55 protein-coding genes and 1 tRNA gene (1 of these 56 cut by a window edge) are annotated in these 56,267 nt (G+C 69.0%); 28 read left to right on the plus strand and 28 right to left on the minus strand.

What is annotated here, in order from left to right; genetic code table 11:
* Together R4I43_RS27420 and R4I43_RS27425 are read right to left on the minus strand one after the other, a co-directional pair.
* A partial coding sequence (locus R4I43_RS27420; RefSeq protein ID WP_324268633.1) for a DUF397 domain-containing protein occupies positions 1-270 on the minus strand: 270 nt, incomplete at its 3' end.
* Complete coding sequence (locus tag R4I43_RS27425; RefSeq protein WP_324268578.1) at positions 230-1,054, minus strand: helix-turn-helix domain-containing protein; 825 nt, start codon at positions 1,052-1,054, stop codon at positions 230-232. The genes R4I43_RS27425 and R4I43_RS27420, both read right to left, overlap by 41 nt.
* A gap of 87 nt (positions 1,055-1,141) precedes the next feature.
* Here R4I43_RS27425 and R4I43_RS27430 point away from each other — a divergent pair, with 87 nt between their 5' ends.
* A complete protein-coding gene (locus R4I43_RS27430; RefSeq protein ID WP_324268579.1) occupies positions 1,142-1,357 on the plus strand; it encodes a hypothetical protein in 216 nt (71 codons plus the stop codon).
* Between the two features lie 58 nt (positions 1,358-1,415).
* Here the strand turns inward: R4I43_RS27430 and R4I43_RS27435 are convergent, their stop codons facing one another.
* Together R4I43_RS27435 and dcd are read right to left on the minus strand one after the other, a co-directional pair.
* Positions 1,416-2,822, minus strand: coding sequence for a sugar porter family MFS transporter (locus R4I43_RS27435; RefSeq protein ID WP_324268580.1), 1,407 nt, complete (start codon positions 2,820-2,822; stop codon positions 1,416-1,418).
* Positions 2,823-3,096: 274 nt separating this feature from the next.
* A complete protein-coding gene (gene dcd, locus R4I43_RS27440) occupies positions 3,097-3,678 on the minus strand; it encodes a dCTP deaminase (RefSeq protein ID WP_324268581.1) in 582 nt (193 codons plus the stop codon).
* Positions 3,679-3,768: 90 nt separating this feature from the next.
* Between dcd and R4I43_RS27445 the strand changes: the two genes are divergently transcribed.
* A tRNA-Gly gene (locus tag R4I43_RS27445) sits at positions 3,769-3,839 on the plus strand.
* 80 nt (positions 3,840-3,919) lie between these two features.
* Here the strand turns inward: R4I43_RS27445 and R4I43_RS27450 are convergent.
* Positions 3,920-4,492 (minus strand): GNAT family N-acetyltransferase, encoded by a 573-nt coding sequence (locus tag R4I43_RS27450; RefSeq protein WP_324268582.1) that lies wholly within the window; start codon positions 4,490-4,492, stop codon positions 3,920-3,922.
* A gap of 191 nt (positions 4,493-4,683) precedes the next feature.
* On the opposite strand from R4I43_RS27450, the gene R4I43_RS27455 reads away from it, so the two are divergent.
* Positions 4,684-5,157: an OsmC family protein gene (locus R4I43_RS27455; protein ID WP_324268583.1), complete on the plus strand. Its 474-nt coding sequence runs from the start codon at positions 4,684-4,686 to the stop codon at positions 5,155-5,157.
* Positions 5,158-5,178: 21 nt separating this feature from the next.
* On the opposite strand, the gene R4I43_RS27460 is transcribed toward R4I43_RS27455, so the two are convergent.
* Positions 5,179-5,655 (minus strand): nitroreductase family deazaflavin-dependent oxidoreductase, encoded by a 477-nt coding sequence (locus tag R4I43_RS27460; RefSeq protein ID WP_324268584.1) that lies wholly within the window; start codon positions 5,653-5,655, stop codon positions 5,179-5,181.
* A gap of 132 nt (positions 5,656-5,787) precedes the next feature.
* Here R4I43_RS27460 and R4I43_RS27465 point away from each other — a divergent pair, with 132 nt between their 5' ends.
* Positions 5,788-6,444, plus strand: coding sequence for a class I SAM-dependent methyltransferase (locus R4I43_RS27465; RefSeq protein ID WP_324268585.1), 657 nt, complete (start codon positions 5,788-5,790; stop codon positions 6,442-6,444).
* 229 nt (positions 6,445-6,673) lie between these two features.
* On the opposite strand, the gene R4I43_RS27470 is transcribed toward R4I43_RS27465, so the two are convergent.
* The gene (locus R4I43_RS27470) at positions 6,674-7,045 is read right to left on the minus strand and encodes an SSI family serine proteinase inhibitor (RefSeq protein ID WP_324268586.1); all 372 of its coding nucleotides are present in this window, start codon (positions 7,043-7,045) and stop codon (positions 6,674-6,676) included.
* 400 nt (positions 7,046-7,445) lie between these two features.
* Between R4I43_RS27470 and R4I43_RS27475 the strand changes: the two genes are divergently transcribed.
* The 4 genes from R4I43_RS27475 to R4I43_RS27490 all read left to right on the plus strand — a co-directional run bounded on the left by R4I43_RS27475 (position 7,446) and on the right by R4I43_RS27490 (position 9,920).
* On the plus strand, positions 7,446-8,069 hold the full coding sequence (locus tag R4I43_RS27475) for a class I SAM-dependent methyltransferase (protein ID WP_324268587.1): 624 nt from the start codon (positions 7,446-7,448) through the stop codon (positions 8,067-8,069).
* Between the two features lie 54 nt (positions 8,070-8,123).
* Positions 8,124-8,690 (plus strand): DinB family protein, encoded by a 567-nt coding sequence (locus R4I43_RS27480; protein WP_324268588.1) that lies wholly within the window; start codon positions 8,124-8,126, stop codon positions 8,688-8,690.
* 39 nt (positions 8,691-8,729) lie between these two features.
* Entirely contained in the window at positions 8,730-9,182 is a 453-nt protein-coding gene (locus R4I43_RS27485; RefSeq protein WP_324268589.1) for an SRPBCC family protein, read from the plus strand.
* Positions 9,183-9,386: 204 nt separating this feature from the next.
* Positions 9,387-9,920: an AAA family ATPase gene (locus tag R4I43_RS27490; protein ID WP_324268590.1), complete on the plus strand. Its 534-nt coding sequence runs from the start codon at positions 9,387-9,389 to the stop codon at positions 9,918-9,920.
* Between the two features lies 1 nt (position 9,921).
* Here the strand turns inward: R4I43_RS27490 and R4I43_RS27495 are convergent, their stop codons facing one another.
* From R4I43_RS27495 to R4I43_RS27520, 6 genes are all read right to left on the minus strand, one after another.
* Positions 9,922-12,987: a replicative DNA helicase gene (locus R4I43_RS27495; RefSeq protein ID WP_456115136.1), complete on the minus strand. Its 3,066-nt coding sequence runs from the start codon at positions 12,985-12,987 to the stop codon at positions 9,922-9,924.
* 485 nt (positions 12,988-13,472) lie between these two features.
* A complete protein-coding gene (gene rplI, locus R4I43_RS27500; protein ID WP_132672016.1) occupies positions 13,473-13,925 on the minus strand; it encodes a 50S ribosomal protein L9 in 453 nt (150 codons plus the stop codon).
* A gap of 20 nt (positions 13,926-13,945) precedes the next feature.
* Positions 13,946-14,182, minus strand: a complete 237-nt coding sequence (rpsR, locus tag R4I43_RS27505; RefSeq protein WP_093419808.1) for a 30S ribosomal protein S18 — start codon at positions 14,180-14,182, stop codon at positions 13,946-13,948.
* A 50-nt stretch (positions 14,183-14,232) separates the two neighbouring features.
* Complete coding sequence (locus R4I43_RS27510) at positions 14,233-14,718, minus strand: single-stranded DNA-binding protein (RefSeq protein WP_281457526.1); 486 nt, start codon at positions 14,716-14,718, stop codon at positions 14,233-14,235.
* Positions 14,719-14,761: 43 nt separating this feature from the next.
* Positions 14,762-15,112, minus strand: coding sequence for a 30S ribosomal protein S6 (gene rpsF, locus R4I43_RS27515; RefSeq protein ID WP_456115137.1), 351 nt, complete (start codon positions 15,110-15,112; stop codon positions 14,762-14,764).
* 334 nt (positions 15,113-15,446) lie between these two features.
* On the minus strand, positions 15,447-16,391 hold the full coding sequence (locus tag R4I43_RS27520) for a hypothetical protein (RefSeq protein ID WP_324268592.1): 945 nt from the start codon (positions 16,389-16,391) through the stop codon (positions 15,447-15,449).
* Between the two features lie 170 nt (positions 16,392-16,561).
* Here R4I43_RS27520 and R4I43_RS27525 point away from each other — a divergent pair, with 170 nt between their 5' ends.
* Positions 16,562-17,329, plus strand: a complete 768-nt coding sequence (locus tag R4I43_RS27525) for a deoxyribonuclease IV (protein ID WP_324268635.1) — start codon at positions 16,562-16,564, stop codon at positions 17,327-17,329.
* A gap of 100 nt (positions 17,330-17,429) precedes the next feature.
* Positions 17,430-18,719, plus strand: coding sequence for a glycosyltransferase family 87 protein (locus R4I43_RS27530; RefSeq protein ID WP_324268593.1), 1,290 nt, complete (start codon positions 17,430-17,432; stop codon positions 18,717-18,719).
* A 74-nt stretch (positions 18,720-18,793) separates the two neighbouring features.
* Here R4I43_RS27530 and R4I43_RS27535 read toward each other — a convergent pair whose 3' ends face one another.
* A complete protein-coding gene (locus R4I43_RS27535; protein WP_324268594.1) occupies positions 18,794-20,635 on the minus strand; it encodes an acyl-CoA dehydrogenase in 1,842 nt (613 codons plus the stop codon).
* A gap of 238 nt (positions 20,636-20,873) precedes the next feature.
* On the opposite strand from R4I43_RS27535, the gene R4I43_RS27540 reads away from it, so the two are divergent.
* The 8 genes from R4I43_RS27540 (at position 20,874) to R4I43_RS27575 (ending at position 29,658) form a co-directional block, all read left to right on the plus strand.
* The gene (locus R4I43_RS27540; protein WP_324268595.1) at positions 20,874-21,824 is read left to right on the plus strand and encodes an ATP-binding cassette domain-containing protein; all 951 of its coding nucleotides are present in this window, start codon (positions 20,874-20,876) and stop codon (positions 21,822-21,824) included.
* Entirely contained in the window at positions 21,821-22,621 is an 801-nt protein-coding gene (locus tag R4I43_RS27545; RefSeq protein ID WP_324268596.1) for an ABC transporter permease, read from the plus strand. Before R4I43_RS27540 ends, R4I43_RS27545 begins: the two co-directional genes overlap by 4 nt.
* Positions 22,622-23,015: 394 nt before the next feature.
* Positions 23,016-23,402 (plus strand): OmpA family protein, encoded by a 387-nt coding sequence (locus tag R4I43_RS27550; RefSeq protein ID WP_324268597.1) that lies wholly within the window; start codon positions 23,016-23,018, stop codon positions 23,400-23,402.
* 127 nt (positions 23,403-23,529) lie between these two features.
* Positions 23,530-23,973 (plus strand): fluoride efflux transporter FluC, encoded by a 444-nt coding sequence (locus tag R4I43_RS27555; RefSeq protein WP_324268598.1) that lies wholly within the window; start codon positions 23,530-23,532, stop codon positions 23,971-23,973.
* On the plus strand, positions 23,970-24,344 hold the full coding sequence (crcB, locus tag R4I43_RS27560; RefSeq protein ID WP_324268599.1) for a fluoride efflux transporter CrcB: 375 nt from the start codon (positions 23,970-23,972) through the stop codon (positions 24,342-24,344). Before R4I43_RS27555 ends, crcB begins: the two co-directional genes overlap by 4 nt.
* 121 nt (positions 24,345-24,465) lie before the next feature.
* The gene (locus R4I43_RS27565) at positions 24,466-26,214 is read left to right on the plus strand and encodes a hypothetical protein (RefSeq protein ID WP_324268600.1); all 1,749 of its coding nucleotides are present in this window, start codon (positions 24,466-24,468) and stop codon (positions 26,212-26,214) included.
* A 127-nt stretch (positions 26,215-26,341) separates the two neighbouring features.
* A complete protein-coding gene (locus R4I43_RS27570) occupies positions 26,342-27,565 on the plus strand; it encodes an MFS transporter (protein WP_324268601.1) in 1,224 nt (407 codons plus the stop codon).
* Positions 27,566-27,699: 134 nt separating this feature from the next.
* A complete protein-coding gene (locus R4I43_RS27575) occupies positions 27,700-29,658 on the plus strand; it encodes a PhoX family protein (RefSeq protein ID WP_407691323.1) in 1,959 nt (652 codons plus the stop codon).
* Here R4I43_RS27575 and R4I43_RS27580 read toward each other — a convergent pair whose 3' ends face one another.
* Positions 29,659-29,853, minus strand: coding sequence for a DUF397 domain-containing protein (locus R4I43_RS27580; RefSeq protein ID WP_324268603.1), 195 nt, complete (start codon positions 29,851-29,853; stop codon positions 29,659-29,661). It lies immediately after the preceding gene.
* Entirely contained in the window at positions 29,853-30,689 is an 837-nt protein-coding gene (locus R4I43_RS27585) for a helix-turn-helix domain-containing protein (protein WP_324268604.1), read from the minus strand. Before R4I43_RS27585 ends, R4I43_RS27580 begins: the two co-directional genes overlap by 1 nt.
* Before the next feature lie 121 nt (positions 30,690-30,810).
* On the opposite strand from R4I43_RS27585, the gene R4I43_RS27590 reads away from it, so the two are divergent.
* A complete protein-coding gene (locus R4I43_RS27590; RefSeq protein WP_324268605.1) occupies positions 30,811-31,035 on the plus strand; it encodes a zinc finger protein in 225 nt (74 codons plus the stop codon).
* 8 nt (positions 31,036-31,043) lie between these two features.
* Here R4I43_RS27590 and R4I43_RS27595 read toward each other — a convergent pair whose 3' ends face one another.
* Entirely contained in the window at positions 31,044-31,778 is a 735-nt protein-coding gene (locus R4I43_RS27595) for a ribosomal RNA small subunit methyltransferase A (protein ID WP_324268606.1), read from the minus strand.
* A gap of 525 nt (positions 31,779-32,303) precedes the next feature.
* On the opposite strand from R4I43_RS27595, the gene R4I43_RS27600 reads away from it, so the two are divergent.
* On the plus strand, positions 32,304-34,364 hold the full coding sequence (locus R4I43_RS27600) for a PhoX family protein (RefSeq protein WP_324268607.1): 2,061 nt from the start codon (positions 32,304-32,306) through the stop codon (positions 34,362-34,364).
* A 305-nt stretch (positions 34,365-34,669) separates the two neighbouring features.
* On the opposite strand, the gene R4I43_RS27605 is transcribed toward R4I43_RS27600, so the two are convergent.
* Positions 34,670-35,965, minus strand: a complete 1,296-nt coding sequence (locus R4I43_RS27605) for an MFS transporter (protein ID WP_324268636.1) — start codon at positions 35,963-35,965, stop codon at positions 34,670-34,672.
* A gap of 131 nt (positions 35,966-36,096) precedes the next feature.
* Here R4I43_RS27605 and R4I43_RS27610 point away from each other — a divergent pair, with 131 nt between their 5' ends.
* The gene (locus tag R4I43_RS27610; RefSeq protein ID WP_324268608.1) at positions 36,097-36,789 is read left to right on the plus strand and encodes an SDR family oxidoreductase; all 693 of its coding nucleotides are present in this window, start codon (positions 36,097-36,099) and stop codon (positions 36,787-36,789) included.
* Positions 36,790-36,838: 49 nt separating this feature from the next.
* On the opposite strand, the gene R4I43_RS27615 is transcribed toward R4I43_RS27610, so the two are convergent.
* From R4I43_RS27615 to R4I43_RS27630, 4 genes are all read right to left on the minus strand, one after another.
* Positions 36,839-38,170, minus strand: coding sequence for an amidohydrolase family protein (locus R4I43_RS27615; RefSeq protein ID WP_324268609.1), 1,332 nt, complete (start codon positions 38,168-38,170; stop codon positions 36,839-36,841).
* Positions 38,171-38,602: 432 nt separating this feature from the next.
* Complete coding sequence (locus R4I43_RS27620; RefSeq protein ID WP_324268610.1) at positions 38,603-39,808, minus strand: nitric oxide synthase oxygenase; 1,206 nt, start codon at positions 39,806-39,808, stop codon at positions 38,603-38,605.
* Between the two features lie 239 nt (positions 39,809-40,047).
* On the minus strand, positions 40,048-40,692 hold the full coding sequence (gene trmB / locus R4I43_RS27625; protein WP_324268637.1) for a tRNA (guanosine(46)-N7)-methyltransferase TrmB: 645 nt from the start codon (positions 40,690-40,692) through the stop codon (positions 40,048-40,050).
* A gap of 253 nt (positions 40,693-40,945) precedes the next feature.
* A complete protein-coding gene (locus tag R4I43_RS27630) occupies positions 40,946-41,521 on the minus strand; it encodes a hypothetical protein (RefSeq protein WP_324268611.1) in 576 nt (191 codons plus the stop codon).
* A 231-nt stretch (positions 41,522-41,752) separates the two neighbouring features.
* On the opposite strand from R4I43_RS27630, the gene R4I43_RS27635 reads away from it, so the two are divergent.
* Entirely contained in the window at positions 41,753-42,220 is a 468-nt protein-coding gene (locus R4I43_RS27635; RefSeq protein ID WP_324268612.1) for a universal stress protein, read from the plus strand.
* 612 nt (positions 42,221-42,832) lie between these two features.
* Here R4I43_RS27635 and R4I43_RS27640 read toward each other — a convergent pair.
* The 3 genes from R4I43_RS27640 to R4I43_RS27650 form a co-directional block, all read right to left on the minus strand.
* Positions 42,833-43,558, minus strand: coding sequence for a hypothetical protein (locus R4I43_RS27640; protein ID WP_324268613.1), 726 nt, complete (start codon positions 43,556-43,558; stop codon positions 42,833-42,835).
* Entirely contained in the window at positions 43,555-44,499 is a 945-nt protein-coding gene (locus R4I43_RS27645; RefSeq protein ID WP_324268614.1) for an ABC transporter ATP-binding protein, read from the minus strand. Before R4I43_RS27645 ends, R4I43_RS27640 begins: the two co-directional genes overlap by 4 nt.
* Before the next feature lie 127 nt (positions 44,500-44,626).
* The gene (locus tag R4I43_RS27650) at positions 44,627-45,424 is read right to left on the minus strand and encodes an HAD family hydrolase (RefSeq protein ID WP_324268615.1); all 798 of its coding nucleotides are present in this window, start codon (positions 45,422-45,424) and stop codon (positions 44,627-44,629) included.
* A gap of 141 nt (positions 45,425-45,565) precedes the next feature.
* Here R4I43_RS27650 and R4I43_RS27655 point away from each other — a divergent pair, with 141 nt between their 5' ends.
* The 6 genes from R4I43_RS27655 to R4I43_RS27680 all read left to right on the plus strand — a co-directional run bounded on the left by R4I43_RS27655 (position 45,566) and on the right by R4I43_RS27680 (position 53,245).
* Positions 45,566-47,086, plus strand: a complete 1,521-nt coding sequence (locus R4I43_RS27655; protein ID WP_324268616.1) for a dynamin family protein — start codon at positions 45,566-45,568, stop codon at positions 47,084-47,086.
* Positions 47,086-47,550 (plus strand): nucleotide exchange factor GrpE, encoded by a 465-nt coding sequence (gene grpE / locus R4I43_RS27660; protein ID WP_324268638.1) that lies wholly within the window; start codon positions 47,086-47,088, stop codon positions 47,548-47,550. Before R4I43_RS27655 ends, grpE begins: the two co-directional genes overlap by 1 nt.
* Before the next feature lie 251 nt (positions 47,551-47,801).
* Complete coding sequence (locus tag R4I43_RS27665; protein ID WP_324268617.1) at positions 47,802-49,658, plus strand: dynamin family protein; 1,857 nt, start codon at positions 47,802-47,804, stop codon at positions 49,656-49,658.
* Between the two features lie 219 nt (positions 49,659-49,877).
* A complete protein-coding gene (locus R4I43_RS27670) occupies positions 49,878-50,630 on the plus strand; it encodes a DUF6802 family protein (RefSeq protein ID WP_324268618.1) in 753 nt (250 codons plus the stop codon).
* A gap of 434 nt (positions 50,631-51,064) precedes the next feature.
* The gene (locus R4I43_RS27675) at positions 51,065-52,879 is read left to right on the plus strand and encodes a phosphoenolpyruvate carboxykinase (GTP) (protein ID WP_324268619.1); all 1,815 of its coding nucleotides are present in this window, start codon (positions 51,065-51,067) and stop codon (positions 52,877-52,879) included.
* Between the two features lie 231 nt (positions 52,880-53,110).
* A complete protein-coding gene (locus tag R4I43_RS27680) occupies positions 53,111-53,245 on the plus strand; it encodes a hypothetical protein (protein WP_324268620.1) in 135 nt (44 codons plus the stop codon).
* A gap of 41 nt (positions 53,246-53,286) precedes the next feature.
* Here R4I43_RS27680 and R4I43_RS27685 read toward each other — a convergent pair whose 3' ends face one another.
* The 3 genes in view from R4I43_RS27685 to R4I43_RS27695 are tightly spaced (each overlapping or abutting the next) and all read right to left on the minus strand, a layout consistent with a single transcriptional unit that may run on beyond the window.
* Positions 53,287-54,126: a carbohydrate ABC transporter permease gene (locus tag R4I43_RS27685; RefSeq protein ID WP_324268621.1), complete on the minus strand. Its 840-nt coding sequence runs from the start codon at positions 54,124-54,126 to the stop codon at positions 53,287-53,289.
* A complete protein-coding gene (locus tag R4I43_RS27690; RefSeq protein WP_324268622.1) occupies positions 54,126-55,058 on the minus strand; it encodes a carbohydrate ABC transporter permease in 933 nt (310 codons plus the stop codon). The genes R4I43_RS27685 and R4I43_RS27690 overlap by 1 nt, the downstream gene beginning before the upstream one ends.
* On the minus strand, positions 55,004-56,267 hold the 3' portion of the coding sequence (locus R4I43_RS27695; RefSeq protein WP_324268623.1) for an extracellular solute-binding protein. It continues 71 nt past the right edge of the window; the window shows 1,264 of its 1,335 coding nt (coding positions 72-1,335); the start codon falls outside the window, past its right edge; it ends in the stop codon at positions 55,004-55,006. The genes R4I43_RS27690 and R4I43_RS27695 overlap by 55 nt, the downstream gene beginning before the upstream one ends.

Here is a 56,267-nt window from a genome sequence, read left to right on the forward strand (position 1 = left end):
CCGCCGGCGGCCCGCCCCCCCCGTGCCGGGCGCTTGCCCCCGCGGCGCCCGCCCCCCCCCCCGCCCCCCCCCCCCTTCTCGCTTTCGGCGGTCTTCGAGGGAAGTTAAGAACCGCCGCCAGGACTCGGCGGGGAAGGCGAGGACGCCGGTGTCCGGGCTCTTGGAGTCCCTGACAGCGATGTCCTCGTCGAGGAACGCGACCTCGACGCAGGCCGAACCTTCGCCGACGCTATGACTGCTCTTGCGCCACTGGGCATTCGTGAGATCCATGCTCGGCCTCCGCTAGCTCTCGGATCTGCGCGAGCGAGTCCGCGCAACTCAACGCCGTAGCCCGCAAGCGATCAAAGGTCAGCGTAGCCCGCTGGACGCTCACGGGATTTTCGATGTGCGTCGAGCCAGCAGCATGCTCGAGGTAGAGCACGTCGGGGTCTTCCGGGTCCGGATAGCTGAGCAGCACGAAGGAACCCTCCAGGCCGAGGGGCGCGCCGGAAGCGGTCGGCAGCACCCGGATCGTGACGGTGTCCAGCGCGGCGAGTTCGACCAGGTGCCGAAGCTGGCGTCGCACGACATCGACTCCGCCGAATGGCCTCCGCAGCACGGATTCCTCGATGATCGCCTCGTACGTCATGTCGCCGAGGCGTTCCTTTCTCCGCATCCGCGCCTCCGTGACCGCCGAAACCCGGTCAGGTGCCACCGAGCGGACGAACAGCGCTCTCGCGTATTCGGAGGTCTGGCACATGCCCGGGATCACCCCGAGTTGCCACTCGCGGACGTAATAGCCACGATTACCAATGCCGTACGCGTGCCACCAGGGCTTGGCCTTCGCCGACCTGGCCAGGTCGACCAGCCCCGGGTCGTAGGCGTCGTAGAGGTCCATCATCGAGCGCACCTCATGCACGGAGGTGGCGACCTCGCCGGTCTCCTTGCGGCTGAGGGCACTCGTCGACATGTCCAGCGAAGCGGCGGCCTGCTCCTGGTTGAGCCCGGCGTCCTCCCGCAACCGCCGTATCCGCCGCGCGAGACGGCGCCGCCGGAACGTGGGGCTGCTGCGCACGAATTCCGTGATCGCAGCGGGAACCCAGGACCGGGATTCCCGATTGCGGTGATCCCAACGGGGAATCCCGCCCGGACCATCAACGCGATGACACCGAGGATCTTCGGCTTGGCCGAGAAGAACGTCGACGGAACGCCGGACCCCGACCACGTGCGGCTGTGGGGGATGGAGCTGGCGAGCAGGGCGGTCCTGTACTGGCGGGAGGGCGGAAGGAACCAGCTCGCGGTCTGCGCCAGCGCGGAGCAGGCCGACGAGAGCTTCGGCCGGATCTTCGACCTGGCGCTCTACTTCCCCGAGCCCTGAAAAGCGATCGAGGGCGTTCCCCACCTGCGGGAACGCCCTCGATCGATCGCTGAGGAGGTCAGCTGCCCATCTCCTCCAGGGAGCGGCCGTTGGTCTCCTTCAGGTACTTGACCACGAACACCACCGACAGCGCCGCGAACGCCGCGTAGATGAAGTACGTGACCGGCAGGTTCCAGTCCCGCATGCTCGGGAAGCTCACCGTCACCAGCCAGTTCGCGATCCAGTTGGTCGCGGTGCCCAGCGCCAGCGCGGCCGCGCGGATGCGAGCTGGGAACATCTCGCCCAGCAGCACCCACATCACCACGCCCCACGAGGCGGCGAAGAACAGCACGAACGCGCTCGCCGAGATCAGCGCGACGACGCCCCACTGCGCCGGCAGGATGGCGTCCTCGCCGACGACCTGCGCGAAGCTGAACGCCCAGCCGGTCACGGCCAGCGACACCGTCATGCCCACCGAACCGATCACCAGCAGCGGCTTGCGGCCGATCTTGTCGACCAGCGCGATCGCCACGAACGTGCCGATGATGTTCACGATCGAGGTGAACAGGCTCAGCAGCAGCGAGCTCTCCTCGTTGATGCCGACCGAGTGCCACAGCGACGACGAGTAGTAGAAGATCACGTTGATGCCGACGAACTGCTGCAACGCGGCGATGGCCATGCCGACCCACACGATCGGCAGCACGCCGAACTTGCCGCGCAGGTCGCTCAGCTTCGGCTTCTGCTCGCCGCCCAGCGCGTCCTTGATCTCGGTGATCTTGGCGTCCACGTCACCGGGCTCGATCTTGTTCAGCACGTCCCGCGCCCGGTCGACCTTGCCCGCGGCCACCAGGTAGCGCGGCGACTCCGGGATCGCCGAGGCGACCACGAGGTAGACCACGGCCGGGATCGCGGCGACGCCCAGCATCCACTGCCAGGCCTGGATCGGCCCCAGCATCCCGGACGCGCTGCCGCCCGCGAACGCCGCCAGGGCGTAGTTGACCAGCTGCGACACGGCGATGCCGAGCACGATCGCCAGCTGCTGCAACGAGGCGAGCCTGCCCCGGTACTCAGCGGGTGCCACCTCGGCGATGTAGGCCGGGGCGATCACCGAGGCGATGCCGATGGCGACACCGCCGACCACGCGCCAGATCGCCAGGTCCCAGATCGCGAAGGGAACGGCCGAGCCGATGGCGCTGATGATGAACAGCACGGCGGCCAGCTGCATGACCCGGATCCGGCCGATCCGGTCGGCCAGGCCACCAGCGATGCCGGCGCCGACCGCCGAACCCAGCAGCGCCGACGAGACGGTCAGGCCCGTCATGGCCGAGCCGACGCCGAAGTGCTCCTGGATCGCGTCCACACCGCCGTTGATGACGGAGGTGTCGTAGCCGAACAAGAAGCCGCCGAGAGCCGCAGCCCCGGCGATCATCACCACGTGCCCGAGCTTGGCGGTTCCGCCCGGGGCACGCGACTGCAATGCGGACATCGAATCTCCCGCTTGCCCACACGCCGATCCGCCCCGTTGCGGGATCGTTCCAGAGCGCCGGGCGGAGGGGATCCTAAGTTCTGAACCCCGCACTTGCCTTGCTCGATTCAGGGTGATTTGTTTCACGCGGAACGAAACCCGCAGGCAACGGCGTTTACCTGGCAAAACGTCACATTCACTGGGAATGCGAAGGGTCATCGACCGCTTCCGCACGGCATCCGGCGCGACCCGGAGCGCACGAAGGCGCACGACTACCCGCAGTGCGCGCGGGGGCTCAGCGGCGGGTGTCGGTGACCTTGAAGTTGAGGTAGGCGCGGGAGGGCGTCGGACCGCGCTGCCCCTGGTAGCGAGAACCGGCTTCCTTCGACCCGTACGGGAAGTCCGCCGGGCTGGTCAGGCGCAGCAGGCAGAGCTGCCCGATCTTCATCCCGGGCCACAGGGTGATCGGCAGGTTCGCCACGTTCGACAGCTCCAGCGTGATGTGCCCGCTGAAACCGGGGTCGATGAAACCGGCCGTGGAGTGCGTCAGCAGACCCAGCCGGCCCAGCGAGGACTTGCCCTCCAGCCGGCTGGCGAGATCATCGGGGAGCTTCACGGACTCGAAGGTCGACCCCAGCACGAACTCGCCCGGGTGCAGCACGAACGGCTCGTCCTCCTGGTTCTCCACCAGGGAAGTCAGCTCGTCCTGCTGCTTCGACGGATCGATGTGGGTGTACCGGGTGTTGTCGAAGACCCGGAAGTAGCGGTCCAGCCGCACGTCGATGCTCGACGGCTGGATCATCGACGGGTCGAACGGATCCAGTTCGAGACGTCCCTCGTCCAGCTCTTTACGCAGGTCCCGATCACTCAGCAGCACGCCACAAGGGTATCGGGAGCCAATGTCGATCTTGCTCGCCCACCGTGCTAATCTACGCACCGTCGAACGGCGACGACCGTTGCGACGAATGCGGATGTAGTTCAATGGTAGAACATCAGCTTCCCAAGCTGAGAACGCGGGTTCGATTCCCGTCATCCGCTCTCAGCGCAAAGGCCCAGGTCAGGAGCACGATCCGCTCCGCCTGGGCCTTCGTCGTGTCCGAGGTCTTCAGCGCCAACGCTCAGCGCAGTGCCAGCCGCATGACGACCCGGGGATGACCGGCCAGCACCGAGGTGGTGTCAGCCGCGTGCGTGAACCCAGCGCGCTCGAAGTTCTTCCGAAGCCCGGCGTAGGCCATCGTCGTGTCCACCCGAGCCTCCCCGCTGTCCAGGGGGTACGCCTCGATCGCCGGCGCATCGTGGGAACGGGCGAACTCGACGGCCCCGGCGATCAGGGCGTGCGAGATCCCCCGCTTCCGATGACCGGGGCGGACCCGGACGCACCACAGCGACCAGACCGGCAGGTCGTCGACGTGCGGGATCTTCCGGTTGCGGGCGAAGGAGGTCTCCGAGCGCGGTGCTACCGCGGCCCAGCCCACCGGCTCGTCGCCGTCGTAGGCGATGACCCCCGGCGGGGGTTTGCGGTGGCACAGCTCGCGGACGTACTCACCACGTGCGGGTCCGCGAAGTTCGTTGTTGAGCTTGGACGGGACCCGGTAGCTCAGGCACCAGCAGACGTTGGCGGTGGGAGACTTCGGGCCGACCAGAGCCCGCACGTCGTCGAAAGACGATGCCGGGAGAACCTCGAAGGCCATGCCACCAGAATGTCATGCGTCCACAGCAGCATGTCCAAGCTGAAGAAGCCGCCACCGCCGCGACACCGGCCCGCGATCCGGATGCCGAACCCGAACGGTAGAACCGCCCGTGCAGCAGGGCCAACGAATTTCGGTCCAGCCCGCTCGGGTTTTCCCACCTCCCGACGACACCGGCTGCCTAGACTCGCCGCATGGCGGAGACGCACGACTACAGCGTTGCGATCGAGTGGACCGGCAACCTCGGCACGGGCACAGACAGCTACCGCACGTTCAGCCGCGCGCACGAGATCCTCGCGCAGGGCAAGGACCCGATCGCGGCTTCCGCGGACCCGGCCTTCCGGGGCGATCCGTCTCGGTGGAACCCGGAAGAACTGCTGGTCGCCACGGTCGCCCAGTGCCACATGCTCTGGTTCCTCCACCTGTGCGCGAACGCCGGCGTGACCGTCATCGACTACGAGGACGACGCCCGCGGCGTCATGACGATGGACGAGCGCGGCGGAGGCGGCCAGCTGACCGAGGTGACGCTCCGCCCGCGCGTGACCGTCACCGAGCAGTCGATGATCGACCAGGCCAACGCCCTGCACGCCAAGATCCACGAGGTCTGCTTCATCGCCCGCTCGGTGAACTTCCCGATCCGCCACGAACCCGAGGCCCGCACCCTCTGAGCAACCCCTGCGGATGCGGCCCTACGGAGACGACGGGGCCTTCTCGGTCAGGGCGATCATGGGCAGTGCTGTGCCGGTGTCGGTGATGGGAGTGCCGAGGGTGCGTTCGAAGACCGGGCGCAGCTTGGCCCACGCGCGCGGGTTCCTGGCGGCGTAGCGCTGGAGGGTCTCTGCCGCTTCGGCGGGCGCGAGCCTCCTGGCCGTCACCGGGATCCGCATCCGCGCGCCGATGGAGACGTGCGCGTCCGGGTGGGCGTCGAGGTTGCGCAGCCACTGGGTCCGCTCGCCGAAGCCGGCGGCCACGACGTAGCCGGAGGCCGTGCGGTCCACGAGTTCCAGCACCACGTACCTGGGCTGTCGAGACTTGCGGCCTAGGTGTTCCAGCATGAGCAGGCGTTTCCCGAACACCCACCCCAGGCGCGCGCGGAACAGCCAGATGGGCGCGCGAACGAGCCACCGGGTGCGGAGCAGCCGCTCGGCCAGGCGGGCGTCCGTCATCGAGGACCTCCTGCGGTCTGCGATCACCACCAGCACAGCACACTTCCGGCCCGGGCGTTTCGAAGGCGCGGAAATCCGGTGGACGCGGCTGAGAAGATGTCCGGGTTCTGACACTTCCAGGTGCTTGGGGGAATGGTGGATCCGCGGGACGTCGACGCGAGCCGGTTCGCCGGGGAGGCCTTGGCCAAGGGCGAGCCGACCGGGTGGTTCGAGCCGCTCTACGCCGCTGCTTCGGGTGGTGCGGCCGTGGTGCCGTGGGATTTGGAGGCGCCGCACGGCTTGCTGCCCGAGTGGGGTCGCGGCGTCGACGGCTCCGGTCGGTCTGCGCTGGTGGTCGGCTGCGGGTACGGGCGGGACGCCGAGTTCACCGCCTCGCTGGGATTCCGGACCACGGCGTTCGACATCTCCGAGACCGCGATCCGCGACGCCCGGCAGCGCCACGCCGGTTCCGACGTCGAGTACGTGACCGCCGACCTGCTCGATCCGCCCACCGAGTGGGTCGGCGGGTTCGACCTCGTGCTGGAGTCGATCACCGTGCAGTCGATGCCGCTGTCGCTGCGCGCCGAAGCGACCGAGCGGGTCGCGGGCCTGGTCGCACCGGGCGGGCAATTGCTGGTGATCTCCGGGATCCGGCCCGAGGGCGCCGAGGTGGACGGGCCGCCGTGGCCGCTGACCCGCGGCGAGATCGACGCCTTCGCCACCGGCGGCCTGCGGCCGGTGCGGATCGAGTCGTTGCCACTCCCGGCGAACCCGGAGATGCACTCCTGGCGGGCAACCTTCACTCGATAGTGGACAGCTGGGCGGATCGCCGCGCGCCGTCCCGCTTTCGGCCACTTCGTCGGGGCTAACTTGCCCGAGTACTCGACATGAGGAGTGATCGCATGGCGTGGGCACAACTGGTCGCCATCTGCGGGGCCGGCTTCATCATCCTCGGCAGCGGCCTGGCGGTCTGGACACGGCGCCACCACAGCTGACCGCTGCTCGGCGGACTCCCACGCGAGCCCGCCGAGCAGGGTTCTCAGAGGTCGAAGACGACCCCGGTCTTGACCTGCATCGTGCAGCTGTTGGAGAAGGTCTGGGTGTAGCTGACGTCCTTGCCGCGCCACTTGCCCTCGATCTTGGCCGTGACCGGCTGGTACTCCATCGTGCAGGCCTTCGACAGGTTCGCCTGCATCGCGGTGAAGTCGCCGTTGACCTTCTCCAGCTCCTCGCACGCCTTCGCGGCGTGCTGGTGCGTGCCACCGGCCGGGTGGCACTTGAGCTCACCGAACTTGTTCGCGGTGAGGACCTTGCTCTCGACCGTCAGGCGCATCGCGCTGTCGGGGGGCGCTGCGGTGGCAACGCCCGGGACGACGGCAGTTCCGGCGATGAGCGCCGACGCCAGGAGCACTCGGCGAGTCAGTTTCGCAAACACCGTTCCTCAACTCTCCTGTTGCAGGATGTCGGTACAGCTGGGGACTGAGCACGAGAGAACCGCTGCGCGACAACGGTTCCTCGCGAGCGTTCGGTCCGGTGGACGGATCATCCACACTGGATGCGCTTCACGCTACTGCACTACCCGACGTAGCCTCGTTTCACCCAAGCAAGCGACGTCGCAGGGAACTTGACGCACCAGTAGTAATCACGTCCACTGAGGACATCTCTCTTCTCCTGAATTTCAGCCGAATTCACGAAACCCGATTTCCGCTGAGATCGGGACGCGGATTTCCATTGAAATCCGATCACCCACCACCCGCAACTCCAGTCGGCAGCGGCCTGGAACGTCGTGGTGGCCGACTAACCTCCGCCCGGTGACCGACTACGCCCGCACCGCGGCCTCCTACGACCTCATCGCCACCGACTACGCCGAGCACTTCGCCACCGAGATCGACTCGAAACCGCTGGACCGGTCGATGCTCACCACCTTCGCCGAACTCACCTCCGGACCCGTGGCCGATGTCGGCTGCGGCACCGGCAACGCGACCGCGATCCTGCACCGGCTGGGCGTGGACGTGTTCGGCGTGGACATCTCCGCCGCGATGCTCGACGAGGCCCGCGCGCGGCTCCCGGAGGTCACGTTCGTCCAGTCCTCGATGACCACCCTCGACCTGCCCGAGGAATCCCTGGGCGGCATCGTCTCCTGGTACTCGATCATCCACACCTCCCCCGAGGACCTGCCCGGCGCGTTCACCGAGTTCGCCCGCGTCCTAGCCCCGGGCGGCCACCTGCTGCTGGCCTTCCAGACCGGCGGCGACACCCTCCACCTCGCCGAGGCCTTCGACCGCCGGATCGACCTCGAATTCCTCCGATCCGACCCGGCCGACATCGCCGACCTCGTCACCCGCGCAGGCCTAGCACCCCACGCCACCCTCGTCCGCCAACCCGAGGGCGAGCGCACACCCCAAGCCTTCGTCCTCGCCCACAAGCCCCGCTGAAGCCGTCGCGCCTCCGGCGGTGCCGTTGTCGGTCGGTGGTGCCAGGCTGACGGCATGGACGCCAAGGAATTCGACTGGAACCAGGCCCTGCGCGAGCAGTGGGAGTGGCACTGGAACAACCAGATCCGCTCCCGCCTCGAAGGCCTCAGCGATGACGAGTACTTCTGGTCTCCGGTGCCGGACGCCTGGAACGTCCGGCCGCGCGGCACCTCGAACGCCCAGATCCAGGCCGGCGCCGGGAACTTCACGATCGACTACGGCTTCCCCACCCCCGACCCGGCGCCGTTCACCACGATCGCCTGGCGCCTCGGGCACGTGATCGTCGGCGTCCTCGCCGCGCGCAGCGCCGCGCACTTCGGCGCACCCGAAGCGACCTACGAGTCGTGGGAGTACGCCGGCGACGCCGCCACCGCCCTCGACCAGCTCGAAACCCAGCTGGACGTCTGGCTGACCGGAGTGCGCGGCCTCAGCGAAGCCCAGCTCCGCGAGCCCGTCGGTGAGAAGGAGCCCTACCCGAACGCCCCGATGGCGGAACTCGTCCTGCACATCCACCGCGAGCTGATCCACCACATCTCCGAGGTCTGCCTCATCCGCGACCTGTACGCGCACAGCGAGCGGTAGGAGTTCCCCTCACCGGGTCCGTGCTGCTTCAATCACGTGGTGACCTCCCAGCAGCACGTCGTGTCCAGCGACCGCGAGATCGCCGCCAGCGCGGAGCGCATCTTCGAGCTCATCGCCGACCCCGCGCAGCAGCCGCGGTGGGACGGCAACGACAACCTCCGGGAAGCCCCGGCAGGCCAGCGCATGCGCGCCACCGGCGAGGTGTTCACGATGACGCTCACCCGCGGCAGCGTCCGGGAGAACCGGATCGTGGAGTTCGAAGAGGGCCGGCGCATCGCCTGGCTCCCGTCCGAACCGGGCCAGCAGCCGCCCGGCCACCTCTGGCGCTGGGAGCTCGAACCCGTCGGCGACGGGCGCACCCAGGTCACCCACACCTACGACTGGACCAACCTCACCGACGAGAAGCGCTTGGACCGCGCCCGCGCCACCACCGCGGAAAACCTCAGCGCCTCCCTCGACCGACTCGCCGAACTCGCCGAACAGCAAGGCTGATCAGAGCTCGGCAAATTTCGCACGCAGAACCACCGTTCGAGAACAGCGGTGGCGGCTGAACGACTCGCGATAACATCAGCGCGCAGACCGCTCCGGTCGAGCTGGGCTCCCGGATTCCGCAGTCATGCGATCACTCATCTCCCCACATCGCTCCGCGGGTACGACCCGTCGCGCTGTCCGCACGATTGAAGGAGGTAGGCCGCTGTGCCCGGATATGTCCTGACCGGGGCTCCTGGGGCTGGGAAGACCGCTCTGCTGCGCCTGTTGGAGGTCGAGGGCCATGACGTCGTCGAGGAGGCGGCGACGGACGTCATCGCGCTCGAACAGGCCTTGGGCAACGACGAGCCGTGGACCGAGGAGGCCTTCATCGACAAGGTGCTCCTGCTCCAGCAGCAGCGCGCCGCTCGCGTCACCTCGGGCTCCGCGTTCTTCGACCGCTCACCGGTGTGCACTCTCGCGCTGAGCCGGTACCTCGGCTTCGCGCCGCCTCGACGGCTCCTCGACGAGGTCGAGCGCGTCGCCTCCGGAAGCACCTACGCGACGACGGTGTTCCTCGTCCGCAACCAAGGGTTCCTCACACCCACCGAGGCCAGGCAGATCGACCTGCAGGAATCGCTCGTCTTCGAGCGAGTTCACGAGGAGGTGTACCGCGAGCTCGGGTTCGACGTCGTCGACGTCCCCGCAGCTCCGCTGCACGAACGCGCGTCCCTGATCGAGCGCGCCGTCGCCGGGGGCTGAGCTACTCCTGGGCCATGTCGACGAAACGGCTGTAGTGGAGCTGGTGGGCGACCGTGATGGTGGCCGTGGGGCCGGCACGGTGCTTGGCGATCATCAGGTCCGCCTCGCCCATGCGCGGGTCGTCCCGTTCGAAGGCGTCGGGGCGGTGGATCAGGATGACCATGTCCGCGTCCTGCTCCAGCGAGTTGTGCATGGCGATGCCGTCAGCGATGAAGTTGTGGGTGCCGTCGACCGTGGCGTCGTAGACGGGTTGTTCGCCGATGCTGGTGACCTCGGCGATCTCGTCCCAGTAGACGTCGTTCGTGGCGAGCATCTCCAGGTCGGCGTCCTCCAGCACGGTCGCGGCCCGGGCGAGGCGGGTTCGGCTGGGCGCGTGCTTCCACATCGTTGAGCCGCAGAACTGCGTGTCCATCCGCTTGGCGAAATCACGATGCGTCATGGAGCGGGTGACCAGCAGTTTGCGAACGCGGTCCCAGACCTCCTTCGGCACCGTGTCGCGGTTCGTGTTAGCCACGATCTCGCGGAGATGCCCGGCAACCTCGACGGCACCTTGGCCGCGAGCACCGTGCACCCCCGCCTCGTCGAGGAACTTGAGCTGGTTCTCCACCCCGTAGACCAGCACGTGGTAGCAGTCGCGGTAGCCGCTCTTCGTCGTCGGCTTGATGCGCGCCATCACGCCGATCCGCAGCAGCAGACGAGCCAAGTCGTCGGCGAGACGACGGCTCGTCGTCGCGTAGTAGATCCGGCCCTGGCTTGCTACATCGTCCCAGCGGACCGATCCGTCGGTCGCCCAGATGTGGCGGAGGAACAGTGCGATCTGGTCCTTCGGCATGCCGAAGACCTGCTTCGGGATGAACTTCTCGTAGCTGCGCAGCCCGAACAGACCCAGCTCGTCGAGCCATGCGGCAATCGGGTTCCGCTTGCCGTGCGTGAGGCGGTAAGGAGCCGGGAGGCGAAGCGTCGAGACCTTCGCCGTCGCGTAATCGTCGCGCTCCGCCGTGACGCCGAAGTGCTCAGCGGCCTCGGTGACAGCGGCCAGGTTGGCCTCGTCGGTGCTGGCGTAGCGAATCGGTTGGCGCGCGACCATCGAGCCGTCACCAATCATGTGCGCCAGCAGCACGATCTCCGCTTCCGGAAGCGACTTCGTCCTTTGCGCGTCAGGCAGGTGCCGGGGCACCGCCACGCGGGAGCCTTCGGTCAGCTCTCCCAACGGCATCCACCCGTCCAACGTGAGCATGGGGTGGTTCGCCGTCGCCTCGACTTCCAGACCCGAGGCGAGACGGACCTTGAACACTTCCTTGGTGCCACTGGAGAAGACGTTCGTGACGGGCTTGGCCACCAGGCGCATGCGCTCGTCTAGCGACCACACGACCGGACGCTCACCGGTGCGCATCAATTCTCCGAAGGAGACCTCGGCGCCGGTGTCGGCACGCAACAGTCGGGTGTTGGCAGTGAGACAACCCGACTCGCGCAGGTCCGACAGCTGCGGCTTCTTGTCCGTCCGCTGCTCCGGGCCACGGTTGAGCTGGGAGATCGCGACCAGCGGGACTTCGAGCTCCTTGGCCAGCAGCTTGAGGTTTCGGGAGAACTCCGAGACCTCCTGCTGACGGGACTCGACGCGCTTGCCCGAGGTCATCAGCTGCATGTAGTCCACGACGATGAGCTGGATGTCGTGCCGCTGCTTGAGGCGCCGGGCCTTGGCGCGGATCTCCATCATCGTCAGGTTCGGCGAGTCGTCGACGAACAGCGGCGCTTCGCTGATCTCGCTCATCCGCCGGGCCAGCCGCGTCCAGTCGTCGTCGGTCATGCGACCACCGCGCATGTCGCCCAGGCGGATCCGCGCCTCGGCGGAGAGCATGCGCATCACGATCTCGGTGCGCCCCATCTCCAGCGAGAAGATGACGCTCGCCAAACCGTGCTTCACCGACGCTGACCTGGCGAAGTCCAGTCCCAGGGTGGAGTTGTGCGTCGGGATCATCGACTGCGTGGCGAGGTAGAGGTGATCGGAGGAATCGACCTCGACGCACCGAACGGGCACGCTGTCGACGGGCCTGACAGCTGTGAACTTCAGGTCAGCACGATGCGCCACGATGACAGGAACAACCGAGATCAGCTTCTCGGTCGTGAGGACCGCGCCGTCGTCCAACCGCCACTGGTGGTTGGCGTCGGCGATGACCTTCGTGCCGTCGGAGAACTCGACCTCGTAACACGGGCGGTCGTGCATGACCTCGGTGGCAGCGACGACCTCGGTGGGCTTACCGTCCGCGCCGAGGAGGTGATCACCGACCTCGACCTCGCCCATCGTGGTCCAGCCACTGGGCGTGGGCAGTGGCGTGTCCAGGGCAAGCGCCTTACCAACACCGGGCCGCGCCGCGACGATGATCATCTGGCCTGCGTGGAGGCCGTTGGTGAGGGCGTCGAGGTCGGCGAAGCCGGTGGGGATGCCCTGGGACTCGCCGCCACGGGACGCGATCGCGTCGATCTCGTCCATCGTGGGCTGGAGGAGCTCCTCCAGGGCGTGGTAGTCCTCGCTGGCCTTGCGCTCGGTGACGTCGTAGATCGACGCCTGGGCGCGGTCCACGACCTCCTCGATCGCGGCGCCCTCCGAACCGTGGTAGCCCAGCTGCACGATGCGGGTGCCCGCCTCGACGAGGCGGCGCAGGATCGCCTTCTCGGAGACGATCTCGGCGTAGTAGCCGGCGTTCGCCGCGGTGGGGACCGTGGCGATCAAGGTGTGCAGGTACGGGGCGCCGCCGACCTTGGCCAGCTCCTGGCGGCGCTCCAGCTCGGCCGAGACCGTGATCGCGTCGGCCGGTTCACCGCGGCCGTAGAGGTCCAGGACGCAGTCGTAGATCGCCTGGTGCGCGGGTCGGTAGAAGTCGTTCGGGCTCAGCGCCTCGACGACGTCGGCGATCGCGTCCTTGCTCAGCATCATGCCGCCGAGCACGGACTGCTCGGCCGCCAGGTCCTGCGGGGGCTGGCGCTCGAACGTGCTGGCGCCGCCGGGTGCACCTCCACCGCTGTCAGTGAAGTACGGGTCGTCTTCCCGCTCGTCGGGAACCGTCACCGGAACCCGTCACCTCCTCCGGCCAGCAGCCTGTCGTCCGCGCACACCACGGCGACCTGATCCTGCGCATGCTCCAGCCACGGTACCGAGAACGGACCGTAGGCAGGGGAGCACGCGCGCGAAGCTAGATCGCCCGCATAGAGCAGGCAACTCAAGTTGTGGACAAATCTCGGGACAACCTGTGGATAGGTTGAAACGAGCTGGGGATAACTTCGGACAGCGCTCCGCGCCACTGGGGACAACTTGGGGACAAGTAGCCTTGATCGACTAAAAACCCCAGTTCAGAGCCTGTGCGCAGGCTGTGGAAGAAATCCGTGGAAAACTCCCGGCGTGTCGCCCTCGTCGGCGTGTCGCGATCAACAACGGTGGGTGATCCACGAGAGATCGTCGTGACCGCCAGTGCACGGCCGGAAGACGGCATCGTCCACCCCGTCACACGAATGCCGGAGTGGACGATGCCGCTTGAAGAATCCGGTACTACCGGGTCACTGCTCGCCGGTGACCTGGACGTTGACGTTGGCCGTCACGTCCGGGTGCAGCTGCACGTCGACGACGTGCTTGCCCAGCGACTTGATGTGGCCGCGCAGCGAGACCGAACGCTTGTCGAGGTTCGGGCCACCGGCCTTGCGGACCGCGGCGACGACGTCGCCGCTGGTGATCGAGCCGAACAGCTTGCCCTGCGACGAGACCTTGGCGGTCAGCGTGACCGCGTCCAGGTTCTGCAGCTGCTGCTTGAGCTCGTGGGCGTGCTCCAGGTTCCGCACCCGGCGGTTCTCCTGGACGCGACGGATCGTCTCGACCTGCTTCTGCGCACCCTTGGTGGCCACGATGGCCAGGTTGCGGGGCAGCAGGTAGTTCCGCGCGTAACCGTCCTTGACCTCGACGATGTCGCCGGACTCGCCGAGGCCGGACACGTCAGCGGTGAGGATGATCTTCATGACGTGACTCCTTTCCCAGATCAGCGAGCGGTCGAGGTGTAGGGCAGCAGAGCCATCTCACGCGCGTTCTTCACCGCGATGGCGACGTCGCGCTGGTGCTGGCTGCAGTTGCCGGTCACCCGGCGGGCACGGATCTTGCCGCGGTCGGAGATGTACTTCCGCAGCAGAGTCGTGTCCTTGTAGTCGATCAGCGTGGCCTTGTCCTTGCAGAACACGCAGACCTTCTTCTTCGGCTTGCGCACAGGCGCCTTGGCCATTGGTCTTCCTCCTGAACGAAAAACTTCCTAAGCGTTAGCTGCGGCGGCCGTCAGAACGGCGGCTCGTCGCTGAAGCCGCCGCCGGACCCCGCCGGCGGGGCCGAACCCCACGGGTCGTCGGCCGGCGGACCGGCCGGGGCGCTGCCGCCACCGAACCCGCCGCCGCCACCACGGCTGACCTTGTTGACCTTGGCGGTGGCGTAGCGCAGGGCGGGCCCGATGTCGTCGACCTCGAGCTCGACGACCGTGCGCTTCTCGCCTTCCTTGGTCTCGAAGGACCGCTGGCGCAACCGACCCTGCGCGATCACCCGCATGCCCCGGGTCAGCGACTCGGCCACGTTCTCCGCGGCCTGCCGCCAGATGTTGCAGCGCAGGAACAGCGCCTCGCCGTCCTTCCACTCACCGCTCTGGCGGTCGAAGGTCCGGGGCGTGGACGCGATCGTGAAGTTCGCGACCGCGGCGCCGGACGGAGTGAAGCGCAGCTCCGGGTCGGCGGTCAGGTTCCCGACCACCGTGATTACCGTTTCACCAGCCATGACCTGGGGACTCCAGTCTGGTCGTTAGCGGGTACGGGCCTGGTCAGGCAGACGCCTTGGCGGCACGGGCCTTGGCGGCGCGCGCGACCTTGCGGGGCTCAACGATCTTCCGCTGGACCTTGGTCCGCAGGATCGACTCGTTGAGGTTCAGCTGACGGTCCAGCTCCTTGACGGTGGCCGGCTCAGCGTTGATGTCCAGGACGACGTAGATGCCCTCGGAGTTCTTGTTGATCTCGAAGGACAGCCGACGACGGCCCCAGACGTCGACCTTCTCGACGGTCCCGCCGTCGTTGCGGACGACGTTGAGGAAGTTCTCCAGGGACGGAGCGACGGTGCGCTCGTCCAGGCTCGGGTCCAGGATGACCATGAGCTCATAGTGACGCATGAAGACCATTCACCTCCTGTGGACTCACGGCCACGGACTTTCCGTGGCAGGAGGGTCGTTCGCGTCAACGAACTGAACAAAGGTAGCAAGGAGCTCTGACGCTGCTGCGATTGGCCCGCTATGCGGTCCCGGTCACGTCAGGCGGCGAAGCCGCTTTCTCTTCACCCCACCCCAGCAACTGGCACCGCTGTGCCTTCCCCTGCCGGGGATTTCTGACACGTCTTCTGGGGAGGACAGCCGCAGCGCCGTGCACTGGCATACATCAGTCGCGGATCCCGGAGCCAGAAGGCGTGTCAGGTTCCGCTACCCGCACCGCCGAGCAGAACGACCACGAAATCCCTGGTCAGTGGCGGCGGAGGACCCAGGCTCGGACCAGGGCTGCTGTGACGACGGCGAGGGAGATCGCGGCGATGAGGACCGGGAGGGCGACTCGCTCGGACACCTCGGTGGGCAGGGCTTCGGCCTGGCCGGCCGCGCGGATCTCGTCCTGCTCCTCCTGGGCGCGCTGCCGCTCCTGAGCCTGTCGTGCCAGGTCACCGACGTTGGGAGCCATGCCGGGGACCTGCCCGTAGCGGGCCTGGGCCCAGGGCAGCGAGGCACCGCGCAGGCTCGGCGGCAGCATGCTGACCGCGGCCGGGGCGCCGTTGGCGGTGGGCGTGGTCGTCGGGACCGGGCCCGTCGACGGGGCCGACGTGGGCGGGGCGACCGGTGCCGGCGCCGGGGTGCTCGACTCCGGCGGCGGTTCCTCGGACGACGGCGGCGGGGCCGGTTCCTCGGAGGACGGCGGCGGAGGTTGCTCCTCCTCCGGCTCCGGGGTGTTGACGGTGACCGAGTTGCCGAGGCTGACCAGGTTGGTGAAGTGGAAGCGGACGGCCTCCACCTTGTCCTCCGGCAGCCCGAGGCTGCTCAGGCGCGGTGTCGCGGCCTGGGCGATCTCGCGGCCGGAGAAGGAGTTGGTGCCGGGCTCGGCGGTGCCCAGCGGGATGGGACTGCCCGCGACGAACTCCTCGGAGGCCTGGCTGGCGGGGCCGAAGGCGAGCGGCATCGCGAGCAGCACGGCCTGGTTGAGCTTGAAGTCCAGGGTCTTGGGCAGCACGGAGATCGGCTGCCCGGCCTCACCGGAGACGATGGCGATGGGCTTGTCGATGACCAGCGGCTCGGCGGCGCCGGCCGTGCCCATCCCGAGGCAGCTGCCGGCCAGGATCGCCAGACCTGCGGCACCGGCGGAGGCGGTGCGGCGGAGCGCGCCCGGTTTGATCAGCGGGTTGGGGTTTCCCCTGGCACCCATGATGGCTCGCCTCCTCGCGCACGGCTCCCGATCGACAGACACTGTCTCAAAGCTCCTAACGCGGGAGTACCGCCTTTGGTTGCGGGAATCCGGCAAATCCGTTGATGTTCCACTTCGTGGAACCGCCGGGTTCCCCAGCCCGGTCGGCCGGGACGAATACACTGCGTGCCATGCGTATCGGCGCTCATGTTCGCGATGACGATCCGCTGACCGCTGCCGCTGAGCGCGGCGCGGAGGTGGTGCAGTTCTTCCTGTCCGACCCGCAGGGGTGGAAGGCGCCGAAGCCGCACCCGCAGGCTGAGCAGCTGCGGGACAGCGACGTTGCCGTTTTCATCCACGCACCTTATGTGATCAACGTTGCCTCGTTGAACAACAGGATCCGGATTCCTTCGCGGAAGTCGGTCGCGCAGCAGGCCAAGGCCGCGGCCGCGGTGGGTGCGCAGGGGCTGATCGTGCACGGCGGTCACGTGACCAAGGACGACGATCCCACCGAGGGCGTCGCGAACTGGCGCAAGCTGTTCGAGCGGCAGGCCGACGAGGGCGGTTTCGAGGTGCCGATCCTGATCGAGAACACCGCGGGCGGTGCGAACGCGATGGCCCGGCGGTTCGACGCGCTGGCCCGGCTGTGGGACGCGGTGGGCGAGTTCGGCGCGGGGTTCTGCCTGGACACCTGCCACGCGCACGCGGCGGGTGAGGAGCTGCTGGACGTGGTGGACCGGGTCAAGGCGATCACGGGCCGGATCGATCTGGTGCACCTCAACGACTCGCGCGACGAGTTCGGTTCGTCGAGGGACCGGCACGCCAACATCGGTTCCGGCAACATCGATCCCGAGCTGCTGGTGGGCGTGGTGTCGAAGGCAGGTGCGCCGGTGGTGGTCGAGACCCCGGACGAGGGGCAGGCCGCCGACATCGAGTTCCTTCGCTCGAAGTCGAGCTGAACTGCGGTTTCCCGGCTCGACCGGGTGAGAGGAGCCCGGTATCAGGGTCGCGCGCGGCTTGACGGTGTCGGCGTTGGCGGTGTTGTGCCTGCTGACGGCTGTGACGTTGGCGTTGGGGTACGCGAACAAGGCGCGGTGCACGGGTCCGGAGTTCAACGAGTGGGGCCGGTCGGGGCCGGACTACCAGACGCGGTCCTACCGGGACGTGTGCTATTCGGACATCCAGAACCTGTGGGTGGGCCGGGACATCGACCGGCACGTGTTCCCGTACGTGCACGGGGGCATCGATCCGGACGGTTCGCTGTGGGGCGGCGTCGTGGAGTACCCGGTGCTGACCGGGGTGCTGATCTGGGCGGGCGCGTTCTTCGTGGACACCGACGCGGGGTTCCTGCTGTCGTCAGCGCTGCTGATGGCGCCGTTCGGGTTGGCGGTGGCGTGGTGGCTGGGCCGGTTGAGCCGGTGGCGGGCGCTGCTGTGGGCGCTCGGTCCGCCGGTGGTGCTGTACGCGTTCCACAACTGGGACCTGCCGGTGGTGGCCAGCTCGGTGGCCGCGGTGTACGTGATGCACCGCTGGCGCGCGTCGCTGGCGCGGCGGTCGACGGTGGCCGCGGTGCTGCTGGGGCTGGGTTTCGCGTTGAAGCTCTACCCGGCGATCTTCGTGCTGCCGCTGATGCTGTACGTGTTCACCGAGGGCGGCCGGGACTGGCGGGGCGCGTGGCGGGTGGCCGGTTCTGCGGTGGCGACGGGCCTGCTGGTGAACGTCCCGTTCGCGCTGGCGGGTTTTCAGGGCTGGGCGGCGTCGTTCGAGTTCCAGTCGCGGCGCCAGGTGGACATCAGCACGAATTCGGTGTGGTACTGGGGTTTTCGGAACTGGACCGGCGACGAGGGTTTCCAGGACGCGATGGGCATCGTCTCGCCGGGATTGATGCTGGTGTCGTTCGCGCTGGCGTGCTGGATCGGCTGGTTGCGGTACGAGAAGACCGGAACGTACCCGTGGGTGCAGGTTTCGGCGGCGATGCTGTGCGGCTTCCTGCTGCTGCACAAGGTTCACTCGCCGCAGTACACGTTGTGGCTGCTGCCGTTCTTCGTGCTGGTGCACGTCCGCTGGGGCTGGATCGCGGCGTACCTGGTGGCGGATTTCGCGATGTGCACGGGGATCTTCCGCTGGCTGTACCTGAACAACCAGGGCGAGCCGAGCGGGATCCACGACGGTTTCACGGCCCAGGCGCTGATGATCGGCGTGTGGGGCCGGGCAGCCCTGCTGATCGGGCTGTTCGCGGCCTTCCTCGCCGCGCGCACGACCTTCGAGGACAGGGTGAACCCCGCACCCTCGAATTTCGCGCGAAGTTCGAGGGCCGAGGTCCCGGGTCGAACTTCGCGCGAAATCTGAATCCTCGGGACCGGGAGGACGAGCCGGAGCCCGCGGCGGGATGCCGCGGGCCCCGGTGTCGCGAGGGGTCCGGATCAGAAGGCGGACTCGTCGATCTCCATGAGGGAGTTGTCGGCGGCCTCGATGATCTTGCGGCGGCCGGTGAGCTCGGGCAGCACGTTCTTGGCGAAGAAGCGGGTGACCGCGACCTTGCCCTGGTAGAACGACTCGTCCTTGCCGGCACCGGCGTCGAGCGCGGCGAGCGCGATCTCGGCCTGCTGCAGCAGCTTCCAGCCGATGAGCAGGTCACCCACGGACATCAGGAACGAGACGGCGTGCTGGCCGACCTTGTAGATGTTCTTGATGTCCTCCTGCGCGGAGGTCAGGAACTCGAACAGCGTGCCGAGCTGGCCCTGGACGTCGCCGAGGGCGCGGGTGAGCAGTTCGCGCTCTTCCTTGAGCCGCTCGTCGGCGTTCGGGTTCTCCAGCGTCTTCTGGATCTCGGCCGCGACGTGGCCGATCGCCGCGCCCTGGTTGCGGACGATCTTGCGGAAGAAGAAGTCCTGGGCCTGGATCGCGGTGGTGCCCTCGTAGAGGCTGTCGATCTTGGCGTCGCGGATGTACTGCTCGATCGGGTAGTCCTGCAGGAAGCCGGAGCCGCCGAGGGTCTGCAGCGAGTGCGTGAGCATCTCGTAGGCCCGCTCGGAGCCGACGCCCTTGACGATCGGCAGCAGCAGGTCGTTGACGGCCTCGGCGAGGGTGACGTCGCTGCCGTCGTGCTTGCCCTGGGTGATCTGATCCTGGTAGTCCGCCGTGTAGAGGTAGATGGCGCGCAGGCCCTCGGCGTAGGCCTTCTGCAGCATCAGCGCGCGGCGCACGTCGGGGTGGTTGGTGGTGGTGACGCGCGGGGCGGTCTTGTCGGTGCTGCGGGTGAGGTCCGCGCCCTGCACGCGCTCCTTGGCGTAGTCCAGCGCGTTGAGGTAGCCGGTGGACAGGGTGGCGATGGCCTTGGTGCCGACCATCATCCGCGCGTACTCGATGACCTGGAACATCTGGGCGATGCCGTCGTGGACCTCGCCGAGCAGCCAGCCCTTGGCGGGGGTGCCGTGCTGGCCGAAGGTTACCTCGCAGGTGGCGGAGGCGTTGAGGCCCATCTTGTGCTCGACGTTGGTGACGAAGGCGCCGTTGCGCTCGCCGGGCTCACCGGTCTCGCCGTCGAAGTGGAACTTGGGCACCAGGAACAGGCTCAGGCCCTTGGTGCCGGGCTTGGCCTCGATGCCGGGGCCCTCGGGGCGGGCGAGCACCAGGTGCATGATGTTCTCGGTCATGTCCTGGTCGGCGGAGGTGATGAAGCGCTTCACGCCGTCGAGGTGCCAGGTGCCGTCCTCCTGCTGGACGGCCTTGGTGCGGCCGGCGCCGACGTCGGAGCCCGCGTCGGGCTCGGTGAGGACCATCGTGGCGCCCCAGCCGCGCTCGATCATGAGCTCGGCCCACTTCTTCTGCTCCTCGGTGCCGTTCTTCCAGAGGATCGTCGCGAAGTTGGGGCCCGCCATGTACATGTAGATCGGCGGGTTGGCGCCCAGGATCAGCTCAGCGGCGGACCAGGTGACGGTCGGGGGGATGCCGTAGCCGCCGAGCTCGTCCGGCAGGCCGAGCCGCCACCACTCACCGTCCATGACGGCCTGGTAGGACTTCTTGAACGACTCGGGCAGGGTCACCGCGTGGGTCGCCGGGTCGAAGTCCGCGCCCTTGCGGTCGCCCTCGACGAACGAGTCGGCGAGCGGGCCGGTGGCCAGGTCGTTGAGTTCGGAAAGCACGCCGCGAACGGTGTCCTGGTCGGACTGCTCGAAGGCGCCCTTGCCCAGTCGGTCCTGCACCTTGAGGACCTCGAAGAGGTTGAACTCGAGGTCTCGGACGTTGCTCTTGTAGTGGCCCATCGAAGGCTCCCTCTTGCGCGCTGCTGCGGGTGGGCCCGGCTACGAGCCCTTACTCGTCGGTAACAAGAGGGTATTACCTAGCGGTAACTTCTGTCGAGGCGACCTCTGCCACCCTCCCCTCGCACCCCGTCTGACCTGCGTTGGCATCCGCAAAAACCCGGTGCGGAGAAATTCGGGGGCGTTCTGTCACCCCTGCGGCCTACAGTGACCTGATCCGGACATCACTCTGGGGGTTGAGATGACCGCGGTACGTGCGGAGTCGCTGGTCAAGAGCTTCGGATCCACCCGCGCCCTGAACGGGATCGACCTCGAGGTGCCCAGCGGCACGGTCCTCGGCCTGCTGGGCCCCAACGGCGCGGGCAAGACGACCACCGTCCGCATCCTGACCACGCTGCTGCGCCCGGACTCGGGCCGCGCGTTCGTCGCCGGGCACGACGTGCTCGCCGACCCGCACGCGGTGCGCCGCTCGATCGGCCTGTCCGGGCAGTACGCGGCCGTCGACGAGAACCTCACCGGCTACGAGAACCTCTACATGGTCGGCCGGCTCTACGGCATGTCCCGCTCGAACGCCTCGTCACGAGCCAGGCAGCTCATCGACCGGTTCAAACTCGACGAGGCCGCCGACCGCCCTTCGAAGGGCTACTCCGGCGGCATGCGGCGACGGCTCGACCTGGCGGGTGCGCTGGTGGCCACGCCGACGGTGGTGATCCTCGACGAACCCACCACCGGGCTCGACCCACGCGGCCGCCTGGACACCTGGGAGGTCATCGGCGAACTCGTCGCCGACGGCACCACGGTGCTGCTGACCACCCAGTACCTGGAGGAAGCCGACCAGCTGGCCGACTCGATCGCGGTCATCGACCGCGGCCAGGTCATCGCCAGCGGCACCGCCGACCAGCTCAAGTCCCGCGTCGGCGGCGAACGCCTGGAGCTCGTCGCCGCCGACGCGGCGGACTTACCGGTGGTGGCGCGGGTGCTGCGCGAGGTCGGCGTGGCCGAACCGCAGGTGGAGGTCGCGCTGCGGCGGGTGACGGTGCCGGTCGAGGCGGGGCCGAAGGCGCTGATCGAGGCGTTGCGCCGGCTCGACGCCGACAACGTGGTGGTCAACGACGTCGGGCTGCACCGGCCGACGCTGGACGACGTGTTCCTGGGCCTGACCGGACGGCACGCCGAGGAGGAGCAGGCATGAACTCCCTGGCCGTGAGCATCCGCGACAGCAACGTCGTGGCGTGGCGGAACCTGATGAACATCAAGCGCAACCCGGATCTGCTGCTGGCCAGCACCGCGCAGCCGATCATGTTCGTGCTGATGTTCGCCTACGTCTTCGGCGGCAGCCTCGGCGGCGAGGCCTACCGGGAGTTCCTGATCGCCGGGATCTTCGTGCAGACCGTGGCCTTCAACAGCGCCTTCACGGTGATCGGCCTGGCCAACGACCTGCAGAAGGGCATGATGGACCGGTTCCGGTCGCTGCCGATGTCGCGGGTCGCCGTGCTGCTCGGACGCACCACCTCGGACCTGCTGGTCAGCGTGCTGACGGTGGTGATCATGTCGCTGTGCGGGCTGATCGTCGGCTGGCGGATCCGGGGCAGCGCGCTGGACGCGCTGCTGGCGTTCGGGCTCCTGCTGCTGTTCTCGTTCGCGATGTCGTGGGTGGGGGCGTTCATCGGGCTGGTGGCGCGCAGCGTCGAGGTCGCGCAGAGCGCGGGTCTGCTGTGGATGTTCCCGGTGACGTTCGTGTCCTCGGCCTTCGTCCCGGCCGAGTCGATGCCCGGTCCACTTCGGACCTTCGCGGAGTGGAACCCGATCACGGTGTACTCGGACGCGCTGCGGCAGCTGTACGGCAACCCGCTGCGCGTGACAGGCCCGCCGCCGGACAGCTGGCCGGCGCAGCACGCGGTGCTGTACTCGGTGGCGTCGGCGCTGGTGATCCTGGCGATCTTCATCCCGCTCGCGGTGGCCCGGTACCGCCGCGTCGCGAGCAGGTGACCCGCTTCGGTCCACAAGGGACTCCCGTAGGCGCCGGTGAAGGCGGCCTCGCTTGTCGGTGTGAACAGGAGCGGACTCGCGCAGTCGTTTCGCGTTTTCAGATCGTTCAGCCCGCAATATCTGCCCGTCTCCGACACACGTCATGGACCGCGAGGTGGGTGATGCGCCGAACGAACGTCAAATACGCCGCAGCAGTGATCGCTTGCACGTCGGCACTGCTCGCCGGGTGCGGCGGCGGCCCCGGCGGTGGGGCGGGCATGCCTTCAGGAGTTCCCGGTGTCCCGGGGCAGTCCGCCGGCCAGCCTGCTCCGCCGCCCGGTGCTGAAGGCCAGCCTCAGGGTGGCGACGGGCAGCAGCCCGGCGCCGAGGGCCAGGGCGGTGAGCAGACCCCGGGTTGGATGGGCGCCGACGGGCAGGGCGGCGACGCCGCTCAGGCCAAGACGGAGCTGCAGGGTCAGCTCGACCAGCTCGCCCAGAGCTCGCCGACACCTTCGACCCCGACAGCAGCGAGCTCAACGACCAGGGCAAGCAGGCCGTCACCAAGGTCGCCGACCTGCTCAAGGGCGCTCCGCAGGAGCTGAAGTTCGCCGTCTCCGGCTTCACCGCTGCCGGCACCAACTCCAGCCAGGACAGCCAGCAGCTGTCGCAGGCTCGCGCTCAGGCCGTCGCCGACCCGCTGACGCAGGCCGGGATCCCGGCCGACCGCATGCAGGTCTCCGGCCAGGGCGACGCGGGCGGCGACCCGGCCGCATCGCGCAAGGTCGAGGTCAAGGTCCAGTAAGCACCAGCGGCAGCGGGTCGGCCGGAGTTCGGTCGCCCCGCTGCCGCGCGTTGAGACCCCTGTCGCGATCGGGCCTGGCCAAGCGCTCACATCGGTACCCTCGTCGGGAACAGCCACGGAGGTGTCGATGGGTTCTCCCGCCGAGACGCGGACGGTCCGCGAGCCCTCGGGCGCCGCCTCTCCGGTTCCGCTCGACGCGCTGGCCGCGGTCGCCACCGGCGGCGCGATCGGCTCGGTCCTCCGCTGGTCCGCGAGCCTGCTCTGGCCCGGTCCCGCGTCGACGTTCCTGGTCAACGTGCTGGGCTGCCTGGCCATCGGCGTGCTGATGTGCGTGATCACCGAGCTCCTCACCCCGCACCGCCTGCTGCGGCCGTTCCTCGGGGTCGGCGTGCTCGGCGGGTTCACCACCTTCTCCACCTACGTCACCGATGCGCTGCGGCTGGCGCTGACCGATCCGCTGCCCGCGCTGGGCTACCTGCTTGGCACGGTGCTGTGCTGCCTGTTCGCGGTGTTCGCCGGGATCGTCGCGACCCGGGCGGTGGCGCGCGGACTGCGGCGGGAGGCGCCGTGACGCTCCTGCTCGTCGCACTGGGCGGCGCCACCGGGGCGAGCCTGCGCTTCCTGACCGACCGCTGGGTCCAGGCCCGGCACGAGACCGGTTTCCCGTGGGGAACGCTGGTGGTCAACGCGATCGGTTCGCTGATCCTCGGTCTCCTGGCCGGGGCGGCCCTGTTCGGCGCTCCGCTCCCGGTGCTGCAGACCGCGCTGGGCGTGGGGTTGTGCGGCGCGCTGACGACGTTCAGCACCTTCGGCTACGAGAGCGTGCGGCTGTTCACCGACGGCGCGCGCCTGTTCGGCCTGCTCAACGTGGTCGGGTCCGTGCTGGCGGGGCTGGGCGCGGGAGTGCTGGGCGTCGTGATCGCCGCTGCGATCTGGCACTGACGCCACCCTTCCGGGGGATCACGACACGAGTGCACGGGGGTGCTTGCGTTCCCGGGATTCGGCTCGGGTTGTCTCTAGCCTTTGAGCCACGAACCCGCACACGTGAGCGAATGGGGTCACCATGCGCACCGTCTTCATCCACGGCGAGCAGGAACGTTTCGACGAGGCCTGCGCCGAACTGATCGACCGCTTCACCAGCCGCCACCCCGAGCTCGACTCCGCGGAGCTGATCGAGCTGCTGCTCGACGACAAGTTCCTCTCCGACGGCATGCTCGCGCACTGGTGCGAGGAGGACCTCGTCCGCGCCCTGACCGAGGTGGTGCCGCGCCGGGCGGTGCTGACCGAGTCGTGGTCGGTGGCGCCCGACCTGCTGCACCGCTGGCTCGACTTCCTCGCCGAGGAACGCCTGCTGACCTCGACCGATTCGGTCCAGGCGCTGCACGAGGTGATCGACGAGGCGACCCCGGCGCACCTGACCGCGATGGCGGATCCGGGCGAGTGGAGCTCGGAGAAGTTCTGGACGACCACCATGCGCGAGCTGGGCGTGGACGACTCCGACGACGCGGCGGTGGAGGCCTTCCACGACGCCGTCGACGCCGGTGAGCTCGATGTCGACCAGGACACGGCAGACGAGATCACCGCGCGGGAGGCTTCCGAGCCGGAACCGCAGCCGCGGCTGTGGCTGAGCCCGGTGGAGCTGCCCGAGGTGGAGCCGCACCGCGCGATCGCCGCTCAGGCGCCGATCATCCAGCGCATCCGCACGGTCGTGGAGCAGGCCGACGAGGGCGCCGACAAGCTGGCCGCGGCGCTGGGCGGCGACACCGGCACGGCGGAGCTGCTGCTGGAGTGGGCGCAGCGCGCGGGTCTGCTGCGCGTCACCGGCGGGCAGCTGGTGCCGACGCTGATCGCGACTCCGCTGCTGGACGAGCCGGAGGTGCTGTGGACGAAGCTGTGGCAGAGCTTCGTGCTGCTCGACGACGTCTTCCGCGAGGGGCTCGACGCGATCACCGGCGACGCCGATGACGACGAGGACAAGCTGCCGGAGCTGGTGCAGTCCGCGTTGAGCGTGCTCTACGCGGCCGGTGAGCCGGTGGCGCTGGAGGTGGTGGCGGCCACGGCCGCCGACGTGCTGGACGCCGAGGACCCGCAGCCGGTGCAGGACCTGCTCGTCCGGATCTTCGAGCAGTGGGAGTCGATGGAGGCGCTGCGCACCCGGCCGGCCACCGAGGAGGAGCGCGGCGAGCTGCCGTTCGAGACGTTCGTGGAGCTGCTGCCCGCGGGCGCGTGGGCAGCGCGGGAGTCGTTGCGGGCGTTCGGCTTCCGCGTGCCGACCACCGATGCGCTGCGGCTGGCCCCGGCTGAGCTGGTGGTGCTGCTGTTCGCCGACGCTTCGCCGCAGGTCCAGCAGTCGCTGGTGGCCAACTGGGTCGAGCACCGGGGCGCGAAGCAGGCCGCGGAGGAGCTGACCGCGCTGCTGGAGCTGGTGGACGATCCGGTGGTCCGGCTGCCCGCGCTGGCGCTGCTGGAGACGACCGGCGACGAGGGCGTCGCGGCGGCACGAGCCGTGATCGACGATCCGGTGTGCGGTGCGGCGGTGCGGATGTGGCTGCAGGCCGCGACCGAGGAGCCGGTGGCGCGCGAGGGCGATCAGCTGCTGTTCAGCGCGGATGCGATGGCGGTGGCGCTGGAGACCGACGTCGAGCTGTTCGTCGGTGATTTCGCCGAGCTGCCCTCCGACGAGCAGTTGCGGCTGGTGGGCGAGCTGGCGGGCAGCGGGCATTCGCACGCGGAGGCGCTGCTGGCCGCGCTGGCCGAGCACCACGAGGACGAGGAGGTGTCGGCGGCGGCCCGCAACTCCGGGGATGCCTGATTCGCGGTGATGCTGCTCATGTCCGTTTGTTCCGCTAACGAGAATTGGTTAGCCTTGCAAACGAACTGACTTTTCCGAGCAGCCGCAGCCGCAGCTGCGAACGCCGTTGATGAGGGGTGGCGTGGCGATGAGCGCCGGGCACGAAGTTCGGTTACTCGACGTCTTCAAAGGACAACCGAAGGCGGTGTGGATCACCGCCTTCGCGGCGGTCATCGCCTTCATGGGAATCGGCCTGGTCGACCCGATCCTGCTGTCCATCGCCGAGGCGATGAACGCCGGACCGGAGCAGGTCACCCTGCTGTTCTCGTCCTACCTGGGCGTTCAGGTCGTGGCGATGCTGATCACGGGTGCCTTCAGCGCCCGCTACGGGCCCAAGCGCACCGTGGTCACCGGCCTCGTCCTGATCGTCCTGGCGACCATCGCGTGCGCGCTGGCCAGCTCCATTGGCCAGCTCGTCGCGCTGCGCGCGGTGTGGGGACTGGGCAACGCGTTCTTCATCGCCACTGCCCTGTCGGTGATCGTCGGTGCCGCCTCGGGCGGCCAGCAGGCGGCGATCCTGCTCTACGAGGCGGCGCTGGGCATCGGCCTGTCCACCGGGCCGCTGCTCGGCGCGCTGCTGGGCGACATCTCCTGGCGGGGCCCGTTCGCGGGCACCGCCGCGCTGATGGCGGTCGCGCTGATCCTCTCCGCCGGCTTCCTGCCCAAGGACGGGGATCGCTCGACCCGCGCCAAGATCGGAATCCTCGACCCGCTCAAGGCGCTCAAGCACGGTGCGCTGCTGCGCACCTCGCTGGGTTCGGCGTTCTACACCGCGAGCTTCTTCATCGTCCTGGCCTGGTCGCCGTTCGTGCTGGAGTTCGGCGCGATCGCGGTCGGCCTGGTGTTCTTCGGCTGGGGCCTGTGCGTGGCGGTGGCCGGTGTGACGCTGGCTCCCAAGCTGGCGGCCCGCTTCGGCGAGGTCGGCGGAACGATCATCGCGGTGCTGATCTACGCGGTGATCCTGGGCGTCATGGCCTTCGGCTCCAAGCCGGTCGTGGTCGTCGGCGTGATCCTGAGCGGCCTGGCCTCGGGTCTGCTCAACACGCTGTTCACCGGTTCGGCGATGAGCGTCAGCGACGCGCCGCGCCCGGTCGCCAGCGCCGGCTACAACTTCTGCCGCTGGCTCGGCGGTGCGGCGGCGGCCACGCTGGTCGGCCACGTCGCCACCTGGTTCGGCTCGAACCACGCGCCGTTCGCCGTCGGTGCCGCGCTCTGCGTGATCGCCGCGCTGCTGCTGGTCACCGACGTGCGCAGCAAGGCCGACGCGCACCGGGTCCCGGCCGAGGCCGCCGTGGTCGGCGAAGAGGTCTGATCGAACGACCCCGGAGGGGCGTGCGGATCTCCGGTCCGCACGCCCCTCCGCCGTTTTCGCCCAATGTTCGCCAAACGGTTGCGTGAAGGTGACGTTCGCTTACGCTCCGAGCGTTCTCGAACAGCTTGGAGGTCCTGGTGGCTCCCGAACGTCGTCTCCTGCCCTTGCTCACCGGCGGGCGTGCCCGCGTCACCTGCCGCTACCGATGTGGCGACCAGTGCTCCGAACACCCGCCGAACACCTCGGAAAACCCCTACTTCGGGCAGGTCCTGGACCAGGTGCTCAGCCGTCGCGGCCTGCTCAAGGCCGGCGCGGTGGCCTCGGCCGCGCTCGCGGTCCCGGCGCTCGCCTCCCGCGAAGCAGCCGCCGCGACCGGTCTGGACTTCGTGCCGATCCGGCCCAACACCGAGGACGCCGTGGTGATCCCGGAGGGCTTCCAGCAGCAGGTCGTGATCCGCTGGGGCGACCCGATCCTGCCCGGCGCGCCGGAATTCGACTTCGACCACCAGACCCCCGAGGCGCAGGAAGGCCAGTTCGGCTACAACAACGACTTCTGCGCGCTGCTGCCGCTGCCCGACGGTCGTCGGGTGATGGTCAACAACCACGAGTACGTCACCGAGGAGTTCATCTTCCGCGGCTACGACGCGGAGAACCCCACCGAGCAGCAGGCCCGGATCTCCTGGGCTGCGCACGGGCTTTCGGTCGTGGTGCTGGAGGACAACGAGCCGGTGATCGACCCGCTGAACCGGCGCATCACCCTCACCACCCCGTTCGAGCTGCGCGGCCCCGCCGCCGAAAGCGAGTTCCTGAGAACCCCGGCGGATCCGACCGGCACGCGCTCGCTGGGCACCATGAACAACTGCTCGGGCGGCGTGACGCCGTGGGGCACGATCCTCTCCGGCGAGGAGAACTTCCACCAGTACTTCGCCAACGCCGACGGCGTCACCGACCCGGTGGTCGCGGAACGCCTGGCGCGCTACGGGATCTCCGGTGGCGCGACCGACCGCAAGTGGGAGCGCTTCGACTCCCGCTGGGACCTCGCGCAGCAGGTCAACGAGCCCAACCGGTTCGGCTGGATCATCGAGGTCGATCCGCACGACCCGTCGTCCACGCCGGTCAAGCACACCGCGCTGGGCCGCTTCAAGCACGAGGGCGCCAACATCTGCGTCCTCGACGACGGCAGGGTCGCCGCCTACCTGGGCGATGACGAGAAGTTCGAGTACATGTACCGGTTCGTCTCCGACGGCAAGATGAAACCGGGCAGCAGCGGGCTCGCTCGCAGGCACAACATGTCGCTGCTGGACTCCGGCACGCTCTACGTCGCCAAGTTCACCGGCGACAACCCGACCGAGATCGACGGCACCGGAAAACTGCCCTCCGACGGCGAGTTCGACGGCGTCGGCGAGTGGATTCCGCTGGCGCACAACGACACCAGCTTCGTCGACGGCATGAGCGCCCAGGAGGTCTACGTCTTCGCGCGCCTGGCCGCCGACAAGGCGGGCGCCACCAAGATGGACCGGCCCGAGGACGTCCAGCCGCACCCCAAGACCGGGCGCGTGTACGCGGCGCTGACCAACAACTCCGACCGCGGCACCGACGGCAAGGCCCCCGCCGACGAGCCGAACCCGCGCAACACCAACAAGCACGGCCAGGTCATGGAGCTCGACGACGACCCGGCCGGCCTCCGGTTCACCTGGCGGCTGCTGCTGGTCTGCGGCGACCCCAACGACCCGGCGACCTACTTCGGCGGGTACGACAAGTCGCAGGTCAGCCCGATCACCTGCCCGGACAACGTCGCCTTCGACAGCCGCGGCAACCTGTGGATCACCACCGACTCCAGCGGTGCGCTCGGCTTCAACGACGGCCTCTACGCGGTCCCGCTGGAAGGCCCGGAACGCGGCCACGTCAAGGCGTTCCTCAGCGTCCCCCGAGGAGCTGAAGCCTGCGGTCCGGTCATCGAGGACGACCTCGTCCTGGTCTCGGCCCAGCACCCCGGCGAGGTGGACGGCGCCAACGCCGACAACCCGGCCAGCCACTGGCCCGACGGAGGCACCGCCCAACCCCGCCCCTCGGTGGTCGCCGTCTGGCGCTGATCAGCGCTCGAAGGTCCCGTCCTTCACGGCCCCGATGAAGTCCTGGAACCGCGAGACGGGCACGGCTAAGTGCCCGGCCTCGCGGTTCTTGGTGTCCCGGATCCCCACAGCATCCCGACCACGCCCCACCTCGACGCAGTTCGACTGGGTGCCGCTGTAGCTCGACTTCCGCCACTCCCCGAAGCCCTTGGTCATCAACCCTCCAGAAGGTCGGCGCAGGAGCGAATCACTTCGGCAGACCGCTCCGCGTTCATCGCCTGCGCGCTCAGATTAGCCGTGAGACCAAGGAATTCCGTCGTGTCTTTCAGCTCGTCGAGGAACTGCCCGGACCTGCGATGTTCGAGGTGCACGATCGGATCGGCCTTGGCGAACTCGAGCAGGAGGTGCGAGCCGTCCTGCCCGATGTGAGCACCGAATTCGAAGGGGATGACCTGGACGGTGACGTTCTCCAGCTCCGCCATCTTCACGATGTGCCGCAACTGGTCCGCCATCACGGCGCTTCCCCCGACGGGACGTCGGAGCACCGCTTCGTCGATCAGCGCGAGGTAGCGCACCGGAGCGGGACGCGTCAGGACCTCACGTCGCCCCATCCGGATCGCCACGAGCATCTCAACCTGCTCCGGCGGAACCCCTCCCGCTCGGAAGACCGCCCGCGCGTAGTCGGCGGTCTGCAGCAGGCCGGGCACTCGGACCAGGGAGAGGTCGCTGATCCGCGTCGCTTCGCGCTCGAACTCCAGAAGCGCCGACAGCTGCCGCGGAATCCCCGGGCCGCCGATCTCGACCCAGTTCGGCTGATCCGCTTCCTTCGCCGCCTCGATCAGCTCGGTCCGCCGGTCTCCGGTGACGGAGAAGATCGCGAGGAGCGCACCGATGTCCTCGGCGCCAGGCACCTTGTCACCGCGCTCGATCCGACTGATCGTTGATCGCGACATGCTCAGCCGCTCCTCAAGCCGGCGCACGGTCAATCCGGCCTGCTTGCGCAGTTCTCGCAGCTCAGCGCCGAGCACACGAGCTTTCGCGGTGTTCGCCATGCCCCTCACCTTAAGTCGCACCTCGATCACTCGATGTGATCCACGTAACTGTCTCTGAGACAAATCAGCGTCTTTGTGTCCTAGCTTGGTCCCTCACCGGCCCGAAGAGCAGGGAGACACGATGTTCAAAGCAGCTGGGGTGGACTGGTTCTGGCGCCCGATAGGCGACGGCAGGCACGCCTTCCACGCCGACGCCAAGAGCGCCGAACCGGAGGACTCGGTGAAGTCCTACTGCGGCGTCGAGGTGGAGGCCGTCCGCGTGCAGCGGATTCCGGGCGAGATCGCGTGGATCACCGAGGAGACCTGCATGGACTGCTGGCGCACGATCGCCGAGCGCAACACCTGAACCGGCGATCAACTGGCGACCCTGCGGTAGAGACGTGCCCAGGCCTGGGGTGTCAGGTCCCGGGGCAGGGGCGGCAGGTCGTGGAGGCGGTGGCCCGAGACGTTGCGGACCTTCTCCGCCAACGACCGCCCTCTCGCCTGGTAGACGGCTTGGACGAAGCTCTGGTAGCCGGGCCTGCTCGCCGCGGGGAGGAGTTGCCGCCTGGCGATGTGGAGGATTCCGCCGCTGCACGCCGGGACCGGGCGGAAGTGGTGGGCCGGGACCTCGCCGAGCAGCCGGAACTCGAACCACGGCGACCACTGGGCGTTGAGCTGACTGCCTCCGCGAGCGCGCTTGCGGGCCACCTCGTGCTGGACCAGCAGCACCGCCTCGGTCCAGTGCGGACTGGTCAGCAGGCGTCGGGTCATCGCCGTGGTGATGCCGAACGGCAGGTTGCCGACCACCGCGTGCGGCCCCGGCGGGAACCGGAATTCGCGCATGTCGCAGCGGTGGATGCGGACCTTCGGGAGTTCGGCGGCCAGGAGCTGCGCCCAGCGCGGGTCGATCTCCACCACGATCACCGGGCGATCGAGCTCCACGAGCTCTCGGGTCAGCGCACCGCGACCCGCGCCGAGTTCGACCACCGGGTGCGGGGACGGTTTCAGCGCCCGGGCCATGCGACGGGTCGTCGACGGGTTGATCAGGAAGTTCTGGCCGAGTTCGCGGCGCGCGCGATCGCGCGCCGACCTGCGGCGGTAGGACATGGGGACTGCTCCTGCACTCGCGAGCCGGAAGGGGAACCGGGTCTCGCGCGCGCAGGCCGGCGGCGAATCGGCGCAGGAGTTCAGCCCAGGCGTTCAGCCCGGAAGTCCAGCGCAGGAGTTCAACGCAGCATCAACCGCGCGTCAGGGCGAGAACCCGGACGCGAACGGCGACGCGATCCAGCCGCGCCGCCTAGGCGGAACGCAGCCGGATGAAGAAAGCAGCAGAACAAAGCCCCATGTCGACAAAGCTACAAGCCCCCACCCGCACCCCGAAACCGATTTTCCCGGCACCCTCGAGAGGGCCGGTCTCGACTGGAACCGACCGGACGAAAGGGGGTCTTGATCACGCGCGATTTCCGGCGAGAACCGTCCGGTGGTGACGCACGGCACGCAGCGGAAGACCAGCCCAGCGGGGCTTTGGCCACTCTGCGTTGCTTGTTCGGTTCTTGTTCACCCGGACGTACCGGGAACATCGCCCGATCTGACTAACGTTCGGGTGTTCCGACGAAATCCCTGGAGGTCCGCTTGTCTTCCCGACCGGACAGCGGGCGGGTCATCCCGCTCCCTCTCGCATCCCACCACAGCGCGAGTCGTTCCTCGATCACCTGCAAGTACCGCTGCGGCAACGCCTGCCAGCACGAGGCGCCGAACACCTCCGGCAACGCCTACTTCGGTGACATCGTCGAGGCCGTCCTCAGCCGTCGTGGCGCGCTCAAGGCCACCGGCGCCCTCGCCCTGACCGTGGGTGGCGCCGCCGCGCTCAGCAGCGGCACCGCGGCCGCCGCGCCGCAGCCCGGACCGGCGCGAGGCGCCGTGCCCGGCACCGACTTCGCGCCCGTCGCGCCGAACACCCAGGACGCCGTGGTCGTCGCCGACGGCTACCAGCAGGGCGTCGTGATCCGCTGGGGTGACCCGGTCGTCGAAGACGCGCCCGAGTTCGACTTCGCCAACCAGAGCGCCGCCGCGCAGGAGAAGCAGTTCGGCTACAACAACGACTTCGCCGAACTCATCGCGCTCGACCGCACCGGCGCCGAGAGCCTCCTGGTGTGCAACCACGAGTACACCACCGAGGAGCACATGTTCCTCGGCTACGACGAGAACAACCCCACCGAGGAGCAGGCCAAGATCGCCTGGGCCGCGCACGGCCTGTCGGTGGTGATGGTCAAGCGCCAGGACGACGGCAGCCTCAAGCCCGCGCCGAGCCGCTACAACCGGCGCATCACCCTCAGCACCCCGTTCGAGCTGCGCGGACCCGCCACAGGCAGCGACCTGCTGAAGACCTCGGTCGACCCCACCGGCACGACCGCCTTCGGCACCCAGAACAACTGCGCCGGCAGCCTCACCCCGTGGGGCACGATCCTGTCCGGCGAGGAGAACTTCAACCAGTACTTCGCCAACGCCGACGCGGTCACCGACCCGGTCGCCAAGGAGCGCCTCGGCCGCTACGGCCTCAAGGGCCTGGCCAGCACCCGCAAGTGGGAGCGCTTCGACAAGCGCTGGGACATCGCGCAGGAGCCCAACGAGGTCAACCGGTTCGGCTGGATCGTCGAGATCGATCCGCACGACCCGTCCTCGACGCCGGTCAAGCACACCGCGCTCGGCCGCTTCAAGCACGAGGGCGCCGCGGTCAAGATCGCCGACGACGGCCGCGTCGTGGCCTACAGCGGTGACGACGAGCGCTTCGACTACATCTACAAGTTCGTCTCCAACGGCAAGGTCAAGTCGGGGACCAGCGCGCTGGCCCGCCGGCACAACATGACCCTGCTCGACGACGGCACGCTCTACGTCGCGAAGTTCACCGGCAACAGCCCGGCGGGCGAGATCGACGGCACCGGGAAGCTGCCCTCCGACGGCAAGTTCGACGGCATCGGCGAGTGGATCCCGCTGGCCAGCGGCAAGGAGTCGTTCGTCCCCGGCTTCACCGCCGAGGAGGTCTACGTCTTCACCCGCCTGGCCGCCGACGCGGTCGGCGCCACCAAGATGGACCGGCCCGAGGACATCCAGCCCAACCCGGTCAACGGCAAGGTCTACTGCGCGCTGACCAACAACAGCAACCGCGGCAGCGACGGCAACGCGGCACCGGACGAGGCCAACCCGCGCATCGGCAACAAGCACGGTCACGTGCTGGAGGTCGACGACGACACCACCGGGACCCGCTTCGGCTGGAACCTGCTGCTGGTGTGCGGCGACCCGAACGACCCGGGCACCTACTTCGGCGGGTTCGACAAGACCAAGGTCAGCCCGATCTCGTGCCCGGACAACGTGGCCTTCGACCGCCACGGCAACCTGTGGATCTCCACCGACGGCAACGCCCTGGACTCCAACGACGGCCTGTTCGCGGTTCCGGTCGAGGGGCCCGAGCGCGGTTTCGTCAAGCAGTTCCTGACCGTGCCCAACGGTGCCGAGACCTGCGGCCCCGTGGTGCGCGACAAGCTGGTGACCGTCTCGGTGCAGCACCCGGGCGAGGTTGACGGTGCCAGCGCGGACAGCCCGGCGTCGCACTGGCCGGACGGCGGCACCTCGCAGCCGCGTCCGTCGGTCGTGGCGATCTGGCGTGAAGACGGCGGTGAGATCGGCCGCAGCTGATCCACCTTGCGAGCGCGGGGGTCTCCGGCCGGAACGGCCGGGGGCCCTCGTTGCGTTCCCGGCCCCGACGAACCCCCGCCCGACCAAACCGACACCAGCGGTAACCCATCTCCGGACCACCGCCACAACCCTCACCGGATTACCGCCGTAATCAGGACCCCGAAAACGGCGGTAATCAGGGTCACGGATCACCGCCGCACAGGAGACGGATTGCCGCCGTAATCGGGAGACGGATTACCGCCGTATTCGGGTGACGGATTACGGCGGTATTCGGGGTGTGCTGAGCCGGGCCGGGTGGGTGCCGGTCAGGACTTCGCGTTCTCCTTGGGGGCTGCGCGGAGGGCGATGACCGTGATGGCGGCGGCGATCATGACGATGCCGACGATCCAGAGCCCGGTGCGCTGGGATCCGGTGACGTCGGCCAGGGCGCCGGTGATGTAGGGAGCCGCGAAGCCGCTGATGTTGCCCAGCGAGTTGATCAGGGCGATGCCGCCCGCCGCTGCGGCGCCGGCCAGGAAGTTGCTGGGCAGCGCCCAGAACGTGGGCAGGGCGGCGCAGACGCCGACCGCGCAGACCGTCACCGCGACCATCGCCATGAACGGGTTGCCCAGGTAGAGCGCGACCGGGATGGACGCGCCGCCGAGCAGCATCGGCAACGCCACGTGCCAGACCCGCTCGCGGGTGCGGTCGCCGTGCGCGGCCCAGAACACCATCGCCACCGCGCCAATCACGTACGGAACCGCCGTGACCAGCCCGGATTCCATCGTGGACAGATCGGTGCCGTACTGCTTCTCGAAGCCCTTGACGATCGTCGGCAGGAAGAAGCCCAGCGCGTACAGGCCGTAGGCGATGCCGAAGTAGACGAACGCCAGCGCCAGGATCCGCGGGTGCGTGAGGGCTTTGCACAGCGGCCACGCGTGCGCGGACTCGGTCTCGGCGCGCTCGGCCTCGAGCTGCCCGGACAACCACTCCCGCTCCGCGGGCTCGAGCCACTTGGCCTTCTCCGGCCGGTCGGTCAGGTAGAACCAGGTGACCACCGCCAGCAGCATCGCGGGCACGCCCTCGACCAGGAACATGAACCGCCAGCCGGACAGGCCGAACACGCCGTGCCCGCTGGTGATCAGCGCGCTGGAGACGGTCGCGCCGATGGCGCTGGAGACCGGGACCGCGGCCATGAACAGCGCCACGGCCTTGGCCCGCTGCACGGCCGGGAACCAGTACGTCAGGTACAGGATGATGCCCGGGAAGAAACCGGCCTCGGCGACGCCCAGCAGGAACCGCAGCACCACCAGGGTCGTCGCGTTGGGCACGAAGGCCATCACGGTCGCGACGATCCCCCAGCTGATCATGATCCTGGCCAGCCACTTGCGGGCGCCGAAGCGGTGCAGGGCGAGGTTGCTCGGCACCTCCAGCACCAGGTAGCCGAGGAAGAAGATCCCGGAGGCGAACCCGAAGACCGTTGCGGTCATGCCCAGTTCGTCGTTCATCCCGTTCGGCCCGGCGAAACCGATGTTCACGCGGTCCAGGTAGTTGACGAAGTACAGCAGGCACAGGAAGGGCATCAGGCGGATCGCGACCTTGCGCAAGACCCGGTTCTGCATCTCCGCAGAGGCGACGTTGACGCTGCTCACCGGATGGGCATACGCGCCACCCGCCCACCAGGTCAAGGGATGACCGGAGGATGGGACGGCCGGTGACCTGGGTGAAATATGCCACCTGTAGCGTTACAGCCATGCCCGAACGCCCGATTGCCCTGGTCACCGGCGCCTCACGAGGCATCGGGGCCGCGGTCGCGCGTGAGCTGTCCAACACTCATGACCTGTTGTTGGGCGGCCGCGACACCGACGCCACGCAGAAACTGATCGACGAACTCGCCGGCGACGCCCGCCAGTGGCCGGTCGAACTCACCGACCACGCCGCACTGGCCGACGCCGCCGCCGACATCGACCGCATCGACGTCCTGGTGCACTGCGCCGGACTCGTCGAGCTCGGTCACATCGCCGACGCCACCGGCGATTCCTGGCGGCGCACCTTCGAGGTGAACCTCTTCGCCGTCACCGAACTCACCCGCCTGCTGCTGCCGCAGCTGCGCGCGTCCCAGGGCCACGTCGTGCTGGTCAACTCCGGTTCCGGCCTGAACGCCAAGCCGAACTGGGGCGCCTACGCGGCCAGCAAGTTCGCGCTGCGCGCCTTCGCCGACGTGCTGCGCGCCGAGGAATCCGCCAACCACGTGCGCGTGACCTCGGTGTTCCCCGGCCGGACGGCGACCGACATGCAGCGCTCCGTCCGCGAGCAGGAAGGCGGCCCCTTCGAGGCGGACCGCTACCTGCGTCCCGAGTCGGTGGCCAAGCCGATCATCTCGGCCGTCAACGCCACCCCCGACTCGCACCTCACCGAGATCATCGTTCGCCCCGCAGCGGCCTGATCTCCCACTTTGAGCCCCGGACCTGCGCTGGTCCGGGGCTCCGTCGTGTTCAGCCGCGGATGTGCTGGGCGGCAGTGCGGGCGGCGGCCTGGACCGTGCGGCGGTCGACGCGGGTGGGTTCGCGGTCGTTGAGGACCTCCTCGCCCGCCACCCACACGTCCCGCACGCTGCGCGAACCCGCCGCCCACACGACGTTGGACAGCACCTGCTCGTCGGGCGCGTCCAGACCCGTTGCGAACGCGGGGTTGTCGACGTCGAGGTGGACGATGTCGGCCCACCGCCCCGGTTCCAGCGCACCGATGTCGTCGCGGTGCAGCGCCGCCGCCCCGCCGCGGGTCGCGGCCAGCAGCGCCGCCCGCGCGCTCAGCGCCGTCGCATCGCCGGTCACCGTGCGCGCGAACAGGCCCGCGAGCTGCACCTCCTCCCACAGGTCGAGGTCGTCGTTGCTGGACGGGCCGTCGGTTCCCAGACCCACCGGAACTCCCGCGCCCAGCAGTTCGACCAGCCGCGCGGTGCCGGAGGCGAGCTTGGCGTTGGATCCCGGGCAGTGCGCCACGCCGACGCCGCGCCGCGCGAACAGCGCGATGTCCTCGTCGCTGAGGTGCACGCCGTGCGCTGCGATGACGCGGCCTTCGAGCACGCCGAGCTTGTCCAGCAGGGCCGGCACCGAGCCGTACTCCTCGCGCTGGGCGGTGTCCTCGGCGAGGGTCTCGGCGACGTGGGTGTGCACCAGGGCGCCGCGCTGCTGGGCCGATTCGCCGATGGTCTGCAGGGCTTCCGGCGGCAGCAGGTAGGCCGAGTGCGGCCCGTAGGCCAGCTCGATGCGCTCGCCGGGGCCGAAGCGCAGGCCGTCGGCGTCGATCCAGCGGTCGATGCCCTCGACCGCGCCCCGCCAGCCGCCCAGCGCCTCCAGCGCGGGGGTGTCGATGACGGCGGAGGCCAGCACCGCGCGGGACCCGACCGCCAGCGCCGCCTCGACCATCGACTCGGCGATGAAGTACATCTCGGCGCTGGTGGTGATGCCCGCGCGCAGCATCTCCACGCAGCCCAGCTCCATGCCCGCGCGCACGTCGGACGGGCGCAACCTTGCCTCGGCCGGGAAGATCACCTCGTTGAGCCAGCGCAGCAGCGGCAGGTCGGCGCCCATGCCGCGCAGCAGGGTCATCGGGCTGTGGGCGTGCGCGTTGATGAGGCCGGGCAGCAGGATTCCGCCGCATTCGCGGACGGTGACGTCGTTGGGCCGTTCCGGTGCGTCCTGGCGGGGCCCGCAGTAGGTGATGCGGCCGGTGTCGTCGACGTCGGCCACCGCGTCCCGGATGACCGAGCAGGTCGGGTCGCAGGGCAGTGCCATCGGTGCGTGCAGGCGGAGTGCGGTCGGCATGACCGCATTGTGCCGCACCGCGATTCGCCTCCGGCCGCTCCTGCGGTTGGCCGAAAGGCCGACCTGCGCTGGCCGATCGGCTGATCTGCGCGGCTCGATTCCTGGCCGGCGGGCCGATACCGGTCTCCGGCCCGGTGCCCGACTCTGGGAGCAGGCCGCACCGAGGCCCCGCCCCTAGGGGCAGGACCCCGATGGGCCGACCGAATGATCAGGGAAAACATCCCCAGCTGGCCGATCCGCGCAGGCCCCTGCAGCAGCCACGCTGGGCATGACGAACCGAGTCGGGGAGGTTCACCATGTTCGAGACGACGATGACCGCGATCGCGACCGCCATGGCGATGATCGCGCTGCTGCTGATGGCGCTGAGCTCCGTGCTGCCGGACCTGCTGGAGAACTACGGCGGCAGGAACCGCAAGCGGCGTGGGCGCCGCTTCAGTCCTGGGGCAGGTCCGTGCCCAGACACCGGCGGCTCATCCGGGACAGAACGTCGTAGCGGGGCCGATTTCGCTCTTCTGGAGCCGGGGCCTGCGCCGGTACCTGCTCCTGGCGGGCGGTTACCCGCTGCTCCGGCTCTGGTGGATCGTCCGCTCCGCTTCTGGCTCGGCGGGCCGCGCTCTTGCTCACCGTGAACGCGGGCGTGGAGCGGCTGGGCCGCGGCCCGGAGCGCAGCCATTCGAGCCGGTGCAGCGCCTCGCTGTGGTGATCGGTGATGGTGATGCGGGCGGCGTCGAAGGAGTGCAGCACGGCGCGGTTGATCTCGACCACCGCCCGGTCCCGCCACAGGCTGCGTTCGGTGGCGGTGTCCATGCCGAGGCGTTCGGCGACTTGCCTGGTCAGGCCGTAGGCGTTGTCGTCGGCCAGGCCGCGGGTGCCGATCTCGGTGCCGACGAACCAGGTGTTGAACGGCGCCGCCGGGTAGCGGATGCCGCCGATGTCCAGCTGCATGTTGCTGATCAGCGGGACGCTGTGCCAGCGCAGCCCGAGTTCGCCGAACCACCGGTGTTCGGGGTGCTCCAGCGGCACTTCCTGCACGACGTCGCGCGGCACGGGCACGAGCTTGACGCCCTCGTGCTCGGTCTCCACGACCAGCGGCAGGTGGTCGAAACGACTGCGCTGCGCGGGCGGTTTCCAGCCCAGGCGCTGCGCTTGCGCGGTGAAGCCCTGGTAGCGGGCGTCGCCGAGCACGCCGCCGTCGGCCAGCGAGTAGCCGGCGTAGCGGACGACCTGCTCGTTCCAGATCCGCGGACCGCTCGCCTCGGGTGAGTCCGGGGCGAAGACGGTGACCAGCGGCTGGATGCGACCGGCGTTGGTGGCCAGCCGCAGGTGCTCGAAGCACTCGCTGGCGATGGCCGAGGCGTTGCGGAGCCCGCGCAGGTCGCGCACCTTGAGGCGGCGCCAGGGCAGACCGCTGGTGCACCAGCCGCTGTCGCGCAGCGCCACGCGGGCGCCGTAGGTGAGTTCGGCGGTGGTGTGCCGGTAGGTCCCGGTCTCGGCGATGCTGCGCCGCACTTCGGCGAGCCGCTCGCGCAGGGACCCGGCTTCGGGGTGAGCGGAGTGGAAGGAGCGCAGGAAGTCCTCGGCGGCTGTTTCCGACGGGCTCGTCTGGCTCGGGATGAGTTCCTCGCGAATAGCCGTCACGCTGCGAGAACGTAGTCTGCGGAACCGCTGACTGGGCAGTCTTCGGGCGATCACTTTTCGGTGATCTTGAACCACCACGAACAGGTGGTCAATGACGCGATGTAACTAGTTTCGACACGTCCGCCGGAACCCTTGATCGACCATTCGAGTGAACAACTGCGTCCCTCAAGCCCCCACCAAGCCGCGCCCGGGGCGAGAACTCCGGGGCGCGAACCGCGGTTCTCGCCCCGGGGACGGCTTCAGGCGCGTTCGTAGATGAGGTCGTGGATCTCGCGGCCTTCGTCGTGGGCGCGGTTCTCGAACTTGGTGACCGGACGCCAGTCGGGGCGCGGGGCCCAGCCGCCGGGCTCGTCGGCGAAGCGGTTGCGCAGCTGCGGTTCGCCCTCGCAGACCTCGCGCATCTGCTCGGCGTAGTTCTCCCAGTCGGTGGCCAGGTGCAGCACACCGCCGGGACGCAGCCGCGAGGCGATCAGCGCGACGGACTCGGGCTGGACCAGGCGGCGCTTGTGGTGGCGCTTCTTCGGCCACGGGTCCGGGAAGTAGATCCGCACCTCGTCCAGCGATCCCGGCTCGACGTGCTCGCGCAGCAGCACGATGGCGTCGCCGCGCAGCAGCCGGAGGTTGGTGACCTCCAGCTTCTCGGCGCGCAGCATCAGCTGGGCGAGACCGGGCTTGTAGACCTCGACCGCCAGGTAGTTGACGTCGGGCTGCGCGGCGACCAGCTGGGCGGTCGTCTCGCCCATGCCGGAACCGATCTCCAGCACCACCGGCGCGGAGCGGCCGAACCAGGACTGGACGTCCAAGGGCCCCTCGGGCAGCGCGGTGACTTCGGAGCCGAGCTCGGCCCAGTGGCGATCCCAGGCCCGCTGCTGCCCGACGGTCATCCGCTCGCCCCGCTGGACGTAGCTGACGACGGTGCGGCGGAACGGAACCTGCTGGTCAGAGGAATTCACGAGGAAGAATTATCGCAAACCACCAGCTCGCCCCGGCCACCGCGTTGGAGTCGCACTCGACGCTCCGTCGTCAGGCCCTGCGCAAGCGGCGTAGCCGCGAGGCGTGAAGCCCACCCTCGCAACCTGCACCACCGCGGGTTCTGCTACCCGCACCGCCAAGCAGAACGACCACGGATGTTCCGGGTCACCAGGACTCGATCTGTGGGAGCAGGGAGAGCAGCTTCGTCGTGCTGGTCGGGACTGGGAGGGATTCCTCGTCGCCGTAGGCGGGGACCGCGTTGAGCCAGCCGTCGTGCTCGTCGGTCAGGACGACGGTGGTGGGCATCCGCACCGAGCCGCGGTCGGAGGGCGCGTACTCCCAGTACCCGGCCTCGCTGGTGCCGACCCAGGGCACGAAGACCCAGCCGGGGCGGGACGAGAGGATCGCGTGGACCTCGTCCTCGATCTCGAACGCCTCGGCGCGCGAGCCGATGTTCCCGCGGTCCAGCGCGCGCAGCCACCAGGGCGCGGGCAGCCGGCGCTTGGCGCCGTTGAGCTTGCGGAAGAGCTCCAGGACCTGGCGCTCGGAGGCGGTGTGGATCCAGCTGCGGCGAAGCGATGCGGGTGTCGCGGGTTCGGTGGCAGGCGGGTGGGCCTCGGTCGCCAGCGACCACTCGAGACGGGGAACCGGTTCCAGTTGGACGTCGTTGCCGCCCTGCTTGGCGCGAACGGCTCCGCTGCGGGGTATTTCGATCAGTGCACGCTCTTGTGAAGACAGCATGTCGTCCACTCCTCTGTGTGGAGAAAGACGCGAGCCGAACTACTCGCCCACGGCCAGCGCATGCCCCCAAGCGACGCTGGTTGCGGGACACCTCTACTTATGCCTTACCACATGCAAGCTGACGAATGAGACAACCGTGTAAAATGTGACGGCAATCACACACCAGACTCGTTCGGTTGACCTAGCGGAAGTCGGCTCGACAGGGCGGGTCGTGGCGGTTGGAGTAGAGGCGTGCCGGATCAGACGTTCCAACGCGTGGAGATCAACGGCGGCGTGGTCGTGGGTGTGGACGCCTCGGCCTCGTCGCTGCGAGCCCTGCTGGTCGCGGCCGAGGAGGCGGAGCGCCGCAACGCGGTTCTGCACGTGGTCCGCGCCTGGAGCATGCGCACCGCTCCTCGCCCGGCGGACTGCCCGCCCAACGCGGTCCCGAGCATGGACGCCTTCCAGCAGGAGGTCGAGCGGGAGACGGCGAAGCTGGTGGCCGACAAGCTGGGCGATCCTCCGAAGGTCGCCACGGAGATCCACGCGGTCCACTCCCCGTCCCCCCAAGCCCTGCTCTCGGCCTCCCGAGGAGCGGACCTGCTGGTGGTGGGCCACCGGGGCAGAGGAGGCTTCGCAGGCCTCATGCTCGGCGCGGTCGCGGAACAATGCGTGAGACACGCAGCCTGCCCAGTGCTGGTCGTAAGACCCTCGGTCTAGAACGAACCGCACACCGTCAGGCAAGCGACGAAGTCGCTTCCCCTTCACCCCACCCCAGCAACCGGCACCGCCGCGGGTTCTGAGCGGCGCTGTGGCGAGCACGCCGTGACGCCGTGTATTGGCATACATAAGTCTCGGCGCGCGGAGTCCACAGCGCCGCTCAGGTTCCGCTTCTGGCACCGCTGAGCAGGGTGACCACGGAGTCTTGTTAGTGGACGGAACCCACAACCCAACCGGAACAGGCTCTCGCCCAACCGCACCGAGCATCAGAGAAAACCAAGAGAAAGCACAGGGCCCGGGCCATCCCCCGAATGACAGCCCGGGCCCTCCCCCGTCCCGACCGCCGGCGCCCCCGAGCGCTACTGCAGTCGGTCGTCTTTGGTTGTGCTTCAGCGTTCTCGGATCACCGGGTGATCCTCCGCTGACTCACCGTGTCCTATGTGACCCGGTGCGATCGCCGGAGCCGTTGGCGTCCGCTCGATCTTGCGGCCGATCCTATCGGTCGGCGTGATCAGGCTCTCGGCCGGGCTCGGTAACGTTTTGCTATCCCGGGCCCAGCTGGGGATTCCCGATTTGATCAAGCACTTTCGGCTTCATGATCAAACCCGCTGGTCAGGCATCGCGCCGGTGGGTCACGACGAGTCCGATCACCCAGACACCCACCGTGACGGCTCCGAAGTAGGCGAGCGCGCCCCAGGGGCCGAGGGGCATGTCGACGGACATGGGTCCACCGCCGGAGAGGAAGTGGTCGGCCATCACGAAGGGCATCCACCGCTGGGCGTCGGGACCGATTTCGGGCACGAGCGCGATGAGGTTCTCCACCAGCAGGGACCACAGCAGCAGCACGGTGACGGCGCCCGCGGTTTGCCGCAGGAGCATGCCGACGCCGACGGCGAGGATCGCGGAGAACGCGAAGACCGGTCCGACACCGGCGATCTGGCGCCACTGCTCGGCGGTGGTGATCGCGAGGTCCGAGCTGGGTTGCAGCGCGGTGGAGATGCCCCACGAGCCGAAGGCGCCGATCTCGCCGATGATCAGCGCGAGGACCGCGACGACGGTGGTCTTGGCCAGCAGCACGGCGGTCCGGTTGGGCACGGCCTGGAAGGTCGCGCGGATGGTGCCGAAGCGGTATTCGGTGGTGATCGCGAGCGCGGCGAGCACGAGCGTCACCATGAGCCCGAACTGGTAGCCGAACTGGGTGGTGCGCAGCGAGATCCCGTCGGAGTAGCCGGCGATGAGCGCGGTGAAGCCGATGGGCAGGGCGAGCGCGAGGAACATGCACCACCAGGGGGAGCGGGTGGAGAAGAGCTTCATCCGCTCGACGGCGAGCAGGGTCATCGGGCCACCCCCTGGGCGGTCAGCTCGGTCGCTTCGCCGAGCGCGGTCTGGTACTCGACGGCGTCGCTGGTCATCTGCATGAAGGCGTCTTCCAGCGAGCCGCGCTGCGCGGTGAGCTCGTGCAGGACGATGCGGTGCTGCGCGGCGATTTCGCCGATCTGCTCGGTGGTGGCGCCGTCGACGACGAGCCGGTCTTCGGCCGCGGTGCGGATGGTGACCTGGTGGTCGGTGAGGAGTCGCTGCAGCTGCGGCGCTTCGGGGGAGCGCACGAGGACGGAGCTGCTGCCGGCGTTGTCGACGAATTCGGCGGTGCTGCACTGCGCGATGAGCTTGCCGCGCCCGATGACGACGAGTTCTTCTGCGGTGAGCGCCATTTCGGACAGCAGGTGGCTGGAGACGAAGACGGTGCGGCCTTCGGCGGCCAGGCCCTGCATGAACCGGCGGATCCAGTGGATGCCTTCGGGGTCGAGGCCGTTGACGGGTTCGTCGAACAGCAGCACTTCGGGGTCGCCGAGCAGCGCGGTGGCGATGCCGAGGCGCTGGGACATGCCGAGCGAGAAGCCGCCGGCGTTGCGCCGGGCGACGTCGGTGAGGCCGACCTGCTCGAGGACTTCGTCGACGCGCTGCATCCCGATGCCGTTGGAGCGCGCCATCCACCGCAGGTGGGCGCGGGCGGATCGGTTGGGGTGGACCCATTTGGCGTCGAGCAGCGCTCCGACGGTGCGCAGCGGGTTCTTGAGCTCGTCGTAGCGCTTGCCGTTGATGCGGACTTCACCGGAGGTGGGGTTGTCGAGTCCGAGCATCATCCGCATCGTGGTGGACTTGCCCGCGCCGTTGGGGCCGAGGAATCCGGTGACGTGACCGGGTTTGACGGTGAAGGACAGGTCGTCCACCGCCACCTTCTGGCCGTAGCGCTTGGTGAGGCCTCTCGCCTCGATCATTGATCACTCCTGTTGCTGGGACGCGGAGCTGTGCCGGTAGTAGTGAACCGGCCCCGAGGATGACGCACCTCAGGGTTCTCCCGGAGCGCCACCCCGGCCCTCCTCTCGCCAGTCCACTGTGGATCTTTCAGCTGAAGAGGCGGTCGAGCTCGACGGCCAGGCCGTCCTCGGCGACGGTGCCGATGGTGGCGTCGGCGGTGGCCTGCAGGTCGAGCGGGGCTTGCCCCATCGCGACGCCTCGAGCCGCCCAGCTCAGCATCTCGAAGTCGTTGGTGCCGTCGCCTGCGGCGAAAGTGCGATCCGGGGTGATGCCGAGTTCGGTGCGCAGCTTCTCCAGCGCCGCCCCCTTCGACAGGCCTTCGGGGACGACGGTGACCCAGGGCTCGTAGGTGTCGACGGTGATGGCGCAGTTCGGCAGCCGGGTGTCGGCGAGCGTCTCGGCGAGCTCGGCCGGGTCGTGCTCGGTCCACTCGGCGATCAGCCGGGGCACGGGTTCGGCGGTCAGCTCCTCGACGGGGGTGAGCCGCTGCGGCCCGTGCAGCTTCTCGGGGTCGAACGGCGCGGAGACGAGGTTGCCGACGCCGACGTCCTCAGCGGCGAAGATGCAGCCGGGCAGCTGCTCCTGGAGGAGCCGCAGCACCGGGGTCGCGTCGAAGGAGGCGACCGAGACGGGTTCGCGGCGGGACACGTCCACCAGCACCGCACCGTTGGAGCACAGGGCGAATCCGCTGGTCAGGGCCAGTTCGTCCAGCACGGGAAGGGTTCCGAGAAAGGTGCGCCCGGTGGCCACCACGAGCTGGGCGCCGGAGTCCACCGCGCGCCGGACGGCGGCCTTGACCGCCTCGGAGATGGTGTCGGTGTCCGGGTCGAGCAGGGTTCCGTCGATGTCCAGGGCGACGAGTTCGGGCTTGAAGTCAACGCTCACCCACGCAGGCTAGCCGCGCCGGGCGAACGGGGAGCGAACAGTCCTCTGTGGACTTGACCCGGAGCGGCGGGGCTCCGTGGCAGGATGGGGCGGGCGGACCACCGGGAAGTCCGGAATGTCTGACTCCGTCGGAAGGGCACCTTGAACACGGCACCCGAGCAGCACTGGGCAGGCCCGTTGTCGGCCGCTGTGGCCCGGTTGTGCGCGGAGCTGCAACCGCAGGTGTCCGAGCGCACCGCCGAGGGGTTCGCCGACGTGCTGCGCAGGCTCGGCGCCCCGCTGCAGGTCGCCGTGGCCGGGCGGATCAAATCCGGCAAGTCCACGCTGGTCAACGCGCTGATCGGCCGGAGGGTCGCGCCCACCGACGTCGGCGAGTGCACGCGCCTGGTGACCCGCTTCCAGTACGGCACGGTGGACCGGGTCGAGGTCGTCTTCCACGACGGCCGCAAGCAGGCCGTCCCGTTCGACCCCGGCGGCGGCATCCCCGCCGACCTGGGCGTGGACTTCGACGAGGTCTCCCACCTGGAGGCCTACCTGACCAACGCGGTGCTGCGCGACCTCACGGTCATCGACACCCCGGGCCTGGGATCGCTGGACACCGCCTCGGTCGCGCGCACCGAGCAGGCGGTGGGCACCCAGCAGCTCGACCCGGTCTCCCGGGACGCCGTGATCGGCGCGGAAGCCGTGCTCTACGTGGTCACCCAGGGCGTACGGGCCGACGACGAGCAGGCGCTGGCCGCCTTCACCGCCGCCACCGCCAGCCGCGAGGCGGGACCGGTGAACGCGATCGCGGTCCTCAACAAGGCCGACATGATCGAGGCCGACACCGTCGAGGGCGCCGACGACGACGTGTGGAAGGCCGCCGAGATCCTCGCCGCCAAGCAGTCCGAGCTGCTCAAACCCAAGGTCGCCGACGTGCTGCCGGTGATCGGGCTGCTCGCCGAGACCGCCGAGACCGGCGGCTTCACCGCGGCCGACGCCGAGGCGCTGCGGTCGCTGGCCGAGCTCGACGAGTCGACGCGGGAGACCCTGCTGCTGTCGGCGGACCTGTTCACCAGCTGGGAGTGCGACGTCCCGGCGGGCACCCGCACCCACCTGCTGGAGCGGATGGACCTGCACGGCGTGCGCTGCGCGCTGGAGGTGCTGGACTCCGAACCCGACATCACCGCCGGTGATCTGCGGCGGCGCGTCCGCGACTCCTCCGGGCTGGCGACGGTGCTGAGCAGGCTCGACTCGGTGTTCCGGGTGCGCGCGGACGGGATCAAGGCCGCCGCGGCGCTGGCGTCGATCACCGCCCTGGCGCACTCCTCCGGCGATCGCGACGAGCGGGCGAAGGTGCACGACGCGATCGAGGGCCTGCTGGCCAGGCCCGAAGCCCACCAGCTGCGGGTGCTGGAAGCGTTGACGCTGGTCGCGGCCGGGTCGGTGGAGATGCCGCCGGACCTGGCCGACGAGGTCATGCGGGTCGGGGGCAGCACCGATCCGGGCGAGCAGCTGGGCGGTCCCGGGCTGCCGCAGGCCGAGCTGACCGAGCTCGCGCTGGAGCGCGCCAACTGGTGGCGGTCCTTCTCCTCGTTCGGCGCCACGCCCGCGCAGAGCCGGGTCGCGCACGTGGTGCACCGGGCCTACTTCCTGATCTGGCAGCAGCTGCGAACCAGGTGATCACCGTGCGGAGCTGGAGGCGGTCGAAGAAGTCACCCGAAAGCGGAACCGAGCACTTATCGGGTTCGTCTGTTCTGAACGAGGCCGGTGACCAGGCCTCCGACGCTGACGCCGATCAGGGGACCGACATGACCGCCGTGACCAGCGAAACCGTCACCGACCCGCTCGAACAGGCGCTCACCGACCGCGCCGCGCTGATCCAGCTGTGCGTGTACGCCGTGGACCGCGCCCGCAGCGCAGGGGTGGCCGAGCGCCTCGCCGAAGGCCTCACCAGCATCGGCGTCTCCCCGCTGCGCCCCGACGGCCAGCGCTTCGACCCGGCCTTCCACGAAGCCGGCGGCACCCTGCCCACCGACGACCCCGCCCTCGACGGCCTCATCGCCGAAACCGAACTCCTCGGCTTCGCCGACCACGACCGGGTCCTCAGAGCACCGGTAGTCACGGTCTACCAACTGCGCAGGTGACTTCTGCGATCTGTGGTCATCTTGCTCGGCGGTGCGGGTAGCGGAACCTCAGACGCCGCCTGGCTCCGGGCGCCACTCCTGATGTATGCCAATACACGGCGTCGCGGCGTCCTCACCAGGCGACGTCTGAGAACCCGCAGCGGTGCCAGCTGCGATGGCGGTTCCCACGCCTCGCGGCTACGCCGCTTGCACGCCCTACAAGGCTCCTGCAGAAACGGGTACCTTCTCGTGGGACCTACGGAGAGGACGGCATGACGACTGCGCCTGGTGTTGCGGTCGCCGCTGCGCTTCCGCAGCAGGTCAAGCAGACCCGGGACAAGCTGCTCGGGTTCCTGCGGGAAGCCGACCCGGCGGCGTTGGAATGGGTCGAGCAGGTGCGCCGCGGTCGCCCCAGCACGCCCAGCGCAGTCGTCGTCGGCGAGACCAACCGCGGCAAGAGCTCCCTGGTCAACGCGCTGTTGGAGCATCCCGGGCTGTCCCCGGTGGACGCCGACGTCGCCACCGCCACCTACCTGCAGTTCGAGCACGGCGAGCAGTGGGCGGCGCGCGCCTGCTACCCCGGTCAGCAGGACCCGGTCGCCTTCGACCTCGACGAACTGCCGAACTGGGCCAGCGCCGGCCGCGAACTGCCCGAGGGGCAGCTGCCGCCGCGCTACGTGCGCGTCACCGCGCCGCTGGACCCGCTGGCCGAGCTGACCGTGGTCGACACCCCCGGCGTCGGCGGGCTCGAAGAGCTGCACGGCGAGCTGGCCCGGGAGGCCGCCGCCTCGGCGACCGCGCTGCTGTTCGTCGTCGACGCCTCCTCCCCGTTCACCCGCGGCGAGCTGGAGTTCCTCCAGCAGGTCGGCGAGCGCGTGGAGACCGTGGTGTTCGCGCTGGCCAAGACCGATCAGCACCGGGGCTGGCGGCAGGTGCTGGCCGAGAACCGCACGCTGCTGGCCGAGCACGCGCCCCGGTTCGCCGAGGTCCCGATCTTCCCGGTCTCGGCCCGCATGCACCTGCGCGCCGCGCAGACCCCGAACTCCGCCAACGCCGACCTGCTGCGCGAGAAGTCCGGCGTGGTCGAGCTGCGCGAGGAGCTGCAACGGCTGATCGCGGGCCGCTCGGCGATGCTCGGCGAGGCCAACACGATGCGCGCGCTGTCGACGGTGCTGGGCGAGCTGACCGCGAAGCTGGAGGCCGAGAAGCGGGCGCTGACCGTCGGCGAGGACGAGGCCGAGTCGCTGCGCGCCCGCCGCGACGAGCTCAGCACCAGCCGCCGGTCGTCGACCCGCGGCTGGCAGGTCAAGCTGCGCGGCGAGATCCAGCGCACCCGGGTGGAGACCAGTCACGAGGTGTCGCGGCAGGTCCGCGAGGTGCAGAACTGGTTCCGCCGGTCCATCGACGGCGCCGACCGCAAGGAGATCAACGAGCTGCCGCGGCAGGTCGACATCGCGCTGCAGATGGCATCGACGCGGATCGCCACCATGCTCTCGTCGCGGCTCGCGGCCGTGGCCGAGCAGGCGCTCAACGACCTGTTCTCCGCCGAGGAGCTGGACGTGATCCGCTCGCAGTTCGCGCGCGGCGTGCAGGCACCGATCGTGCTGCGCCCACCGGACAAGCGACCGCCCACCGCCGAGGACAAGCTGCTGGTGTTCATGGGCGTCTCCGGCGGGCTCGGGGTCGGTCGCGCAGCGGCGATGCCGCTGGCCGGGCTGGGCGTGGCGGCGCTGAACCCGGTGGTGCTGCCGGTGACGATCGTGCTCGGGCTGGGCGCGGGCTGGTGGATGGCGCGCACCCGCAAGCACGCCGCCGACAAGCAGCACCTCAAGCAGTGGCTCACCGACGCCATCGCCGATGCCCGCTCCGCGCTGGACCAGCTCGTCGCCGAGCAGCTCATCGAGGCCGAGCAGCAGCTCTCGCTCGCCCTCGACGACGCGCTGACCAGGCGGATCGAGGCGATCGACGGCGAGCTCCGCGACGTGGACAAGGCCCTGAAGATGGACGCCGCCGAGCGCAGCCGCCGCCTCCAGACCGTCGACCGCCGCCTCACCGAGGCCACCTCCGGCCGCGAACGCGCGGAACACCTCCTCTCCGGCATCCGCAACCTCCGCGACACCACCTCCTGAGGACGCGCCTCCGGGAGCGGGGCAGTTCCAGTGAAAACCGTCCGGGCAAAAACGGACTCCGTTCATGGGCGGTTTCCACCGGAACTGCCCCGCCGCCGAGGCCCACCTCCACCGTGGGCGGAAATCCTGGTTCTGATTCCCGCCGAATTCCGGTTCCCCGACGACGGGTGGTTCCGGGTGGGAACCTCCGGCCTCTACGCTGCGTCCAAAGGGTTGCAGGTGAAGGCGGCGGAGGGTGCCGACGTGTACATCGAGGAGACCGGCGCTGGGGACGGGGACATCAAGGTCACCGTCGACGGCGAGGAGTACACCGCCGAGGCCAACTACGACCTCGACGGCGACGGCTTGGACGAGACGGTCGCGGTGATGACCGACGACGGCTTCGTCGCCTACATCGACGAGAACGCCGACGGCCAGGCCGACCTGATGCAGACGATCACCCGCGACGGGCAGGTCCTCGACCAGGCGCGGTTCCACGCCGACTCCGGCGAGTGGACGGCCGAGACCCCGCAGCAGCACCCCGGCGGCACCGCCGAAGACCACCCGGACGACCCCAAGCAGATGGTCATCGACACCCCGCAGGGCGATGTGCAGGTCGGGCCGGCGACCGAGGACAGCAACTCCGACGGGGTCGCCGACACCGCGGTCGTGCAGTCCGAGAACGGCAACACCGTGCTGGTCACCGACGTGGACGGGGACGGTTCCGCGGACCAGGTCGTCGAGATCACCCAGGCCGGCGGCGTCACCATCTCGCACCACACGGGTGACGGGCAGTGGACCGTCGTGGAGCAGGGGCAGATCGGCGACAACGGTCAGTACGCGCGGAACGAGGCGGCCTCCGCGACCGACGACGCGACCTGGACCTTCGACGAGCCGGAGCTCCAGCCCAAGCCCCCGGCCCCCGAGCCGGGTCCGGCGGACATCTGCACGGGCGAGCCGGCGGACTCCGCGAAGGACGACTCCTGGGTGTGACACCGGGTCGCGAAATTCTCGACGGAATGTGATTCCACCACCCGCCCGTGGCCAGATTCTCAAGCCATCGGGCGGTTTTTCATCTTCTTGCTCTGCGACCGGCAACCGCCATTCGGCCGCTATCCGCGGTTCACCGGACGTTCGCGCTCATGTCCGCTTCGCCGGAAAATCTGGCACCCCAGGCACACCCCGCGACGAGATTTCCGGGAGGGGTGGAAAAGAAATGCGAACTGAATCGATTCCCTTATCGTTCCTGTGAGAGAAGCGACAACCCCGATCTTCAATGCGCGCCGTTATCCCCGTTAGCCTCGGTGCATCCCTTTTCCACTTCGCCCGGCTCTCCGGGCCGGGCGAAGCTTTCCCTGCAAACGTCGGCGGGTGAGCCCGTCGGCGACCAATCCGGGCTGTGGCGCCCAGTCAGGAGACACGTCGCGATGACCGCTCTGACCATCCCCGGTCTCGACCAGGCCCCGACCAAGCACGAGCGCCTGTTGTCGTGGGTGCGTGAGGTCGCGGAGCTGACCACACCCGATCGGGTGGTGTGGTGTGACGGTTCGCAGGACGAATGGACGCGGATGACGGACCGGCTCGTCGAGGCCGGGACCTTCAAGCGTCTCGACAAGAAGCCGAACTCGTTCTACGCGGCGTCGGACCCCTCTGACGTGGCGCGCGTCGAGGAGCGGACCTACATCTGCTCGGTCGACGAGAAGGACGCCGGGGTCACCAACAACTGGATGGAACCGGCCAAGATGAAGGCCACCATGACGGAGCTCTACCGGGGCTGCATGCGTGGTCGCACGATGTACGTCATCCCGTTCTGCATGGGCCCGCTGGACGCCGACCCGCCGCGCCTGGGCGTGGAGATCACCGACTCCGAGTACGTCGTGGTGTCGATGCACATCATGACCCGGATGGGCGCGAAGGTCCTGGAGCGCCTGGGCACCGACGCCGACTTCGTCCCCGCGCTGCACTCGGTGGGTGCGCCGCTCGAGCCCGGCCAGCAGGACGTGCCGTGGCCGTGCAACGACACCAAGTACATCACCCACTTCCCGGAGGAGCGGCTGATCTGGAGCTACGGCTCCGGCTACGGCGGCAACGCGCTGCTGGGCAAGAAGTGCTACTCGCTGCGCATCGCCTCGGCGATGGCGCGCGACGAGGGCTGGCTCGCCGAGCACATGCTGATCCTCAAGCTGATCTCGCCCGAGAACAAGGTCCACTACGTAGCCGCCGCGTTCCCGTCGGCCTGCGGCAAGACCAACCTGGCGATGCTGGAGCCGACCATCCCGGGCTGGAAGGTCGAGACCCTGGGCGACGACATCGCCTGGATGAAGTTCGGCGAGGACGGTCGCCTCTACGCGGTGAACCCGGAGGCCGGTTTCTTCGGCGTCGCCCCGGGCACCAACTGGAAGACCAACCCGAACGCGATGCGCACCATCGAGAAGGGCAACTCGCTGTTCACCAACGTCGCGCTGACCGACGACGGCGACGTCTGGTGGGAGGAGATGGAGGGCGAGCCCTCACACCTGACCGACTGGAAGGGCAACGACTGGACGCCGGAGTCGGACGTCAAGGCCGCGCACCCGAACTCCCGCTACTGCACGCCGATGTCGCAGTGCCCGATCCTGGCTCCCGAGTGGGACGACCCGAACGGCGTGCCGATCTCGGCGATCCTGTTCGGCGGCCGCCGCAAGACCACGATCCCGCTGGTCAACGAGTCCTTCGACTGGCAGCACGGCGTGTTCATGGGCGCCACCCTGTCCTCGGAGAAGACCGCTGCCGCGGCCGGCAAGGTCGGCGAGGTCCGCCGCGACCCGATGGCCATGCTGCCGTTCATCGGCTACAACGTCGGCGACTACTTCCAGCACTGGGTGAACATGGGCAAGGAGGCCGACGCCTCCAAGCTGCCGAAGATCTTCTACGTGAACTGGTTCCGCCGCGACGGGTCCGGCAAGAAGATCGTGTGGCCGGGCTTCGGCGAGAACTCGCGCGTGCTCAAGTGGATCATCGAGCGGATCGAGGGCAACGCCGCCGCCGAGGACACCCCGATCGGCCGCGTCCCCTCCGCCGACCAGATCGACGTCTCCGGCCTGGACACCCCGATCGAGGACGTCGAGACCGCGCTGAAGGTCGACGTCAACGAGTGGAAGGAAGAGCTGCCGCTGATCGAGGAGTGGTTCGACACCATCGGTGACGCCCTGCCCACCTCGATGCGCGACGAGCTCGAAGCCCTCAAGCAGCGCCTGGGCTGAAACCTGGGCGGGTGAGCGACCGGATCGTCGTGGGAAGCTCCGGAACCTCACCCGTCTGACGCGGACGTCAATCGTGCGCGTACCCGAAGCGGCGTCTCCCCTCACCGAGGGGAGGCGCCGCTTTCGATTTCCCCGGGAAGTCCGGGGACGCGCAGCAACCGAGCGGACGCCCCGCGCGTCTCATGGACATCCGCGACAGCGCGGCGGGCCCATCGGACGAGGGGGTGTCTCATGGCCGGCCTGGCATTGCTGGTGCTGTTCCTGGTTGGCGCGGCAGCGGTGTTCGTCTCGCTGCGGCACGACGGAGACGGCACGACGGACGAGCTGAAGTCCCACGACGACGAGCGAGCAGTGGTCCGACGATGACCGGCGCGGCCGGGCGGCGCGAGATCCGCCCGGCCTCCCGGCTAGTTCTTGATGGCTCCGGCGAGGTTGAAGGCCCCGCCGAGGTAGCGGGAAACGACCAGGTAGAGGGCGATGACCGGGGTCGTGTACAGGATCGAGTACGCGGCCAGCTGCCCGTAGGCGATCAGGCCGCCCTGGCCGAAGAACGCGAAGATGCCCACCGAAGCCGGTTGTTTCGCCGGGTCCAGCAGCAGGACGAAGGGGACGAAGAAGTTCCCCCACGCGTTGATGAAGGTGAAGATCGCGACCACGCCCGTGCCGGGCACGATCAGCGGCAGCACCACCGAGCGCAGCGCCTGCATCGCCGAGGCACCGTCGACCCACGCGGCCTCTTCGAGGCTGATCGGGACGCCGTCCATGAAGTTCTTCGTCATCCAGATCGCGATCGGCAGCGAGGTCGCGGCCAGGAACAGCGTGGTGCCGAACATCGAATCCACCAGCTCCACCTGCACGAACATGCTGTAGACCGGCACCATCACGGCCGTCATCGGCAGGCCGGAGGCGAACAGCACGAGGTACAGGAACGGCCGCCGGAAGCGCAGCTGGTAGCGCGACAGCGGGTAGGCGCACAGCACCGCCGAGACCACCGAGATCAGCGAAGCACCACCGCACATCAGCAGCCCGTTCCACAGTGGACGGACGCTGGTCTCCCAGCTGAGCACCTGCGCGAAGTTGTCCAGCGTGAACGCGCCCGGCAGCTGCGCCGACAGCGGAGCGTCGGCGTCGAACGACGCCGTGACCAGCCACAGCAGCGGTGCGATGAAGGCGAGCGCGACGACGGCGAGCACCAGGTGCACCACCACCGACACCGAGCGCCGCCGCGCGAGGGTGACTCCGGCCATCACGTCCCGTCCTCGTCCGGATCGCCGATGCTCGCGGCGTAGAGCACCGCGAACAGCCCGCCGATCGCCAGCAGCACCAGGGAGATCGTCGCCCCGTAGCCGATCTCGTCGAACTCGAACGCGGAGTCGTACATCAGCAGCGGCAGCGTCTGGGTCGCCGCGTTCGGCCCACCCGCGGTGAGCACGTAGATCAGCGTGAACACACCGATGGTCTGCAGCGTGATCAGCATCAGGTTGGTGGCCACCGTCCGGCGGATCACCGGCAGCGTCACGTGCCAGAACCGGCGCAGCAGCCCGGCACCGTCGACCTCGGCGGCCTCGGTCAGGTCGGTGGGCACCTCGGACAGCGCGGCCTGGTAGACCAGCATCGAGAAAGCCGTTCCGCGCCAGACGTTCCCGAGCACCACCGCCAGCATCGGCGCGTGGTAGAGCCAGTCCACGCCCGCCAGGCCGAGCGCGACCAGCAGGTTGTTCAGGGTGCCCTCGGCGTTGAGGAACGCGTAGATCGCGAACGCGGCGACCAGCTCCGGCAGCACCCAGGCGGACACGACCGCGATGCCGACGGCGTTGCGCAGCCACCGGTTGCGGTGCTGGGTGAGCAGCGCGATGAACATCCCCAGGCAGTTCTGCCCGATCACCGCCGACCCGACGGTGAACACCACGGTCGCCCAGATCGCGTGCCACAGCGCCGGATCGGCGAACATCCGACGGTAGTTGTCCAGCCCGACGAACTCCGGTGAGCTCGCCGCAGCGCCGGTCAGGGCGGCGTCGGTGAACGAGACGTAGCCGCTCCACAGGATCGGGCCGATCACGAACAGCCCGAGCAGCAGCACGGCGGGCGCCATCGGCGCCAGCCACCGCCGCACCGCCGTCATCGTCAGCCCGCCCGCGTGTTGGCCGGTTCCACGATCCGCGAGACCTGCTGCGACCACTGGTCGGACACCTCGGCGGGCGGCCGGCCCGCGACGACGTCGAGCACGGACTTCTGGATCTCCTCGGAGACCTTCGGGTACTCCGGCAGCGCGGGCCGGTAGTGGGTGTTGGCCAGCAGCCCGATCCAGAACTGGTTGAGCGGGTTGGCCTCGGTCACCCGGGGGTCCGCGGCGGCGTCGGCGCGCGCGGGCAGGTTCCCGGTGGCCGCCGAGTACTGCACGACGTTGTCCTTGCTCAGCGCCTGCTTGATGAACTCGAAGGACTCGTCGGGCTTGTCGCTGACCGCGCTGACCGCCAGCGTCCAGCCGCCGGAGAGCGTCACGGTTCCCGGCGGCTGGCCGTGCTGGGTGGGCATGGGCGTCGCGGACATGGTCTTCGACCAGTCCGTCCAGCCCGCGTCCTGCCAGTTGCCGGAGGCGAAGCTGCCGTCGAGCCGGATCGCGACCTTGCCCTCGTGGGCGAGCTGGTCGCGCTGGTTCTTGTCGTACTGGGCGTCGGCGATCTGCGGTTTGCTCTGCGTCAGGTTCTCGCCGACCGCGGTGGAGATGAAGCCCATCGCGTCGCTGAAGCCCTTGCTGGGCACGACCCACTTGCGCTGCTGCTCGTCGTAGAGGGTGCCGGTTTCGGTTCCGTAGAGCAGCATTTCGACGGTCTGCATGCTCACCGACTCGCCCTCGGCCTTGCCCAGCGGCATGTCGATGCCGATGACGTCGGGGCGCTTCTGCTTGATCTGGCGGGCGGCGGCGAGCACGTCGTCCCAGGTGCGCGGTTTCCACTCCGCCGGCAGCCCGGCCTCGGCGAACAGCTGCCGGTTGTACCAGAGGCCGCGGGTGTCGGTGTCGAGCGGAACGCCGTAGATCCGGCCGTCGGCGGCCTTGCCGGCCTGCTTGGTGGTGCCGATGTAGGAGCCGTTCCAGTCGGGCCACCGGGCGAGCCTGTCGTCCAGCGGCAGCAGGTACCCGGCCTCGACGTCGGAGTTGACGTTGAAGGAGTCCTCGTAGAGCACGTCCGGTGCGGTGGATTCCGAGCGCATCCGCAGCTGCAGCTTGGACAGGTACTCGCTCTCCGGCGCGACCACCGGGTCGAGCTTGACGAACTTGCCGGGGTGGGACTGCTCGTACTGCTGCTTGACGCGCTGCATCAGCGCGTCGACCTGCAGCGTGTTGCCGTAGCGGTGGTAGGCGACGGTGATCGTGTTCGGGTCCTCG

The organism is Saccharopolyspora mangrovi (genome assembly GCF_035320975.1).
In the GTDB taxonomy this organism is placed as follows: domain Bacteria; phylum Actinomycetota; class Actinomycetes; order Mycobacteriales; family Pseudonocardiaceae; genus Saccharopolyspora; species Saccharopolyspora mangrovi.

Coding starts and splice junctions, on each gene's coding strand:
- R4I43_RS27430 (WP_324268579.1), top strand. CDS start 1,142: ATGACACCGAGGATCTTCGGCTTGGCCGAGAAGAACGTCGACGGAACG.
- R4I43_RS27435 (WP_324268580.1), bottom strand. CDS start 2,822: ATGTCCGCATTGCAGTCGCGTGCCCCGGGCGGAACCGCCAAGCTCGGG.
- R4I43_RS27450 (WP_324268582.1), bottom strand. CDS start 4,492: ATGGCCTTCGAGGTTCTCCCGGCATCGTCTTTCGACGACGTGCGGGCT.
- R4I43_RS27455 (WP_324268583.1), top strand. CDS start 4,684: ATGGCGGAGACGCACGACTACAGCGTTGCGATCGAGTGGACCGGCAAC.
- R4I43_RS27460 (WP_324268584.1), bottom strand. CDS start 5,655: ATGACGGACGCCCGCCTGGCCGAGCGGCTGCTCCGCACCCGGTGGCTC.
- R4I43_RS27465 (WP_324268585.1), top strand. CDS start 5,788: ATGGTGGATCCGCGGGACGTCGACGCGAGCCGGTTCGCCGGGGAGGCC.
- R4I43_RS27480 (WP_324268588.1), top strand. CDS start 8,124: ATGGACGCCAAGGAATTCGACTGGAACCAGGCCCTGCGCGAGCAGTGG.
- rplI (WP_132672016.1), bottom strand. CDS start 13,925: ATGAAGATCATCCTCACCGCTGACGTGTCCGGCCTCGGCGAGTCCGGC.
- rpsR (WP_093419808.1), bottom strand. CDS start 14,182: ATGGCCAAGGCGCCTGTGCGCAAGCCGAAGAAGAAGGTCTGCGTGTTC.
- R4I43_RS27510 (WP_281457526.1), bottom strand. CDS start 14,718: ATGGCTGGTGAAACGGTAATCACGGTGGTCGGGAACCTGACCGCCGAC.
- rpsF (WP_456115137.1), bottom strand. CDS start 15,112: ATGGTCTTCATGCGTCACTATGAGCTCATGGTCATCCTGGACCCGAGC.
- R4I43_RS27520 (WP_324268592.1), bottom strand. CDS start 16,391: ATGGGTGCCAGGGGAAACCCCAACCCGCTGATCAAACCGGGCGCGCTC.
- R4I43_RS27525 (WP_324268635.1), top strand. CDS start 16,562: ATGCGTATCGGCGCTCATGTTCGCGATGACGATCCGCTGACCGCTGCC.
- R4I43_RS27535 (WP_324268594.1), bottom strand. CDS start 20,635: ATGGGCCACTACAAGAGCAACGTCCGAGACCTCGAGTTCAACCTCTTC.
- R4I43_RS27540 (WP_324268595.1), top strand. CDS start 20,874: ATGACCGCGGTACGTGCGGAGTCGCTGGTCAAGAGCTTCGGATCCACC.
- R4I43_RS27545 (WP_324268596.1), top strand. CDS start 21,821: ATGAACTCCCTGGCCGTGAGCATCCGCGACAGCAACGTCGTGGCGTGG.
- R4I43_RS27555 (WP_324268598.1), top strand. CDS start 23,530: ATGGGTTCTCCCGCCGAGACGCGGACGGTCCGCGAGCCCTCGGGCGCC.
- R4I43_RS27565 (WP_324268600.1), top strand. CDS start 24,466: ATGCGCACCGTCTTCATCCACGGCGAGCAGGAACGTTTCGACGAGGCC.
- R4I43_RS27570 (WP_324268601.1), top strand. CDS start 26,342: ATGAGCGCCGGGCACGAAGTTCGGTTACTCGACGTCTTCAAAGGACAA.
- R4I43_RS27580 (WP_324268603.1), bottom strand. CDS start 29,853: ATGACCAAGGGCTTCGGGGAGTGGCGGAAGTCGAGCTACAGCGGCACC.
- R4I43_RS27585 (WP_324268604.1), bottom strand. CDS start 30,689: ATGGCGAACACCGCGAAAGCTCGTGTGCTCGGCGCTGAGCTGCGAGAA.
- R4I43_RS27590 (WP_324268605.1), top strand. CDS start 30,811: ATGTTCAAAGCAGCTGGGGTGGACTGGTTCTGGCGCCCGATAGGCGAC.
- R4I43_RS27595 (WP_324268606.1), bottom strand. CDS start 31,778: ATGTCCTACCGCCGCAGGTCGGCGCGCGATCGCGCGCGCCGCGAACTC.
- R4I43_RS27605 (WP_324268636.1), bottom strand. CDS start 35,965: ATGCAGAACCGGGTCTTGCGCAAGGTCGCGATCCGCCTGATGCCCTTC.
- R4I43_RS27610 (WP_324268608.1), top strand. CDS start 36,097: ATGCCCGAACGCCCGATTGCCCTGGTCACCGGCGCCTCACGAGGCATC.
- R4I43_RS27615 (WP_324268609.1), bottom strand. CDS start 38,170: ATGCCGACCGCACTCCGCCTGCACGCACCGATGGCACTGCCCTGCGAC.
- trmB (WP_324268637.1), bottom strand. CDS start 40,692: ATGACCGTCGGGCAGCAGCGGGCCTGGGATCGCCACTGGGCCGAGCTC.
- R4I43_RS27630 (WP_324268611.1), bottom strand. CDS start 41,521: ATGCTGTCTTCACAAGAGCGTGCACTGATCGAAATACCCCGCAGCGGA.
- R4I43_RS27640 (WP_324268613.1), bottom strand. CDS start 43,558: ATGACCCTGCTCGCCGTCGAGCGGATGAAGCTCTTCTCCACCCGCTCC.
- R4I43_RS27645 (WP_324268614.1), bottom strand. CDS start 44,499: ATGATCGAGGCGAGAGGCCTCACCAAGCGCTACGGCCAGAAGGTGGCG.
- R4I43_RS27665 (WP_324268617.1), top strand. CDS start 47,802: ATGACGACTGCGCCTGGTGTTGCGGTCGCCGCTGCGCTTCCGCAGCAG.
- R4I43_RS27675 (WP_324268619.1), top strand. CDS start 51,065: ATGACCGCTCTGACCATCCCCGGTCTCGACCAGGCCCCGACCAAGCAC.
- R4I43_RS27680 (WP_324268620.1), top strand. CDS start 53,111: ATGGCCGGCCTGGCATTGCTGGTGCTGTTCCTGGTTGGCGCGGCAGCG.
- R4I43_RS27685 (WP_324268621.1), bottom strand. CDS start 54,126: ATGGCCGGAGTCACCCTCGCGCGGCGGCGCTCGGTGTCGGTGGTGGTG.